At 41.3% G+C, this 44,890-nt stretch carries 48 protein-coding genes; 25 read left to right on the plus strand and 23 right to left on the minus strand.

Going from position 1 to position 44,890, the window contains the following annotated elements:
* Window positions 1–305: CPBP family intramembrane glutamic endopeptidase (locus tag GO009_RS16465; protein ID WP_163627815.1), on the plus strand; the 305-nt coding region annotated here is incomplete at its 5' end.
* 230 nt (window positions 306–535) lie between these two features.
* Here GO009_RS16465 and GO009_RS16470 read toward each other — a convergent pair.
* Genes GO009_RS16470 through dnaA form a run of 3 tightly spaced genes read right to left on the minus strand, consistent with a single transcriptional unit; the run spans window position 536 to window position 3,163 of the window.
* A complete protein-coding gene (locus GO009_RS16470) occupies window positions 536–1,264 on the minus strand; it encodes an SAM-dependent methyltransferase (protein WP_163627816.1) in 729 nt (242 codons plus the stop codon).
* Between the two features lie 4 nt (window positions 1,265–1,268).
* On the minus strand, window positions 1,269–1,721 hold the full coding sequence (locus tag GO009_RS16475) for a low molecular weight protein-tyrosine-phosphatase (RefSeq protein WP_163627817.1): 453 nt from the start codon (window positions 1,719–1,721) through the stop codon (window positions 1,269–1,271).
* A 17-nt stretch (window positions 1,722–1,738) separates the two neighbouring features.
* Window positions 1,739–3,163, minus strand: coding sequence for a chromosomal replication initiator protein DnaA (dnaA, locus tag GO009_RS16480; protein WP_163627818.1), 1,425 nt, complete (start codon window positions 3,161–3,163; stop codon window positions 1,739–1,741).
* Window positions 3,164–3,364: 201 nt separating this feature from the next.
* Between dnaA and GO009_RS16485 the strand changes: the two genes are divergently transcribed.
* Window positions 3,365–3,763: a thioesterase family protein gene (locus GO009_RS16485; protein WP_163627819.1), complete on the plus strand. Its 399-nt coding sequence runs from the start codon at window positions 3,365–3,367 to the stop codon at window positions 3,761–3,763.
* 753 nt (window positions 3,764–4,516) lie between these two features.
* On the opposite strand, the gene GO009_RS16490 is transcribed toward GO009_RS16485, so the two are convergent.
* Genes GO009_RS16490 through ribD form a run of 4 tightly spaced genes read right to left on the minus strand, consistent with a single transcriptional unit; the run spans window position 4,517 to window position 7,642 of the window.
* Window positions 4,517–5,131, minus strand: coding sequence for a YigZ family protein (locus tag GO009_RS16490; RefSeq protein ID WP_163627820.1), 615 nt, complete (start codon window positions 5,129–5,131; stop codon window positions 4,517–4,519).
* A complete protein-coding gene (locus tag GO009_RS16495) occupies window positions 5,131–5,994 on the minus strand; it encodes a DMT family transporter (RefSeq protein ID WP_163627821.1) in 864 nt (287 codons plus the stop codon). Before GO009_RS16495 ends, GO009_RS16490 begins: the two co-directional genes overlap by 1 nt.
* Entirely contained in the window at window positions 5,995–6,597 is a 603-nt protein-coding gene (locus tag GO009_RS16500) for an HAD family phosphatase (protein ID WP_163627822.1), read from the minus strand.
* Window positions 6,590–7,642, minus strand: coding sequence for a bifunctional diaminohydroxyphosphoribosylaminopyrimidine deaminase/5-amino-6-(5-phosphoribosylamino)uracil reductase RibD (ribD, locus tag GO009_RS16505; protein ID WP_313790241.1), 1,053 nt, complete (start codon window positions 7,640–7,642; stop codon window positions 6,590–6,592). The genes GO009_RS16500 and ribD overlap by 8 nt, the downstream gene beginning before the upstream one ends.
* Window positions 7,643–7,672: 30 nt before the next feature.
* Between ribD and GO009_RS16510 the strand changes: the two genes are divergently transcribed.
* The 5 genes from GO009_RS16510 (at window position 7,673) to GO009_RS16530 (ending at window position 12,648) form a co-directional block, all read left to right on the plus strand.
* Entirely contained in the window at window positions 7,673–8,158 is a 486-nt protein-coding gene (locus GO009_RS16510) for a GNAT family N-acetyltransferase (RefSeq protein WP_163627824.1), read from the plus strand.
* The gene (prmC, locus tag GO009_RS16515) at window positions 8,158–9,090 is read left to right on the plus strand and encodes a peptide chain release factor N(5)-glutamine methyltransferase (RefSeq protein ID WP_163627825.1); all 933 of its coding nucleotides are present in this window, start codon (window positions 8,158–8,160) and stop codon (window positions 9,088–9,090) included. Before GO009_RS16510 ends, prmC begins: the two co-directional genes overlap by 1 nt.
* Window positions 9,087–11,087: an NAD-dependent DNA ligase LigA gene (gene ligA / locus GO009_RS16520; protein ID WP_163627826.1), complete on the plus strand. Its 2,001-nt coding sequence runs from the start codon at window positions 9,087–9,089 to the stop codon at window positions 11,085–11,087. The genes prmC and ligA overlap by 4 nt, the downstream gene beginning before the upstream one ends.
* Window positions 11,084–11,377 carry a hypothetical protein gene (locus GO009_RS16525; RefSeq protein WP_163627827.1) on the plus strand — a complete coding sequence of 98 codons (294 nt, stop codon included), beginning with the start codon at window positions 11,084–11,086 and terminating at the stop codon, window positions 11,375–11,377. The genes ligA and GO009_RS16525 overlap by 4 nt, the downstream gene beginning before the upstream one ends.
* Before the next feature lie 935 nt (window positions 11,378–12,312).
* The gene (locus GO009_RS16530; protein WP_163627828.1) at window positions 12,313–12,648 is read left to right on the plus strand and encodes a hypothetical protein; all 336 of its coding nucleotides are present in this window, start codon (window positions 12,313–12,315) and stop codon (window positions 12,646–12,648) included.
* Between the two features lie 400 nt (window positions 12,649–13,048).
* Here the strand turns inward: GO009_RS16530 and GO009_RS16535 are convergent, their stop codons facing one another.
* Complete coding sequence (locus GO009_RS16535; protein WP_163627829.1) at window positions 13,049–13,960, minus strand: metallophosphatase; 912 nt, start codon at window positions 13,958–13,960, stop codon at window positions 13,049–13,051.
* Window positions 13,960–14,673 (minus strand): 5'-nucleotidase C-terminal domain-containing protein, encoded by a 714-nt coding sequence (locus tag GO009_RS16540; protein ID WP_239057504.1) that lies wholly within the window; start codon window positions 14,671–14,673, stop codon window positions 13,960–13,962. The genes GO009_RS16535 and GO009_RS16540 overlap by 1 nt, the downstream gene beginning before the upstream one ends.
* 181 nt (window positions 14,674–14,854) lie before the next feature.
* On the opposite strand from GO009_RS16540, the gene GO009_RS16545 reads away from it, so the two are divergent.
* From GO009_RS16545 to GO009_RS16610, 14 genes are all read left to right on the plus strand, one after another.
* Window positions 14,855–15,322: a hypothetical protein gene (locus tag GO009_RS16545; RefSeq protein ID WP_306770406.1), complete on the plus strand. Its 468-nt coding sequence runs from the start codon at window positions 14,855–14,857 to the stop codon at window positions 15,320–15,322.
* A gap of 4 nt (window positions 15,323–15,326) precedes the next feature.
* Window positions 15,327–16,217, plus strand: a complete 891-nt coding sequence (dapA, locus tag GO009_RS16550) for a 4-hydroxy-tetrahydrodipicolinate synthase (RefSeq protein WP_163627832.1) — start codon at window positions 15,327–15,329, stop codon at window positions 16,215–16,217.
* A 120-nt stretch (window positions 16,218–16,337) separates the two neighbouring features.
* Window positions 16,338–17,162, plus strand: a complete 825-nt coding sequence (locus GO009_RS16555) for an outer membrane protein assembly factor BamD (protein ID WP_239057505.1) — start codon at window positions 16,338–16,340, stop codon at window positions 17,160–17,162.
* A 24-nt stretch (window positions 17,163–17,186) separates the two neighbouring features.
* Window positions 17,187–17,513, plus strand: a complete 327-nt coding sequence (locus tag GO009_RS16560) for a DNA-directed RNA polymerase subunit omega (RefSeq protein ID WP_163627834.1) — start codon at window positions 17,187–17,189, stop codon at window positions 17,511–17,513.
* Window positions 17,514–17,516: 3 nt separating this feature from the next.
* Window positions 17,517–18,722, plus strand: coding sequence for a bifunctional phosphopantothenoylcysteine decarboxylase/phosphopantothenate--cysteine ligase CoaBC (coaBC, locus tag GO009_RS16565; RefSeq protein WP_163627835.1), 1,206 nt, complete (start codon window positions 17,517–17,519; stop codon window positions 18,720–18,722).
* Complete coding sequence (locus tag GO009_RS16570) at window positions 18,715–19,605, plus strand: DUF4835 family protein (protein ID WP_163627836.1); 891 nt, start codon at window positions 18,715–18,717, stop codon at window positions 19,603–19,605. The genes coaBC and GO009_RS16570 overlap by 8 nt, the downstream gene beginning before the upstream one ends.
* 46 nt (window positions 19,606–19,651) lie before the next feature.
* Entirely contained in the window at window positions 19,652–21,304 is a 1,653-nt protein-coding gene (recN, locus tag GO009_RS16575; RefSeq protein WP_163627837.1) for a DNA repair protein RecN, read from the plus strand.
* Between the two features lie 73 nt (window positions 21,305–21,377).
* Complete coding sequence (locus tag GO009_RS16580) at window positions 21,378–22,190, plus strand: enoyl-ACP reductase (RefSeq protein ID WP_108246237.1); 813 nt, start codon at window positions 21,378–21,380, stop codon at window positions 22,188–22,190.
* 54 nt (window positions 22,191–22,244) lie between these two features.
* Window positions 22,245–23,252, plus strand: a complete 1,008-nt coding sequence (locus GO009_RS16585; RefSeq protein ID WP_163627838.1) for a glycosyltransferase family 2 protein — start codon at window positions 22,245–22,247, stop codon at window positions 23,250–23,252.
* A 1-nt stretch (window position 23,253) separates the two neighbouring features.
* The gene (locus GO009_RS16590; RefSeq protein WP_163627839.1) at window positions 23,254–24,210 is read left to right on the plus strand and encodes a CdaR family protein; all 957 of its coding nucleotides are present in this window, start codon (window positions 23,254–23,256) and stop codon (window positions 24,208–24,210) included.
* Window positions 24,207–24,800, plus strand: coding sequence for a dephospho-CoA kinase (gene coaE, locus GO009_RS16595; RefSeq protein WP_163627840.1), 594 nt, complete (start codon window positions 24,207–24,209; stop codon window positions 24,798–24,800). Before GO009_RS16590 ends, coaE begins: the two co-directional genes overlap by 4 nt.
* 64 nt (window positions 24,801–24,864) lie before the next feature.
* A complete protein-coding gene (locus GO009_RS16600; RefSeq protein WP_163627841.1) occupies window positions 24,865–26,448 on the plus strand; it encodes a sensor histidine kinase KdpD in 1,584 nt (527 codons plus the stop codon).
* Window positions 26,449–26,457: 9 nt separating this feature from the next.
* On the plus strand, window positions 26,458–27,174 hold the full coding sequence (locus GO009_RS16605; RefSeq protein ID WP_163627842.1) for a response regulator transcription factor: 717 nt from the start codon (window positions 26,458–26,460) through the stop codon (window positions 27,172–27,174).
* 537 nt (window positions 27,175–27,711) lie between these two features.
* Window positions 27,712–28,173: a hypothetical protein gene (locus GO009_RS16610; protein WP_163627843.1), complete on the plus strand. Its 462-nt coding sequence runs from the start codon at window positions 27,712–27,714 to the stop codon at window positions 28,171–28,173.
* A gap of 978 nt (window positions 28,174–29,151) precedes the next feature.
* On the opposite strand, the gene GO009_RS16615 is transcribed toward GO009_RS16610, so the two are convergent.
* Genes GO009_RS16615 through GO009_RS16650 form a run of 8 tightly spaced genes read right to left on the minus strand, consistent with a single transcriptional unit; the run spans window position 29,152 to window position 36,552 of the window.
* A complete protein-coding gene (locus tag GO009_RS16615) occupies window positions 29,152–29,643 on the minus strand; it encodes a gluconokinase (protein WP_163627844.1) in 492 nt (163 codons plus the stop codon).
* Window positions 29,636–30,559, minus strand: coding sequence for a tRNA (adenosine(37)-N6)-dimethylallyltransferase MiaA (gene miaA / locus GO009_RS16620; RefSeq protein ID WP_163627845.1), 924 nt, complete (start codon window positions 30,557–30,559; stop codon window positions 29,636–29,638). The genes GO009_RS16615 and miaA overlap by 8 nt, the downstream gene beginning before the upstream one ends.
* Entirely contained in the window at window positions 30,556–31,389 is an 834-nt protein-coding gene (locus GO009_RS16625) for an ion transporter (RefSeq protein ID WP_163627846.1), read from the minus strand. The genes miaA and GO009_RS16625 overlap by 4 nt, the downstream gene beginning before the upstream one ends.
* Before the next feature lie 3 nt (window positions 31,390–31,392).
* Window positions 31,393–32,724 (minus strand): exonuclease domain-containing protein, encoded by a 1,332-nt coding sequence (locus tag GO009_RS16630; RefSeq protein ID WP_163627847.1) that lies wholly within the window; start codon window positions 32,722–32,724, stop codon window positions 31,393–31,395.
* A 13-nt stretch (window positions 32,725–32,737) separates the two neighbouring features.
* The gene (locus tag GO009_RS16635) at window positions 32,738–33,397 is read right to left on the minus strand and encodes a YggS family pyridoxal phosphate-dependent enzyme (protein WP_163627848.1); all 660 of its coding nucleotides are present in this window, start codon (window positions 33,395–33,397) and stop codon (window positions 32,738–32,740) included.
* Window positions 33,398–33,403: 6 nt separating this feature from the next.
* Window positions 33,404–34,639: a DUF1015 domain-containing protein gene (locus tag GO009_RS16640; RefSeq protein ID WP_163627849.1), complete on the minus strand. Its 1,236-nt coding sequence runs from the start codon at window positions 34,637–34,639 to the stop codon at window positions 33,404–33,406.
* A 6-nt stretch (window positions 34,640–34,645) separates the two neighbouring features.
* Entirely contained in the window at window positions 34,646–35,533 is an 888-nt protein-coding gene (locus GO009_RS16645; protein WP_163627850.1) for a 3-hydroxyacyl-CoA dehydrogenase family protein, read from the minus strand.
* 53 nt (window positions 35,534–35,586) lie between these two features.
* Window positions 35,587–36,552, minus strand: coding sequence for a Gfo/Idh/MocA family protein (locus GO009_RS16650; RefSeq protein WP_163627851.1), 966 nt, complete (start codon window positions 36,550–36,552; stop codon window positions 35,587–35,589).
* A 115-nt stretch (window positions 36,553–36,667) separates the two neighbouring features.
* Between GO009_RS16650 and GO009_RS16655 the strand changes: the two genes are divergently transcribed.
* Complete coding sequence (locus tag GO009_RS16655) at window positions 36,668–37,309, plus strand: protein-L-isoaspartate(D-aspartate) O-methyltransferase (RefSeq protein WP_163627852.1); 642 nt, start codon at window positions 36,668–36,670, stop codon at window positions 37,307–37,309.
* On the opposite strand, the gene smpB is transcribed toward GO009_RS16655, so the two are convergent.
* The gene (gene smpB, locus GO009_RS16660) at window positions 37,306–37,767 is read right to left on the minus strand and encodes an SsrA-binding protein SmpB (RefSeq protein WP_163627853.1); all 462 of its coding nucleotides are present in this window, start codon (window positions 37,765–37,767) and stop codon (window positions 37,306–37,308) included. The genes GO009_RS16655 and smpB overlap by 4 nt on opposite strands.
* 80 nt (window positions 37,768–37,847) lie before the next feature.
* Between smpB and GO009_RS16665 the strand changes: the two genes are divergently transcribed.
* Entirely contained in the window at window positions 37,848–38,585 is a 738-nt protein-coding gene (locus GO009_RS16665) for a DUF6503 family protein (protein ID WP_163627854.1), read from the plus strand.
* Window positions 38,586–38,587: 2 nt separating this feature from the next.
* Here the strand turns inward: GO009_RS16665 and GO009_RS16670 are convergent, their stop codons facing one another.
* Window positions 38,588–39,112 carry a histidine phosphatase family protein gene (locus GO009_RS16670; protein WP_163627855.1) on the minus strand — a complete coding sequence of 175 codons (525 nt, stop codon included), beginning with the start codon at window positions 39,110–39,112 and terminating at the stop codon, window positions 38,588–38,590.
* A 71-nt stretch (window positions 39,113–39,183) separates the two neighbouring features.
* Between GO009_RS16670 and GO009_RS16675 the strand changes: the two genes are divergently transcribed.
* Window positions 39,184–40,623: a PorP/SprF family type IX secretion system membrane protein gene (locus GO009_RS16675; RefSeq protein WP_163627856.1), complete on the plus strand. Its 1,440-nt coding sequence runs from the start codon at window positions 39,184–39,186 to the stop codon at window positions 40,621–40,623.
* 130 nt (window positions 40,624–40,753) lie between these two features.
* Here GO009_RS16675 and GO009_RS16680 read toward each other — a convergent pair whose 3' ends face one another.
* The 4 genes from GO009_RS16680 to GO009_RS16695 form a co-directional block, all read right to left on the minus strand.
* Window positions 40,754–41,350, minus strand: a complete 597-nt coding sequence (locus GO009_RS16680) for a TetR/AcrR family transcriptional regulator (protein WP_163627857.1) — start codon at window positions 41,348–41,350, stop codon at window positions 40,754–40,756.
* A gap of 159 nt (window positions 41,351–41,509) precedes the next feature.
* Window positions 41,510–42,580: a dipeptidase gene (locus GO009_RS16685; RefSeq protein ID WP_163627858.1), complete on the minus strand. Its 1,071-nt coding sequence runs from the start codon at window positions 42,578–42,580 to the stop codon at window positions 41,510–41,512.
* 11 nt (window positions 42,581–42,591) lie between these two features.
* Window positions 42,592–43,059 (minus strand): RidA family protein, encoded by a 468-nt coding sequence (locus GO009_RS16690; protein ID WP_163627859.1) that lies wholly within the window; start codon window positions 43,057–43,059, stop codon window positions 42,592–42,594.
* Between the two features lie 11 nt (window positions 43,060–43,070).
* Window positions 43,071–44,384 (minus strand): gluconate:H+ symporter, encoded by a 1,314-nt coding sequence (locus tag GO009_RS16695; RefSeq protein ID WP_163627860.1) that lies wholly within the window; start codon window positions 44,382–44,384, stop codon window positions 43,071–43,073.
* A 318-nt stretch (window positions 44,385–44,702) separates the two neighbouring features.
* Between GO009_RS16695 and GO009_RS16700 the strand changes: the two genes are divergently transcribed.
* On the plus strand, window positions 44,703–44,890 hold a 188-nt coding region (locus GO009_RS16700), incomplete at its 3' end, for a hypothetical protein (protein ID WP_163627861.1).

Below are 44,890 nucleotides of genomic sequence, written 5' to 3' on the forward strand. Positions count from 1 at the left end.
CAAACAATACCATAAAGGCTCTAATTGTAGTGGGGCTCGTATTTGGCGGTGTTTTTGAAGAACTTTTTTGGAGAGGTTACTGGATTAAAAGACAGGTTGCGAGATATGGAAAAAATGCATGGATTATTAACGCAGTACTTTGGTCAATATCTCATATAATTGCCTACAATCCCATAAAAATTATTTTTATTGCGTTTAGTTTTTCCTTTATTTCCAATATATATCGCACTTCTACTATTACGGTTGTTTTTCATTCAATAATCAATATTTTTGTTGGGTTAAGACTAATAACTGTTTATTCTTAAAATATTTTGATGAAAGATATTTTCAGACATTAAAAAAGAAGAAAATCCAAGATAGCGCTTGCTGTGATGTCGTTGGTGATAGGGATTTACTTTTTTAAGGAAAGTACCTTTTCAAACTATACCATAGCAGGATTTTTAATTACAGTGGTTTTGGCTTTTCTGATTATTTCTTGGGGAAGTGATAATCCGGGGAAGAAAAGGAATAAAAAAGCTGAATTTCAGGGCTTTTTTTATGCGTGGATAATATAGATTGTCGGTCTTTTGTCCAAATCTAACTCAATTTCACTCCATTCGTGTACGCTTTTCGTTGAAATAAATTCCGTTGGTAACGTAATGTCGCATGCAATACACAGCCGTGTCGTCTTTTGTAGTGTTCTAATAAGTTCTTTGACCAATTTATTGTTTCGGTAGGGAGTCTCCATAAATATTTGGGATTGCCCTTTATCGCGGGATAATCGCTCCAATCCTTTAACCATCTTCTTGCGCTCTGCATTGTCAATGGGCAAATAACCATTAAAAGCAAAGTTTTGTCCGTTCATACCACTGCTCATCATGGCCATTAAAATGGAGGAGGGGCCCACCAACGGAACCACCTGGATTCTTTTTTCGTGTGCCACACGAACAACATCGGCACCGGGGTCGGCAATACCTGGGCATCCAGCTTCGGATAATACACCTATGTCAAAACCATGGATGCATGGATCCAAAAATGAGGGAATTTCTTCTGGATCGGTGTATTTGTTCAACAATTGTAGGTGGAGGTCAGGTTGCGATTTGCTGGGGCTTACTCGTTTTATGAATCGCCTGGCCGTCTTTTCATTTTCAACAATGTAGTGGTCAATTCGTTCAATGGTTCCCTTTACCGAAATAGGCAACACTTCCAAAGGTGCATTATCTCCCAAAGTTGTGGGAATCAAGTAAACTTTGCCCACGACTAATCCAGGTTTTTCCTCTTCCATGGGTTTAATTTAATTTTTTCGCAATTACCTCACAAGCCTTATCTATCATTTGGCACACATTTTCAAAGCCATCGTTGCCACCATAATAAGGGTCGGGCACCTCTTGGATGCCCAATTCTATCTCGCTCAATAATAATTTTACCTTGCTCGCCTCCTCTTTGTTTTTTGCCAAGCTGGCCACATCGGAAAAATTGCTTCGGTCCATAACGTAGATATGGTCAAACTCCAAAAAATCTTGTCTGGAAAACTTTCTACACTGTTGATGTGTAATGTTTAAACCATATTTTCTGGCCACGGCAATGGAGCGTTTGTCGGGCGGATTGCCAACATGGTATCCGGCCGTGCCAGCGGAATCAACAAAAACAGAAGCCGGGTCAACTTTAGATTGCAAAATACCTTCGGCCAAAGGTGACCTGCATATGTTTCCCAAGCAGACCATCAAAACTTTGGTTTTCATAAATATGTTGTGAAAAATTAGGAGAACTTTTTGCTCAAATCCTCAATGTATTTTCTGAATTGTTTATCGGTTTCCGCAAGGTTGTCCACTGTTTTGCATGCATGGAGCACGGTAGCGTGGTCCCGTTTTCCAATTTGAGACCCAATGCTTGCCAAAGATGCCTTGGTGAATTTTTTTGCAAAGAACATGGCCAATTGCCTCGCTTGTACAATATGGCGCTTTCTTGTTTTGGATTGAAGTGTGGCCACATCCATTTCAAAGTAATCGGACACCACTTTTTGAATGTAGTCGATAGACACTTCGCGCTTGGTATTTTTCACGAACTTCTCCACTACCTGTTGCGCAAGTTCCAAGGTAACCTCACGTTTGTTGAAGGAAGACTGTGCAATCAATGAAATGATGGCACCTTCCAGCTCACGGATATTGGTTTTGATGTTCTTGGCTACGTGGTCGATGATATCCTCCGGCATCTCGACCCCGTCTCGGTATAATTTGTTTTTTAAGATGGAAACACGCGTTTCGTAATCGGGACTTTGCAATTCTGCTGACAGTCCCCATTTGAAACGAGACAACAAACGCTGTTCAATGTCCTGCATATCCACAGGAGCTTTGTCCGATGTTAAAATTACCTGCTTGCCATTTTGGTGCAAGTGATTGAATATATGGAAGAACACATCTTGTGTTCCAGATTTACCGGATAGAAATTGTACATCATCAATAATAAGAACATCTATCAATTGGTAGAAGTGGATGAAATCGTTTCGGGTATTCTTTTTTACGGACTCTATATATTGCTGGGTAAATTTTTCAGCAGAAATATAGAGAACGGTCTTTTCAGGATACTTATCTTTTATTTCCACCCCAATGGCATGTGCCAAGTGGGTTTTTCCCAAACCAACGCCACCAAAAACCAATAATGGGTTAAATGATGTTCCCCCGGGTTTGTTGGCCACGGCCATACCGGCCGATCTTGCCAAACGGTTGGAGTCTCCTTCCAGGAAATTGTCAAAATTGTAATTGGGATTTAACTGGGATTCAATTTTTATATTTCGAATACCAGGTATCACAAACGGATTTTTTAATTCGGGGCTTTTAGAAGTAATCGGCACATCCAATTCCTGTGGTCCCACGGCAGTACGGTTGGAACTTGGTATTTGTTCCGTAAAAGGTTCCTTGTTGCCGTACTTGTTCTCCATTTTTATAACATAGATGAGCTTTGCGTTGCTCCCCAACTCACGCGTCAAGGCAACTTTTAAAAGCTTTACATAATGTTCTTCGAGCCATTCGTAGAAAAACTTACTGGGTACTTGAATGCTAAGTGCCTTATCGGTTAACTTAATAGGTTTGATGGGCTCAAACCACGTTTTGAATGCCTGCGGTTGGATATTATCTTGGATAAAAACCAAACAATTGTTCCATACGGAATTAGCAGTAACACTCATAGAAGTTTTTCCTTGTTTAATGGTTAGCTTTAATATTTAAGAGCAAGCATCTAAAGGGTTATAGGATGCTTATTGGATGCGACAAATATGTGAACAAATCTTTTAAAAAAAAAATGAAATCGGCATTGAAAGTTTTGTTTTTTTTTCGCATGTTACCCTCAAAATAAGCAAGCCTCTAAATATATAATTTTTCAGTTAAAAATGGGTCTAAATTCATATTCTTTTCGGGTTCGGTATGCAGAAACCGACCAAATGGGGGTTGTTTACCACGGTAACTATGCGCAGTATTTTGAATTGGGTCGGGTAGAGTGGTTGAGGGCCATGGGAATCACTTACAAGAGCATGGAGGATAATGGTATAATGTTACCCGTAATTTCCTTACATATTGACTACAAAAAATCTGCGCTATATGATGATTTGCTTACCGTACAGACCAAACTAAAATCCAGGCCTATGGTCAAAATTGAATTTGATTATAACTTGTTAAATGAATCTGGAGAACTATTGGCCACCGCAAATACCGTTTTAGCTTTTATGGATAAAAAAACGGGCAGGCCTGTAAAATGTCCTGATTATATTTTGGAAAAACTGGATGATTGATTTTTTACGAGGCTAGAGGCTAGAGGCTAGAGGCTAGAGGCTAGAGGCTAGAGGCTAGAGGCTAGAGGCTAGAGACAAGTTCAAGTCCAAGTTCAAGCTCAAATATCAAGTTCAAGAGCATAGAAAAGAGGTAAGACTTCTGAAGTTTGGAGTTATTCGGTTATTGGTTACTGCAGATTGCCTACTGTTTACTGCGAACTGCGAACTGCAAGTTAAAATTCAAGAACAGAAAATTGGTGATGATTCGTGGAATTGGTGTCAAAAAGGCAAAGAACCAAGACCGCTACGCTGATAGATACAAGAACCAAGACTTCGTGCTTCGGACATCTGACTTCCGACTCCCAACAATTGTTTCATTGTCATTTCGAACCGACCAGCGGGAGAGTGAGAAATCTATTCGATACTACTCTTTCAAAAGGGATTTCTCAATCGATGCACTGCATCTCATTTCGAAATGACGATTTGGCTCAGCTCAGTATTCGCACGGAATGACAAACTCAAGTGTCAAGTTCAGAGTTAGGAGTTATTGCGCCACGAACAGGCATGCTTCTGACTCCTTACTAAGTTATTGGGTTATTGAGTACTGCCACTGCCAACTGACTTCCGACACCGAGCACCGTGCATCAAACTCAAGTATCAAGCTCAAACTCAAGTGTCCTTAAGTCTAACAGCGAAGCGGTCTATGTTCTTGTGTCTAGCAGCGAAGCGGTCTTATGTCCATAATAAGGGCAGAAAATATAGTTGAGAGACAAATTACCTTATCATTGTCGCATCCACACCATGCATTTCGTCGAAAAGTTGAAATATTTCTTCTGATTCACTTAATCGAACCGAAATAACAAGCTCACAATCCAACTCCATTTTTTGGGAAACAATGTCCAAATCTTTCTGTTTGATGGTTCGCATTACAATATCCATAACCGGATATTCAAATTGTAACCTTAATTGAGCTTTAATGGTCTTTGTGACGATCTTGGCACTTTCCAAGGCCATCTGTGCAGCAGTTTTGTATGCCTGAATCAAACCACCGACCCCAAGTTTGGTGCCGCCAAAAATCCTGGTAACGGTAACCAGCACATTGGTCACACCAAAAGATTGTATTTGTCCGTAAATGGGCATACCCGCCGAATTGTTGGGTTCGCCATCATCATTGGCCCTGTAGGTTGGTTTTTCAGTTCCGAGCTGCCATGCGTAGCAAACATGGTTGGCCGTATGGTATTTTTTGCGAAGTTCCTCTACAATCGGTTTTACATCATCCTCCGAAGCAATGGGGTGGACCGCAGCATAGAATTTACTTTTTCGGTCTTTGTACAAAATCTCGGGCGAAGGTTTGTTAACGGTCTTGTAAACATCTTCTTTTTTCTCCATTAGAACAAAGCTACCAATATTATGCTCAAAACGGCCAAGGCAACCCCGCTCCAATTTTTAAGACTGAGCTTCTCTTTAAACAATAATATTCCGACAAGCGTGGAGACCATTACAATCGCAACATTGTTTAAGGTAAAGATGGCGGCACTGCTCAAAATACCCTCACGCAGGGCACGAAGCAAAAAATAAATAGAAAAATAATTGGGTACGCCAAGAGCGATGCCCCCCAAAATATTTTTAAAGTTGACTTTTAATGGAGTTTTGACTGCTTTGATTCCAACAAAAATGAATCCGGTCAAAGCAGCAAATCCAAAAATCATGGAAGAAAAAACCGGGATTTCTTGATCCGTCAAATGAATTTCCTCAAAATATTGGATGCTGGTGTCAATAATACCAGAACCCAAAAACACCAACAGCGGAAGTATCAAGGCCTTTCTGTTTATCCTAATACTTTCCTCTTTTATAGATGCCAAATAAACAGCCACTAATGCCAATACAATTCCAATAATTTGCAGTAAACTTAAATGCTCTCCATACAGCAAAACACCCATTATCACAGGAATGGCCAACGACATTTTAGTGGCTACCGATGCTACCGAAACTCCGGATACCTGTGCCGTTTTGGCCATCAAATTGAAAATCACAATAAAAAGTACGCCCAATAATATAGGGCCTATGAGCCATGGTTTATTGGTGAAGTCGCTCACACCAACGGGACCATCATATAAGAAGAACCCAACCGCACAAGCAACCACATAATTGGTAATGATGGCATACAAGGTTTGGACCTTAAAAACATCGTACAATTTGAATACCACAAAAATCAAGGTCGAGCTCAGAACGCTCAGAATCAGATATATCATTTACAATTTTGATTTTAGTTGGGTTATGTCCTCTTCTCCCACGCGAAGGTTCCAGACTTGAATCCCCAATTCCGCTGCAGCATTGGCATTTTCCTTTACATCATCCACAAAAAAAGTTTCGTTGGGCACAAGCTTGTTCTCCTGCAGCACAAACTCAAAAATTTCCGCATCCGGTTTCCGCATCCCTATTTCATAGCTCAAATAGAATAAATCGAATGCATTTTTGAATCGATTGAACCGTTCTATGCCCATTTGCTCCTTTACACATTCAATATGTAGGTCGTTGGTGTTGCTCAACAAAATCAATTTATATTGGCTTTCTACCGCAAGTTGTTCAATGAACTCCAGCCGGTGTTCGGGAAAATCCAATAAAATGGAATTCCAAGCCTGTTTTAAATAATCCTTACTTGCTTTTGGAAAATGAGTTGAAACTTCATCTAAAAAATTCGAAGAAGCGATAAGCCCTTTCTCGTAATCCTGAAACAGACTTTCCAGTTCTGACGTAATTTCAGTAAACCCGTGCTGCACCATTGCCTTTGCCGTGGCAGGTTTATCCAGGTTGATGAGCACATCGCCAAAATCGAGAATAATATTTTTAATCATTGGTGTAAAAGGATAAGGTGTCGGTCAATATCTTTTCTTGATGATGTAAAGTTCCCTGTAATTTTGGAGCTGGCAAACCATTTCCAAAACAAACGGAACCTTTAAAAACACGAGCTTCGTCCCAAAGGTTTTCATCAATAAAGGTTTGAAGCATTTTTGCCCCACCCTCAACAATCACGCTGGTAATGTTGTGTTGGAGGAGCACATCACAAATTTGTATGGCCAATGGTTTTGAAAAATCAATCACAACATACGCAACACCCTCAATATATTTTAATGCATCTTCAATCTCAGTCAGAATTATGGTCTGCACGGATGTGTCCAAAACGTGATAGCTTGCATCAATCTTCAAACCTTTGTCCAAAACCACACGAATAGGGTTTTTACCGGCCCAATTGCGCGTGGTCAATTTGGGATTGTCTTCCAAAACGGTTTTGGTGCCGACAAGAATCGCCTGCTCCTGGCTGCGCCATTGATGCACCAATTGTTTCGAATAAGGGTTGGTAATCCAAAACGGTTCAGGATTATTTTTCCGTAAAAATGGCTGGGGAGCCAAAAAACCATCATCGGACTCCGCCCATTTTAAGATAATGTAAGGCCTTTTTTTCTCTTGAAATGTCAAAAATCGTTTATGGTGTTTACGGCATTCATCCTCAAGAACACCTATGGTGACTTTGCAGCCCGCATCTTTCAATTTTTTGATGCCTTTGCCCGCCACTTTATCGTGGGGATCCTGCAGCCCGATAAAAACTTCTTTGAGTTGGTGCTTGGCTATCAAATCTGCACAAGGAGGTGTTTTTCCATAATGTGAACAAGGCTCCAAGGTAACATATAATAATGATTCCTTCAGCAAACCCTTGTCCTTGACCGAGTTGATGGCATTCACTTCCGCGTGCGGCCCTCCGTAGGGGTCGGTAAATCCTTCACCAATAATTTTTTTATTGTGAACGATCACACAGCCCACCATTGGATTGGGAGCCGTGGTTCCCAACCCTTTTTTGCCCAGTTCTATGCATCTAAGGATGTATTTTTGATGTATATTCACCTCGCAAAAATAGAACAATAAAAACAGAATATGGGAGATACGGTGATTCGTGAAATAACCCCCGAAGACAACGCACAGGTGGCCCAAGTAATACGAAAAGTTTTCGAGGATATGGGGGTGCCCAAAGTGGGAACCGCCTATGCGGACAAGGCCTTGGACGATATGTATTCCAATTACAATGTGCCAAAGGCAGCTTACTTTGTGGTGGAGCACAAGGGACGAATTATAGGTTGTGCCGGCGTAGCGCAGTTGGACAACTATGATGGGAATGTCTGTGAACTTCAAAAAATGTACTTTTTAGAAGAGGCGAGGGGCAAAGGGCTTGGCGCCAAAATGATTGAAGCCTGTTTGGAAAAAGCCAAGGAGTTTGGTTTTGAGGCCTGCTATCTGGAAACCATGCCCTACATGGAAGCCGCTCAAAAACTCTATAAAAAAAATGGTTTTGAATACATAGATGCCCCAATGGGGAACACGGGACATTATTCCTGCCCGGTTTGGATGCTTAAACAACTGTAATGCTCCTCAAAGAAATCAAAGATATTTTCCATAAGGAATTGGGTGACATCTACCCCAAAGAAGAAGTTGATTCTTTTTTTTACGCTTGCATTGAACATTACCTAAAATTGGAACGGTTTATTCTGGCCATTCAGCCTGGAATTACTTTGACCAAGGAAGAAGAACAGCCCCTTTTTGAAGCATTGTCCAAATTGAAACTGGAAAAACCCCTTCAATATATTTTAGGGACGGCCCATTTTATGGATTTGGAGCTACGGGTCGATGAAAATGTGTTGATTCCACGTCCAGAAACCGAGGAACTGGTACAATGGATTTTGGATGATTGTCAGAAAGAGGAACGGTCTAAATCGGACGCTGAGCGCCCGCCTGCCGCTCGGGCAGGGAGCCGAAGCGTCATTTCGACTCCGCTCAATGACCGTTCGTTGCAAATTTTGGACATCGGAACAGGAAGCGGTTGCATCGCCATTGCTTTGGCAAAACATCTTACCAATGCCAAAGTATATGCCTTGGATGTTTCGCAAGGCGCATTGACTGTTGCTAAAAAAAATGCGGAATCCAACAAAGTTGATATTACTTTTTTAAAACATGACATCCTTGACCCTGAACTTGTACTTGAACTTGATTTCGACATCATCGTATCCAATCCACCCTATGTCAGGGAGTTGGAAAAGGAAAAAATCAAAAGAAACGTAAAGGATTTTGAACCAGCCACGGCCCTTTTTGTATCTGACGAAGACCCATTGCTTTTTTACAAAGCCATCATGGACTTTTCGAAAAAGCATCTAAAGGAGAATGGAAGGTTGTACTTCGAAATCAACCAATATTTGGGCAAGGAAACCGAAGCACTTTTCAAAGCCCATAATTTTTCGGAAATTGAACTGCGAAAAGACATCTTTGGCAACGATAGAATGCTAAAAGCAATTAAGAAATGAACATCCAAGATAAAATAACCTCCCTACGCAATGAGCTAAGGGAACACAATTATAAATACTACGTGCTCGATGAGCCTTCCATTTCTGATTATGAGTTTGATATGAAACTCAAAGAGCTTCAAAAATTGGAAGCGGAACATCCAGAATTTTACGATCCCACTTCGCCCACCATACGAGTAGGGGGAATGGTTACCAAAAACTTTGAGACCGTTCCACATGAACATCGCATGTATTCCTTGGACAATTCGTATTCCAAGGAAGATTTGGAGGATTGGGAGAAACGGGTTCTGCGTATTCTCGGGGATGCAGAGGTGGAATTTACCTGCGAGTTGAAATATGATGGGGCTTCCATCAGTCTAACTTATGAGGACGGAAAATTGGTGAAAGCCGTCACTCGGGGCGATGGTTTTCAAGGTGATGATGTGACCAACAACATCAAAACGATTAAATCGGTTCCTTTGCAACTAAAAGGAGACTATCCACCAAAATTTGATATTCGTGGGGAAATTATCCTAACCCTCGAGGGTTTCACAAAAATGAATGCAGAACGTGTTGAAGCAGGTGAAGACCCGTACATGAATCCTAGAAATACCGCATCCGGGAGTTTAAAACTTCAGGATAGTGCCTTAGTGGCCCAACGCCCGTTGGAATGTCTTTTGTACAGCATCGCAGGTGAAAATCTTGGGGTAACCTCTCAGTTTGAAGTCTTGGAAAAAGCAAGATCATGGGGGTTTAAAGTGCCAACAGTAGCCAAACTTTGCAAATCCACAACAGAAGTGATGCAATTTGCCGATTATTGGGAAGTAAACCGTCACAAATTGCCTTACGAAACAGACGGGGTAGTGGTGAAAATAAATAGCATACAGCACCAAGAAGAGCTTGGCTATACGGCCAAATCACCACGCTGGGCCATGGCCTACAAGTTCAAGGCGGAACAGGCAACCACCACTTTAAATAAAATAACCTATCAAGTGGGGCGTACGGGTGCCATTACCCCTGTAGCCAATCTAGAACCTGTTTTGTTGGCAGGAACCACGGTAAAACGTGCTACTTTGCACAATGCCGATCAAATTGCAAAGCTTGATGTCCGCGAAGGAGATACTGTTTTTGTAGAAAAAGGAGGGGAAATCATACCTAAAATTATTAAGGTCGATTTTACCAAACGGGATGCTGATTCCAAACCTACCGTGTATATTGCCCATTGTCCCGAATGTGGCACCGAATTGATTCGTAAAGAAGGAGAGGCCCAGCATTTCTGCCCAAACGATATAGGTTGTCCTCCACAGATTACGGGTCGGATTCAGCACTTTATCTCCCGAAAGGCCATGGATATTGAAGGTTTGGGAAGTGAAACGGTGGAATTGCTTTTTAATGAAGGCTTGATTGCTAACTATGCGGATCTCTATATTCTGACCAAGGAACAAATTTTGCCTTTGGAACGTATGGCCGACAAATCGGCCGAGAACTTGGTGAATGGTGTTCAAGCGTCCAAAGCCATTCCATTTGAGCGGGTGCTTTTTGCTCTGGGGATTCGATATGTAGGTGAAACGGTAGCCAAAAAACTGGCAAAGGCCTTCAAAAATATTGATGCATTGATGGCAGCTTCGCAGGAACAACTGGTTGAGGTGGATGAGATAGGGGAGCGAATTGCCGAAAGTGTGATCAGTTTTTTTTCGGAACCTGCCAACATCGAAATCATTGAACGATTAAAATCCTACGGATTGCAATTCTCATTGTCCGAGGAGCAATTGGAAAATCAAACGGATAAATTCAAAGGGCAGACCTTTGTGGTGTCCGGCGTGTTCGAATCTATCAGCAGAAACGATTTAAAGAAGATGATAGAGGACAATGGTGGCAAGGTGTCTTCGTCCATATCTTCAAAAACAAGTTTTTTGGTGGCAGGGGACAAAATGGGGCCAAGTAAAAAAACAAAGGCGGAAACCTTGGGAGTACCCATAATATCGGAACAGGAATTTTTGCAAAAACTGGAAGCATGAAACCCAAAACCTATGAAGAATTTGAAGCTACATTGAAACAAAGTACGCCTCCGAAGGAGTGGTCAGAACCCTTAAAATCCCTTTGGTTTGATGCAAAAGACGATTGGGAAGCTTCGCACGATATCGCCCAAGAGTTCCATTCCCAAATGGGCAGTTGGATTCACGCATACCTTCATCGAAAAGAAGGCGATGAGTGGAATGCAGGCTATTGGTATCGCCAAGCGGGCAAGCCTTTTCCCGAGTATAGTTTGGAGGAAGAGTTAAAAGTATTGGTCGAGGCCAACCTTTGATTGTTTACAGTTTGCAGTGGCAGTTAGCAGTTGACAGTAACTGAATAACTGACAACTGAACAACCCAATAACTCCAAACTTCAGAAGCCCATTCTTGTGTCTAACAGCGCAGCGGTCTTGGTTTCTTGTTCCATTTTCCGTCCCTTCACCCTTAATCCTTTGCCTTTTTGACACTAATTCCACGAATCACCACGAATTTTCTGTTTTTGATACTTGAAAATGCAGTTGGCTGTCTACAGTAACCCAATAACTGAACAACCCAATAACTTAGTTGGAAGCACGATGCACGGAGTCTTGTCTCTTGTGTCTTGTCTCTCTTCTCTTTACTCTTGAACTTGTCGGAAGTTTGGAATTTGACACTTGTTATTTGAGTTTGTCATTCCTGCGAAGGCAGGAATCCATTTTTTAAAGAAAGCTGGGAACACACCATAAAATTGATTTCTCACGCTCCCGCTGGTCGGTTCGAAATAGTAAAGGTTAACTAATTCGTAACCGTTCCTGAAGAAACACCCCTAAGGTCCCCTCAAGGGGACAGTTGTTTTTGAACTTGAACCTTGATTCGAGCAATTAGTGAAATTCGTGTCAAAACCTTTTTACCCTTGACCAAGACGTCATTCCGAACTTGTTTCGGAATCCCATAGGAGTGAGACCCTGAAACCTGCCTATGCCGGCAGGCAGGCCAGTCCAGGGTGGCGGATTTCTCACGCTCCCGCTGGTCGGTTCGAAATGACATGGAACTGAATTAGGGTAATTCGAGAAATTCGTATCAAAGTCGGAAGTCCGTTTCTGGTTATAGGTTTCAAGTTTCTGATTTATTGGTTGTTTGATGCCTGATGCTCGGCGTTGGGAGTTGGAAGCGCGATGTACGAAGCACGAAGTCTTGGTTCTTTGCTCTTGAACTTGACACTTGAATTTGAGTTTAATTCGAGCCATTCGTGAAATCCGTGTCAATTGTAGCCAACCGTCATTCCGAACTTGTTTCGGAATCCCATAGGAGTGAGACCCTGAAACCTGCCTATGCCGGCAGGCAGGCCAGTTCAGGGTGGCGGATTTCTCACGCTCCCGCTGGTCGGTTCGAAATGACAATGAAAAATTGTTGGGAGTCGGAAGTCGGATGTCCGAAGCACGAAGTCTTGGTTCTTGTGTCCAACAGCGCAGCGGTCTTGGCTCTTTTCCCTTTGTTCTATTTTCCGTCCATTCCCCCCTTTACCTTTAACCCTTTTGACACCAATTCCACGAATCATCACGAATTTTCTGTTCTTGAATTTTAACTTGCAGTTCGCAGTTCGCAGTAAACAGTTGGCAGTAACCAATAACCGAATAACCCAATAACTCCAAACTTCAAAAGTCTTACCTCTTTTCTCTCTTTTCTATGCTCTTAACTTGATGCTTTATTCGAGCAATAAGTGAAATTCGTGTCAAGCCAATAAACAATGAGTAGCCATTCAACTTTTACCCTTTTGACACCAATTCCACAAATCATCACGAATTTTCTGTTCTTGATACTTGAACTTGCAGTTGGCAGTCTGCAGTAACCAATAACCGAATAACCTCGCAACTCCTAACTCTGAACTTGAGTCTTACCTCTTTTCTCTTTGTTCTATTTTCCGTCTATTCACCTTCAACCCAAATCATCCATCAATCCAAACCCAACTTATTGATTATTGAGTATCAAACAGTAATACTAACCCCTTCGGCAGAAGCATTTTTGTCCGAATCAAAGTAAAAATCTATTCTACCTAAATTAATACCGTAGCAGCCCACTTGGTTGACCAGTACAGAGTTTCCGTTTTGATTGGTGCGTACATCGGGTTTGTCCAAAAAAGTATGGGTGTGGCCGCCAATGATCAAGTTGGTATGGAAAGTTTGTTGCGCCAATCGGGTATCACAAGGTCTTTCGGGATTTTTGTAATCGTAACCCAAGTGCGAAAGGCAGATTATCAAATCGCATTGTTCTTCTTCTTTCAATTGCTTTTCCATATCCAAGGCAATTTCGTAGGGGTTCAAGTATTTGGTTTCTTTATACAGTTTTTGGGTTACTAAACCATCCAACTCAATACCTAGACCATACACACCGATTTTTACACCATCAACCATGTAGATTTTATAAGGCTTTACATAACCATCCATCACGGTATTGGAAAAGTCGTAGTTAGCGGAAATCATTTCAAAAGTGGCATGGGGCATCTGTGCCAACAGTCCATCTATGCCATTGTCAAAATCGTGGTTGCCAATGGTGGATGCATCGTATTTGAGTTTGCTCATCAGTTTAAACTCCAATTCACCTCCATAAAAATTGAAATAGGGCGTACCCTGGAAAATATCCCCGGCATCAAAAAGTAGGGTGTTCGGATTTTCGTTGCGAATCTGTTCCACCAAAGTGGCCCTGCGCGCAATTCCTCCCAAATTCGGGTATCTGGAGTGGGAAGCGGGGAAGGTATCGATATGGCTGTGCACATCGTTGGTGTGCAGAATGGTAATCTGTTTTTCACCCAAATTGGAACATGAGCTTAAACTTAGCCCGCCCAATCCAATTAAAGTGGATGCAGCGGTTGTATTGGTAATAAAGTCCCTTCTTTTCATTAATCCATTTGTTTTATACGGTCGTCTGCAACCGCTTGTAAGGTGTCCACTTTTTTAAAGTAATCTATAAGAGCATTGCGCAATAGGTAATCCGTTGCCGTTCTCGAAACAATTTGATCAAAAAAGCCAACGCTTGGCCCTCCGTTTATCAAATAATCGGATGATGCAACGTAGTAGTTTCGGTTTTCATCAAAAGGTTGCCCTTGAATGTTCACGGATTCCAGGGCGCCATTCTTGTCCGTAACAATCTCGATTCCGGCAATGGGGTGTCTCCGAGAGGATTTTGCCACAAAATTGATGAGTTCGCGTGTAGCGGAACCGCTGAGTTCCACCACTTCAATATAATTTTCAAAAGGCATTACTTCGTAGGCGTTTCTGGCGCTCACATTGCCCTCGGAGATAATGGAGCGTACACCACCGGCGTTCAATACCACAAAATCCAAGGTGTTGTTGGTTCTTGATTTGAAAATAGGGGAGGCCTGCTCAAAAACAATGTCCGCCATTAAGTTCCCCATAGATGAGGTACGTTCGCCATCGTTCAGCAATAGCGGTTTTGGGGCATAAGCCAAGGTACTGTCCAGTACCTCGTTTATTCTTTTTCTGTACGGTTCCACAAACGCTTCCATGGAATCGGTCTGTGCGTAGGTAGCGTCGATTTGGATTTGTTTGCCCTGTATTTCCGTTAGGTTTCCAGCATCATTTTTGCAGGACATTAAAAAACAAAAAGTTATAAATACAACAAATTGTTTAAAATTTAGATTGTTCACGTGCGTATCTTTGTTAAGTCGTCTTGGTAGATTATTTACCTTTGTAAAAATCAACAAAAATATGTTTTTGAAAGGACTCCAAGACAAATTTAAGGTTAAATCCGGGCTTAAATATTTACAGGGGGAAATGGAAAAACCCTCAAAGTCTGTGACCAGGGAGAAGGGAATAACCAGCGTTGGCTGTATAGTGGATGTTGATAATTTCCAGCAAGCGGAGACCTTTTATGAGCTTATTGATGAGTTCGGGTTAAGACCCAACGCTATAAAAATTATTGGCTATAAACGGGAGTATGACAAAAACTCACCTTATTCCATCCAAATGTTCTCCGATAAGGACTTGGGTTGGAAAGGCCAAATCGAGAATAGCTACGTTCTTGAGTTTTTGGGCAGGGAATACGATATGTTGGTCAATTATTACGAGGAGGATAATTTAATGATGAAGTTGTTGTCCGTAAAAACCCTCGCTCGGCTCAAGGTTGGATTAGGTGCTCAGGACCCCAAGGTCAACGATTTGATCTTAAACATACCCTTGAATGATTTTAAATTGTTCAAGAGTGAGTTGAAAAAGTATTTAAAGGTCTTAAACGAAATTTGAGCAAATGGAACAGTTGATCGGAACAGGAGTAGCATTGGTAACTCCGTTCAGAGAAGATTTATCGGTGGATGTGAAAGCCTTGGAAAGAGTGGTGGAGCATAACATTCAAGGTGGTGTGGATTATTTGGTAGTGTTGGGAACAACGGCCGAATCCGCAACCCTTTCACAAGCGGAGAAACAGTTGGTGGTAGATGTAGTGGTGCGTACCAATGCTGGCAGGCTTCCATTGGTGCTTGGTGTGGGGGGCAACAACACCATGGCGGTGGTAAACGAGCTTAAAACATTGGATTTATCCGATTTTGATGCCATTCTCTCTGTATCGCCCTATTACAATAAACCCACGCAAGAAGGCATATACCAACATTTTAAAGTGATTGCCGAAGCATCGCCCATACCAATTGTACTATATAATGTGCCTTCTAGGACAGGAAGCAATATGTTGCCCGAAACGACCCTAAGGCTGGCCCATGAGTTTTCCAATATCGTGGGAATCAAAGAAGCATGTGGGGATTTGGTGCAGATTGGTGAAATCATCAAAAACAAACCGGAAAGCTTTTTGGTGATTTCCGGTGACGATGCCACAGCCTTGCCGACCGTTTTGGCCGGTGGGGCCGGAGTTATCTCGGTTTTGGGCCAGGGATTGCCTACGCTTTTTTCGGATATGATCAAACTAGGTTTGGAGGACAATGCAAAAGAGGCTTATGGAATACACCATAAACTTTCGGCGTTAATGTCGCTTATTTTTGAGGAAGGTAATCCGGCAGGGATCAAAAGTATTTTTGAAAGCAAGGATATTTCAAAAGCAACAGTTAGGCTGCCACTGGTTGAAGCGACCCCTGTATTAAAAGAAAAAATAAGTGCTTCGCTAAAGGCACTGGACAGGGCACATGTTTAAAATTCGTTAAATGTTGCCCAAATTATTGGGTATTGGCCATTGTACCTGTTACATTTGAGTGGTAAAAATTCTTTTTTTATATCCATTCAATATCACTAATTTTGCAAAATGTTTTTGAATATGAGGTCAATACTCCTTTTTTGTTGTGCAGCAGCATTTCTCGTATCCTGTAGCGAATACCAAAAGGTACTCAAGGAAACCGATGTGAAGGCCAAATATGATATGGCCGAAAAGCTGTACGAAGAAGGTGATTATAAAAGAGCAGTTCGTTTGTTTGAGCAAATTGCGCCCAAATATGTAGGTAAACCCCAAGGAGAGCGGGTAATGTTCTTTTTTGCCGACAGTTATTTCAAAAACGGTGATTATTATTTGTCGGGCTATCAGTTCGAGCGCTTTATAAAATCGTATCCACGAAGTGATAAAATCCAAGAAGCGAGCTTTTTGGGAGCAAAAAGTTACTACATGCTGTCTCCAAGATATTCTTTGGACCAGACGGATACGGATAAAGCCTTGTTGAAGCTTCAAACATTCATCAATAATTATTCCGAATCAGAATTTTTTGAAGAGGCCAATGCCATGGCCAAGGAGCTGACCACCAAAAAAGAGAAAAAGCAGATAGAAATAGCGAAACAATTCAACAAATTAGGAAAATTTAACCTACCTGTTTTGATTTCAGCCATAACTGCGTTCGATAATTTTATAACAGACAACCCAGGTTCGGTTTATAGGGAAGAAGCCCTTTATTACCGAATTGAAGCAGCTACAGAGCTGGCTTTGAACAGTACAATGGACAAGAAGAAAGAGCGATTGGAAGATGCTCTTGACTCCTATAATAATTTAATACGCTATTTTCCAGAATCGAAATTCAAAAAAGAAGCTGATGAACTTGCCGAAACGATTCAACAGGAATTGAGCGTATATAACACGACTTCCGTATCCAAATAAAAATTAGTTTTTAAACCACTGCATATGCAAGATTTGAAAAACACCAAGGCCCCGGTTTCCACAGTAACACTCAACCGAAACGAGTTTGACGAAAAAACCGAAAACATTTACGAAGCCATTTCCATTACGGCCAAAAGAGCGATCCAAATCAATTCAGAAATAAAAAAGGAATTGTTGGAAAAGCTTGAAGAATTCGCCACATACAGCGACAGCTTGGAAGAAGTATTCGAGAACAAAGAACAAATCGAAGTTTCCAAGTTTTACGAAAAGTTGCCAAAACCACACGCTTTGGCAGTACAAGAGTGGTTGGAAGATAAAATTTACTACAGGAATACAGCGAAAGACGCTTAAGAAATGCTTGGCGGTAAAAATATCCTTTTAGGAATTTCCGGGGGAATTGCCGCGTACAAGACTACATTTCTTGTTCGTTTACTGATTAAAGCTGGTGCCCAGGTCAAAATTGTAATGACCCAGAGCGCCAGCTCTTTTGTTTCGCCCCTTACATTGTCCACACTTTCCAAGAACCCAGTTTTGATGGATTTTGTGAACGAAGAGGATGGAAGTCTCTCTTGGAACAACCACGTGGAACTCGGTCTTTGGGCGGATATAATGTTGATTGCGCCAGCCACGGCCAACACGTTATCCAAAATGGCCAACGGAACCTGCGACAATTTGCTTTTGGCCACTTATCTATCCGCAAAATGTCCCGTTTATTTTGCGCCGGCCATGGATTTGGATATGTACAAGCACCCATCCACCAAGAACTCTCTGGATAAACTTGAATCTTTTGGTAATACCATGATTCCTGCTGAATCGGGAGAACTGGCAAGTGGATTGCATGGTGAGGGACGTATGGCAGAGCCTGAGAACATCGTAGCCTTCATTCAAGAAGAATTGAAAAAGGGACTGCTCCTTTCCGGAAAAAAAGTGCTCATTACCGCAGGGCCAACCCATGAGGCCATTGACCCCGTTCGTTTTTTGGGAAACCGTTCCACGGGCACCATGGGGTTTGAACTGGCCAAGAGAGCTGCTGATTTGGGTGCAAACGTGATTTTGGTTTCAGGTCCCACACATTTGAATATCGAACATCATAATATTCAACTCATTCGAGTGACGTCCGCACAGGAAATGTACGAAGCCTGCCATGAAAATTACGTGGAGATCGATATCGCCATATGTGCTGCTGCGGTAGCAGATTATCGTCCTAAAATAATAGCTTCAGAAAAGGTAAAGAAGCAGGAAGGCGACATGAAGATTGAGCTGGAACGTACTCCGGATATTCTTATGTCGCTTGGAGAAGCCAAAAAGAATCAATTTTTGGTCGGATTTGCCTTGGAAACCCAAAATGAACTGGAGAATGCCAAAGGTAAGCTCAAAAGAAAACATTTGGACGGCATTGTTCTCAATTCCCTTAAAGATGACGGAGCTGGGTTCGGGGGCAGCACAAATAAAATCACCTTTATAGATAAGAATTCAAGGATAAAAACGTTTGATTTGAAGACGAAGCCCGAAGTGGCTTCCGATATTTGGCAAGAAATCATCTCCAGAATCCATGCGTAACATACTTTTTTCTGTTTTTCTTTTATTTGCTGCCATCGGGACATATGCACAGGAATTGAATTGCCAGGTCACGGTGAACTCTGACCAAGTAGGGCAGACCAATCAACAGATTTTTAGGACTTTGGAGCGTTCCCTCAACGATTTTGTGAACAAAAGCAAATGGACGAACAGGACCTATCGTGAAAATGAACGGGTCAATGCACGTATGTTTATCACAGTAACTCAATACGAATCGGACCGTTTTGAGGCCAATATCCAAATTCAGTCAACAAGACCCGTATTCAATACCACATACGAAAGCCCCGTGTTCAATTATAAGGACAATTCGTTTAACTTTCAATATCAGGAGTTTCAGCCTTTAGTCTATAATCCAAACAATTTCGACTCCAATTTGGTGGGTGTTATTTCATATTATGTTTATATGATTTTGGGATTGGATGCCGATACATTTTCTTTGGAAGGAGGCAACGATTTTTACCGTCGGGCCCAAAATATCGTGACCCAAGCACAAAGTTCCAGTTACAGCGGATGGAGTCAGGACACAGGAGACCGAAGCCGTTTTGAATTGGTGGACAACCTATTGAGCAACTCGTTCAGGGAATACAGGATTGCCATGTACAATTACCACAGGAAAGGACTCGATATACTGGCTGATAACAATAGTACGGGCAAGCAAATCATTGCGGGAAGCCTTCGTTTGTTCGAAACACTCATTAGTCGCAGACCCAATGCCTTCCTGATTCAGACCTTTTTCGATGCCAAGTCCGAAGAAATCCAGAATATCTTCTCTGACGGCCCCAAGGTGGACATTGTAAAACTCAAGGAAACCTTAAACAAAGTGGCTCCATTTTATTCCAGTACATGGAATGAAATAAATTACTAGTGCAGTTCTCCAAAGAAATTTATCTTTACGGGTAAATTCTTCAATATTGCTAGCAAATCTATCCATCCAAAATTATGCACTCATTGATGACGTAAGTGTGTCTTTTTCCAACGGATTTACCACCATAACAGGGGAAACCGGAGCAGGAAAATCCATACTATTGGGCGGACTTTCCATGGTTTTGGGAAAACGTGCCGATTTATCATCTTTAAAAAACACAGCACAAAAATGTGTGATAGAAGCCGAGTTCGATATTTCCAAATATCAGCTCAAGCCGTTTTTTGAGGAAAATGAACTGGATTATGAGGATACTACTATTCTTCGCAGAGAAATATTACCAAGTGGAAAATCAAGGGCATTTGTAAACGATTCCCCGGTTACGCTGGATGTAATGCGTGCCTTGGGCGACCAATTGGTGGATGTGCACTCGCAGCACCAAACCATGCAGCTCACCGACAACGATTTTCAGATGAAAGTGTTGGATGCATTGGCCGATAACTCAGAAAATCTTTCAGAATATACCAATGAGCTTGAAAAGTTGCGGACAGCTTCCAGAGAACTTCAAAAGTTGGAAGATTTCCAAGCTGATGCCGATAAGGAACACGATTACAATAGCTTTTTGTTGAAGGAACTGGAAGATGCCAAGCTCAAAGAGGGCATACAGGAAGAACTCGAAGAAGAGTATGAGCAATTGAGCAACGTAGAACAGATTATGGAGCAGTTGTCCGCCGGGCATCAGTTGTTGAATGACGAGCAATTGGGTATTGTAGGCCGACTTACCGATTTAAAACGCGCATTCCAGGGCTTGACTGATTTCGGGGCTGACTATAAATCTTTGTACGATAGGATTCAATCAGTTTTGATTGAAACCGATGATATTGCATCCGAACTGGAACAAATGCAGGAAGGTGTGGAGGCTGATCCTGAACGTTTGGAAGTAGTCAATGGAAAATTACAGCAGCTATACGACCTTCAGAAAAAACATCATACGGATTCCGTTACGGATTTAATAGTCATTAGGGAAGAACTGGCACAAAAAGTAGACGCGGTTGCCAATATTGAATCCAAAATCAAAGAAAAACAACAAGAGGTTGACACTATCACCAAAAAGGTAGAAGCTTGGGCCAAAAAAATAAGTGAGGGCAGAAAGGCTGTCATCCCCAAATTGAATGAAAGGCTTCAAGCCAACCTATCATCTTTGGGAATGTCGGCAGCGACATTTAAGATAGAGGTAAATCCATCTAAATTACTCAAGACCAACGGTAAAGATGATTTGGTGTTCTTGTTTTCTGCAAACAAAGGCTCCAATTACGGAGAACTTAAAAAAGTGGCATCAGGAGGGGAACTATCCCGGATTATGCTCACTATAAAATCCATTTTGGCAGAGTATGAAAACCTGCCGACCATGATGTTCGATGAAATCGATACCGGGGTGTCGGGTGAAATATCCAACCGTATGGGCGAGATCATGCAGCAAATGAGCGGTACCATGCAGGTGTTCTCCATTACACATTTGCCACAGGTGGCCTCAAAAGGAAAGTATCAGTTCAAAGTTTATAAGGAAGAGGGAATGGAAGGGACGAGCACTCACATTAAACAGCTAAGCACGGATGAACGTGTAAGGGAGTTGGCCGAAATGTTGGGTGGCAAGTCATTGTCCGAATCCGCTTTGGCGCATGCCAGGGAGCTGTTACAATAAAACCACAAAGCTGCTTCCCAAACTTCAAATAGTTTAAATATCTTTGTGACACAATCAACAATAGCAATAAACTATGGCATACAATCTTTTAAAAGGTAAAAAAGGAATCATTTTTGGCGCATTGGACCCTAACTCCATTGCTTGGAAAACCGCTGAACGCGTTCACGAAGAAGGTGGCGAGTTTGTTCTGACCAACGCACCTATCGCCATGCGAATGGGGCAAATCAATGAACTGGCGGAAAAAACCAATTCAGAAATTATTCCCGCAGATGCCACTAACGAGGAGGACTTGAAAAACCTGGTGGAGAAATCCATGGAGATTTTGGGAGGAAAACTGGATTTTGTGCTCCATTCCATCGGAATGTCCGTAAACGTTAGAAAAGGAAGACATTACACAGATGAAAACTATAGCTTTACGGAAAAAGGCTGGGACGTATCGGCATTATCTTTCCATAAAGTTATGCAGTCACTTTATAAAGCTGAAGCGATGAACCAATGGGGAAGTATAGTTGCTTTGACCTACATGGCTGCGCAGAGAACATTCCCAGATTATAATGATATGGCGGACAACAAGGCTTATTTGGAGTCCGTGGCAAGAAGCTTTGGTTATTTCTTTGGAAAAGAACACAAGGTGAGAGTGAACACAATTTCCCAATCTCCGACCCCGACCACAGCCGGACAGGGTGTAAAAGGGTTTGATGGATTCATCAACTACGCGGAAAAAATGTCGCCATTGGGCAACGCGACAGCTGATGATTGTGCCAACTATACGGTATCACTTTTCTCAGATTTGACCAAAAAAGTGACCATGCAGAACCTTTTCCATGATGGTGGGTTCTCCAATACAGGGGTAAGTCAAGAAGTAATCGATGAGTTTTCGAAATAAACTTTAAAAAATATATGGGAAGCCACTCTTTTTAGGGTGGCTTTTCTGTTTGAGATGAACACTTTTTTTTCCATAGTGGTCCCGGTTTACAATAGACCCGAAGAAGTTCGGGAACTCTTGGAAAGCCTTCAAAAACAAGACTTCCAGAAAGATTTTGAGGTGGTTATTGTTGAGGACGGGTCTTCACAAAGTTCGGAGGAAGTAGTGGATAGGTTTCAGGGTAAGTTGAATATTTCCTACTACTTCAAGAAAAATTCGGGACCCGGGGATTCCAGAAATTTTGGAATGCAACATGCCAAAGGAAATTATTTCATCATTCTGGATTCGGACTGTATCCTGCCAAAGCAATATTTGTCCGAAGTGGACAAGGAACTAACAAGGGAGTTTGTACACTGTTTTGGTGGCCCCGATGCCGCAGATGAATCCTTTACCACCATTCAGAAAGCCATCAATTATGTAATGACCTCTTTTTTTACCACTGGAGGCATAAGGGGAGGGGAAAAGGCTGTAGGAAAGTTTCAACCCCGTAGCTTTAACATGGGCATTTCCAAAAATGCTTTTGAAAAAACGGGAGGTTTTGGCAGAATTCATCCGGGCGAAGACCCGGACCTTACTTTCCGGGTTTGGAAAGCAGGGTTTGAAACCCGATTGTTCCCAAAAGCTTTTGTGTACCATAAAAGGCGTATAAACTGGAATAAATTCTATATTCAGGTGAATAAATTTGGGATGGTTCGCCCCATACTCAACAAGTGGCATCCCGGAACGGCAAAACCGACTTACTGGTTTCCAACTTTGTTTATGTTGGGATTGTGCGTTGCCATAATCTTGGCTATTGCAAGGCTTTGGTTGCCTTTAATGCTGTATGTGTTTTATTTTTCAATATTGTTTTTGGATGCTTTAATACGGAACAAAGACATAAAGGTGGCCATTTTAGCCATTTATGCGGCTTTGACCCAATTTACGGGATATGGAATTGGTTTTTTCAAGTCCACAATGTTGCTTAACTTTAGTAATAAGAATCCAGAGGAATTGTTTCCCAAACTATTTTTCAAGAAAAATTAAAGTGTTTAAAAAGGTATTGAACGGCCTCAATCAAAAGAAAGCGAAAGTGTTTTCGCTGTTTCTGTTATGCTCTTTTTTGGCGTGGTTTATTAGCAACCTGTCCGAAACGTATGAGTCTCGTACCTACTTTACGCTAAACTATCGTAATCTTCCGGATTCGTTGTTGTTGGGGAAGAATTCAAATGATGAAATTGAAGTCAAACTCAGAACCAGCGGTTTTCAATTTTTATACTATAAAATTTTTAAGCGCCGTATTGATGTTGATGTCTCTGAAGTAGAATTCCAAAATGGGGATTATGTGTTGAGCAAGGAGGTGTTGAGGAGACAAATGGATCAGCAATTATCACAGAACATATCGCTTTTGGACTTGGACAGGAACCAACTGGAAATAGACTTGTACCAAGTGGATTCCAAGAAGATACCCATACAGGCGAGAGTGGATTTACAGCTTCAGCAAAACTATATTCTGGATGGGAAAATTAAGGTTTCACCGGATTCGGTTGAGGTGAAAGGACCAAAAAATGAAATTGATACCATTAAATCAATAAAAACATCATCCATACAACTAACCAACGTCAATACCGATTTTTCCAACGAAGTTACCCTGATCTTCCCAAAAGGATTGGACAACAGTATTTTTTCGGTAGGTAGGGCAAAGGTTTTTGGTAAGGTCTCAAAGTTTTCAGAAAAGATTTTTGAGGTGCCTGTGCAAGTGCTGAATATTCCAGAAGGGTATCAAGTAAGGACCTTTCCCAATTCAGTAACCGTGTTGTGCAAGGCGACTATTGAGCGTTTGAAGGAAATTTCGGCCTCCGACTTTGAAATTGTTGCAGATTATGGACAATTAAATGGGGCTGAAAGCAGTACTTTGTTCTTGGAGATTACACAAAGCCCACAAAAAGTATACGATATAAGGCTTGAAGAAAACACTGTAAATTTTGTTTTGGAACAGCAATGATGATAGTTGGACTCACCGGAGGGATAGGAAGTGGAAAAAGTACCGTGGCCAAAATGTTCAAGGAACTTGGTATTCCTGTGTATGATTCTGATATGGAGGCCAAAAAATTGATGGAGACATCAACAGAAGTTAAAGCAGCTATTATGGATTTGTTGGGTAAAAAGGCTTATGGCAAAGATGGTTTGAACAGGTCGCACATAGCGGATAAAGTGTTTAAGGACCCTGAGTTGCTCCAAAAACTCAACAATATTGTACATCCGGTGGTTCGAAAGCATTTTTTGGAGTGGGCCAACCGTCAAAAATCGCCCTATGTAATACAGGAAACTGCATTGATTTTTGAAAATAATGCCCAGGACAAATATGATTGTACTATCTTAGTGACAGCACCTGTAGAGACTCGGATTAAAAGAGTAATGGACAGGGATAAAGTTGAAAAGCAAGCTGTTGTTGATCGGATAAACAATCAATTGAAAGATGAACAAAAGCTCGATTTAACCAATTTTTCAATCGAAAACCTTGAATTGGCCAAAACCAAAAGAAAGGTTAAAGAACTACACCTCAAACTTTTAGCTTTAGCATCTAAATTTTAACATTTATGTTAAGTTTTGGTTAAACGCTAAAATTACTAAATGTTAAATTTTTAATTTTACACCAATGAACAAGAAGCTATTCGTTCTTCTGGTTGTTCTTATGAGCTTATCCCTTTTAGGGATAATTTTCGTGCAAGTTTATTGGATACGCACATCTATAAACGATAAAGAGGAACAATTCTCAAGAACAGTCACAGATATATTGGACAAAGTAGCGAGTAGGGTGGAGAAGCGGGAGATGAAGGAATACTCGGACCGTTTGGCTTCTCTGGCGGATAGCGTTGGTGAACCTAAAAGCGCACAATACAAAAATTTCATGTTTGTAGAACGGGATCTCAATTCTGATGAAATTCTTTTTTACTCCCATGGAATTCTTGAAGAAGATTACAATATAACCTCAGCGTTCTTTGATAATACATTAGGTGGCAAGGATACCACTACACTTAAAAACATTACAAGCCGAAGAACCAAAAGTGTTTTTAAAGAAGAGTTTGGTCTTGATGGAAAAAGTTATAACCTAACTCCTATAGAAAAAGTAACCAATATTGGCAAGCTAAGTAGCATTGAAAAGGCCCAATGGGAGGATGTTTTTATGGAGTACGCCAAAATTCAACCCATTCACAAACGGGTTTCCAAGCAAGAACTGGAACTGCTCCTTAGCCAAGAACTAAAAAACAGGAACATAGATATAGACTATGAATATGGGGTATACAGCCAAGGTTACCCTACCAAGGTACGGTCTAGGAAATTTAAATTTTCCAGTTCCAAAATGTACAAGGCACCCATTTTTAAGGATAGTGAAGGCATGTCCAACTTTTCGCTATTGCTAACATTCCCTAGTATGGAGCGCTACATATTTGGTTCGGTAATGGGAATGGCATTACTATCACTGGTTTTTACATTGGTGATTATGCTAGCATACTCTAGCGCCATTTACCAATTGATCAAACAAAAGCGCATCTCTGAAATCAAGTCCGATTTCATCAATAATATGACGCATGAGTTCAAAACGCCCATTGCGACCATAAATTTGGCGGTAGAGGCAATTCGAAATCCAAAATCCATTGAGGACAAGGAAAAAGTGTTGCGTTATTTGGGCATGATTCGAGATGAGAACAAACGTATGCATGCACAGGTGGAAAATGTTCTGAGAATATCCAAATTGGAAAAAAACCAGTTGGACATTAGTAAGGACAGGGTCAATATGCACGATATCATTACTGACGCCATCGCCCATATTGAACTGATTGTACAGGATAGGGGAGGATATGCAAACGCCCACCTTGATGCAGAACGGTCGGAAGTATTGGCGAACGATATGCACATGACCAATGTAATGGTGAACATTCTGGACAATGCGGTAAAGTATTCACCAGAAACACCTAAAATTGATGTATACACCGAAGTGGTGAAAAATAGCATCATTATAAAAGTGCAGGATCAAGGAGCAGGAATGAGCAAGGCAGTGCTCAAAAAAGTATTTGAAAAATTTTACCGGGAACATACCGGCGACATACATAACGTTAAAGGCCACGGATTAGGATTGGCCTACGTAAAACGAATTATAGATGATCATCAAGGTGAAGTTTATGCAGAAAGTGAAAAAGGAAAAGGAAGCACCTTCTTTATTAAACTACCTTTAATTTAAAAGCAAACTATGGAAACAGAGAAAAAGAAGATACTATTGGTAGAGGATGACCCAAATTTTGGAATTGTCCTGAAAGATTATTTGAATATGAACGACTTTGATGTTGTTCTGGCCAAAAACGGAATGGAAGGTTTTGAGAAGTTCAAAAAAGACAACTACGATGTCTGTATTTTGGACGTAATGATGCCTTATAAGGATGGATTTACCTTGGCAAAGGAAATCCGTGAAAAGAACGAAAACGTTCCGATTATCTTTCTTACTGCCAAGACCATGAAAGAGGATGTTCTAAAAGGTTACAAAGCTGGAGCTGACGATTACCTGAACAAACCTTTCGATTCTGAGGTCTTACTAATGAAGTTGAAGGCTATCCTTCAAAGAAAAGCTTCAAGTTCTTTGGCCGATAGCAAACAATTTGAATTCGAAATCGGAAATTTCCATTTAAACTCCAAACTTCGTTTTTTAAAATATAAGGAAGAAGAGCCCATCAAACTATCTCCAAAAGAGAACGAGCTGTTACGTTTGTTGGCACTTCACGAAAACGATTTGATGCCAAGGGAACTGGCGTTGACCAAAATCTGGAGGGACGACAACTACTTTACTTCCAGAAGTATGGATGTTTATATCGCCAAGTTGAGAAAATACCTCAAAAAAGACGATTTGGTGGAAATCCTGAACATTCATGGTGAAGGATTTAGGCTTGTGGTAAAAGCTGAAAACGAGCAGTAGAACAAATTTCTCTTGTTGGCGCGAGCCTCATGGCTCGTGCCATAATTAAGTGAAAAAGACAGCGTAGGCACAAGCATGATGCTTGCACCAGCGAGGGGAGTAGTCTAATTACAGTCGCTCCATATGGGGGCACAGCAAAGTTAACTTATTTGAATTCATTGGTATTTGGAAATAGCTTTGCTGATTCTCCAGAAATTGATGATGTTGTGTGGGGTAAAGTACTTGCTACTGATAAATTATCATCATTAATGTTCAAGACAAAGCCTATTCAGTCTACTAATAACTTTTTACTCATAGTGATCAAAATAGATTAAATGCGATCATTCTGAGGTTTACAAGACCTGAGCCGCTAAACAAAAAAAAGGCTGGTTATTTGGATGCCTATTTTGCGTCCAAACTTAATCCAAGTAATTTTAACAGCTTAGATTTAGGAAACCTACAACACCTTTCTTTTTTTCGTTAATTTGTAGAGCTAGTTAGTCAAAAACAAAACAGAATTATGTTTCGAAATGGAAGATATATTATAAACAAATGACAATGCATTTAAGCAACAACCTTTTAAAATACGTAATTGTAGTTGGGATTATGAGCAATTGTGTAGCTACTGATAAATTTCAAGAAGGTGGTTCACTGAGAGGTGATTGGTATATTTCTAAAAATACGATTGACCATCAATTTTCATATCAAGAAGTATTCTTTGATGGAAAAGAAGTACATTTCTTTGTCTCTGAAGTATTAGATTTTAGGATACCAATCGACTATTCTTTTTCTGGAGGAAAACTACATTTTTTGAAAAATCAAAGGATGGATACGGTTAATTCATTTGAGGTACATTTTTATAATGATAGTTTTAGGTTAATTACTGAAGAAGGCGAAATAGAATATTCCAAGATTTTTGGGGAAAACACCCTGTCAAAATTATTTTCAAATGGAATATCTAGAGAGAAATTTGAATCCTCATTTATAGAAAGAAGAAATGGAAATCATGGTAATAACTAGCTAGTAGTTTTAAGAAGTAAGTTTTCAAGTAAAATTCGATCATTTAGTAAAACATTAATTTTAACACAATATCCAATAATCAACAGCAACTCATTTTGGTAATGTAGTAAAATAGTTGTTTTACCAATTTTTGAATTTAAATAATTAAAAACAAGTATTTTGGATGCTTTTCGGATACTGGTTTTTGTCGTTGTATGGGGTTCTTTGTAACAAGAACATTCATTAAACCTTATGATATAAGGTTTCTTCTTACCATCGTGTAGTGGATTAGTGGATGGAAAAAAACGCTGCCCCAACTGTAATGGATATGCCATAAAGAATGGAAAACAAAAAGGCAATCAGCGCTACAAGTGCAAACTATGCCAAAAATCGTTTCAACTACAATACCATTTTAAAGCCTATGAGCCCCAAGTGGATCCACTTATTAAAACGTTGTTAAAAGAAGGTTGTGGGGTGCGGGGCATTTCAAGAATCTTGGGGATTTCTCCCAAAACAGTACTCACCAGAACAATAAAAATAAGTAAGTGTATAAAGTCGCCATGCATAGCAAAGCACGGTTGCATTTACGAAGTTGATGAGCTTTGGAGTTTTATAGGGCAAAAGACCGAACTTTGATTCGGAATCCCATACGAGTGAGACCCTGAAGCCAGTTCGTTCAGGGTGACGAGATTTTCCAAATTCCCTTCGGCTAGACTCAGGATAAACTAAAGTCGAAACGTCGGAAGTCAGTTTGCAATAACTCAATAACTGAATAACGCACATAGTAACTCCTAACTCTGAACTAACTTGAGTCTTTGCTCTTGTTTCTCTTCTCTCTTTTGACACGAATTACACCAATTGCTCGAATCTCTTGTTAAATGTCGTTTTGATCTATCACCTTGAGCCCTTCGGCTACGCTAGGATAAACTAAAGTAAAAACCCATTGATTATCAATATGTTTAAGATTATCGGCTGTAATCGTACTAACCAAATCAGAATTTAAAGCTTTTTCATGATCTCCTCAACAATCTTTTTTGGTGGGTGCTCTATGGAAACGGTAATTGCTTTGGATGGGGGTTCCAGTGTATCAAATTGTGATTGCAAAAGTTGAGCACTCATAAAATGCCCTTTTCTTTTGTTCAATCTAGATTGTATTAATTTAAAAGACCCGTTCAAATAAACAAAGGCCATATTATCCCCCATACCTGCACGTAAAATGCTCCTGTAGTTCTTTTTTAGTGCGGAACAAGCAATTATGGCACCCTTGTCCCGATGTTTTACGGCCAATTTATTGAGCTGTATCAACCATTCCTTACGATCATCGTCATTTAGAGGGTTCCCAGAGCTCATTTTTTTTATGTTCGCTTCGGGATGAAAGTTATCACCATCGTAAAATGGTCGGGACAGTTTTTGTGAAAGTAGTTTTCCGATTTCTGTTTTTCCGGAGCCACTCACTCCCATAACTACTATCACTGTTTTACCGTTAGGCATAAAGGTTGGTTTTTAGTTGGTCTGTAACCATTTGTAGTACCTGGTTTGGCTCACCATCATAAGGCACCCAAAAAATAGCTTCATTTTTGCGCAACCATGTAAGCTGCCGCTTTGCAAATCGTCTTGTGTTTTTTTTAATTTCTGAAACAGCAAAGTCTAAACTGCAATGCCCACCAATATATTCAAAAAGTTCTTTGTAACCAACTGTTTGCAAGGCATTCAGTTTTCTGTACGGATATAGTTTTTTTGCTTCCTCCAGCAATCCTGTCTTCATCATAAGATCTACTCTGGCATTTATCCGTTCATAAATAATTTCCCTTGGTGCTTCAATGCCAATATAAAGCGTTTTGAACCCCCTTTTGGCTTTGGGTTGGCCCAAGAAAAAAGAGTAAGGTTTGTTGGCGGCTACGCACACCTCCAAAGCTCTAATCAGCCTATGTGGGTTGTCCCGATCAACAATTTTGTAATAGTCGGGATCTCTTTGCTTCAATTCTTTTTGAAGACTTTCCAATCCTTCCTCCTGTAGTTTTTGATTCAACAATTCCCTTATTTTCGGGTCAACCTCCGGGAATTTGTCCAATCCGGATACAACCGCATCAACATAAAGCCCACTACCGCCAACCATTACGGCAATATCTTTTTTTTGAAATAAACCATCCAATAGCTTAATGGCTTCCTTCTCAAAATCACCAACGGAATAGGGTTCAAAAATACTTTTGTGCTGTATAAAATGATGGGGTGCCTCGTTCAATTCCTCTTTGGACGGAACAGCCGTCCCTATTTCCATTTCCTTAAAAAACTGTCTGGAGTCGGCGGAGATTATTTCAGCACCAAAGTGCTTTGCCAATTGGATTCCAAGTGAGGTTTTCCCAATAGCGGTAGGCCCTACCACAGCTAATAAAACTTTTGCGCTCATAATAGATGTCCACAATTATAGCAATGGGAGGCATCATCCCGATGTCCTTCTGCACCACAGCTGGGACAAGCTTGTGTATTTAAATGTACTGCCGACCTGTTGTTTTTCTTGCTTTGGGCAAATTCCGCAGTAACGATTCCGGTAGGTACTGCAATGATACCATAACCGAGTATCATAATCACCGTTGCCAAAAACTGGCCTAGATTTGTTTGGGGTGCAATGTCTCCGTACCCTACCGTGGTGAGCGTTACAATGGTCCAATAAATGCTTTTGGGAATGCTGGTGAAGCCAGATTCATCACCTTCCACAATATACATAATGGTTCCCAAGATTACGGATAAGATCAAAACTACATAGATGAATACGGCAATTTTGGCACGACTTGCTTTTAAGGCTGACTGCAGTTGGGAAGCTTCGCCTATAAACTTTACCAGTTTCAAAATCCTGAAAATCCGTAGCAAACGGAAGGCCCGAACGGCAAGTAAAACTTGGGAACCAGCCAAAAGATAGGAGAGGTATAGTGGTATGGTGGACAGGAAATCTATGATTCCGTAAAAACTAAAGACGTATTTTAAAGGTTTTTTAATACTGATCAGTCGCGCAATGTACTCTATGGTGAAAAAAATGGTCACCACCCATTCCAATATCAAAAGGGTACGGTGGTACTTGGCATCAAAATCATCTATGCTTTCCAACATCACCAAAATAACGCTGATGATGATCAGGATAAATAGTACAATGTCAAACAACTTGCCCGATGGAGTGTCCGCTTCATAAATAACTTCATGAAGTTTGTTTTTCCATTTAGATTGTGGCTTGTATGCTTTCAATGATCAAGAGGTTAATTGTACAGTTTTAAGCCGATTGTTTTTTCTTAGATAGGTTTCAACAATAAATGTTGTGTTTTCATCACTCCTTATGGGAGTCATTATGGATTCCAAGATATGAATATTATTAATTTGATGGTTGAGTTCTACAAAGCCAAACCCTTGAAGTCTACCATTTTTAATCAAAATAAAACTCCTTTCTCCAGTTTCCCTTCCTTGGTCGGTCAGTGCAATATTCTTGTCCTGGATACTGTATTTTTCAAAAGCAGAAATTACTTTTTCGTTACAGTTGGATGCATTCAGTTCGGTTTCTTGGTGCAGACATTCATTATCGGTTCCAAGGGAAGAGGGGCAAAGTTGAAACTCTTGAGCAACCTTATTTAAAAAACTTCTTGCGGATTGCGTTCCGTTAAAGGCCATTTTTTTGTGCTCCAACGTTCGATTCTTCTCCACCTCCAAAATAATATGCTCGGTACCATTTTGATTAAAATCAATGGTGTGTGAAAAGAGCTTCTTTTTAGAGACATGATTATAGCGGGGTTTCTTCTTTTTTTGCTCCACATAGGCCTTTAAAATAGCAATAAGCTCGCTTCCAGTGGTTTCGTATGTTACTTTCTTGGTTTCTTTTTGAAGTTTTCGTGCAATCTTACCCACGTTGGTAAAATGTTGGTTCACCCTCTTTTTGATATTCTTGGTCTTTCCAATGAAAATAATGTCACCATCCTTGTCGTGCATGTAGTAAACACCTGTTTCCGAAGGTAGGTCAAAAACCATGTCTAACTGGTTCGGCGAAAGTTCTCCATGGGTTTCTTCACGGATGACTTCGGTAATGATTTTCTTTTCCGAGTCCTTGTCCAGTAATAATTTAAAGAGTTTTAATGTGGCGAGAGCATCACCGTTGGCACGGTGCCTATCGCTCATGGGAATACCCAATGAACGTGCTAATTTTCCTAAACTATGCGATTCGGCCTCTGGAATAAGTTGTTTGGAAAGGTCTACCGTACAAAGTGTCTTGCGTTGAAAATCATAACCCAATCTTCTAAATTCCGTGCGAAGAATACGATAATCAAATTGAGCGTTGTGTGCCACCAAAACAGTACCTTCCGTAATTTCCACAATACGTTTGGCTACTTCGTGGAATTTGGGTGCTGAGCGCAACATTTTATTGTTGATGCCCGTGAGCTTGGCCACAAAGGGCTGTATTTCTCGTTCTGGATTGATTAAGCAGATAAATTTGTCTACCACCTGATGCCCATCAAACCTGTGGATGGCGATTTCGGTAATGCCTTCCTCATTATATTTTCCTCCCGTGCTTTCAATGTCAAGTATCGCGTACATGGAAAATTACTGGTTATGAATAGTTTCTAGCCCCAAATATACTGCTTCCAATTCGTACCATGTTGCTGCCTTCCTCAATGGCAATTTTGTAATCGCCGCTCATGCCCATGGAAAGTATTGTAATATCGTCCAATTTTGATTTGAGGTCATCGAACATGGATTTAAGTTGGGCAAACTCCTTGCGCACTTGGTTTTTGTCATCTGTAAAAGTCGCCATGCCCATTAAACCAACAATTTTGATGTTTTCCATCGCCTTAAATGCATCAGACTCCAAAAGTTCGTCCAGTTCAGTTTTGTCCAGACCAAATTTGGTATCCTCTTCGGCAATGTGGATTTGAAGCAGACAAGGAATTACGCGCTCGTGCTTTTTCGCCTGTTTGTTGATTTCCTTTAACAATCGAGGACTGTCGACACCATGAATCAGGGAAACAAACTCTGCCATATACTTGACCTTGTTCCGTTGTACGTGGCCGATCATATGCCATTCGATGTCCTTGGGCAAATCTTCCCATTTCTGGACCATCTCCTGCACTTTGTTCTCTCCAAACACGCGTTGCCCCGCCTCGTAAGCCTCTAAAATATCCTCGTTGGGCTTGGTTTTGGAAACTGCGACCAAGGTAACTCCCTCGGGTAGTTCGAATTTTATTGTATTTAGATTATCTTTTATGGACATAGTTCTCTATAATTCATAAATAGCCAGCCCGCTACGGAGCTTAGGCTCAATATACGTGCTTTTTGGGGGCATTACCAAACCTGCATCTGCAATTGCCTTGATTTCTTCAACTGTCGTGGGAACCAAGCTAAAACCTACCGCGTAGCTACCCGAATCCACCAAATCCTTCATTTGGATAAGGTTATTTTTGCCATAGCCGTAGCAAATTCGCTTATCATTCCTGAGGTCTGTGATGCCCAAAATAGGCTCTAAAATGGTTTTGTACAGGATTTGGGTGTCCAATTTGCTCAACGCGTCGGTAAACTCATGATTGGTCTTCCTGAAATGCAATGTATAGAACTCTCCTTCCAAATACATACTGAATTCATGTTTTTTGGATGGTTTGCACAGTCCGTCCTCTCTTTTTTCTATTCTAAAATGCTCGTCCAACTGAATCAGAAACTCCTTTTTCGAAAATCCGTTCAAATCTTTGACCATACGATTGAACTCAGAGATTTTCATTTGGGATTCAGGAATCAAGTAGGCCATAAAATAATTGTAGGGCTCGTCTCCAGTATGATTTTCGTTTTCGGACTTTTTTAAATCAGCCAGTAAGCTGGATGATGCACTACGGTGATGTCCATCGGCAATGTAGAGTGCGTTAAGGTCGCCAAAGGCCTTTTCCAGTTTTTCAATTCCTTCGGGATAGGAGATTTTCCAAAGCTTGTGATTTACCCTATCCGTGGTAGTGAAGTCGTATTCGGGTTTCCGTTCAATTTTGCGTTGAAAGATTTCATCCACGGTTTCATTGTCCTCATAGGTCATTAAAACAGGTTCCGCATTAAAACCTACCGTATGAAGGTAATCGGCGAACAGCTCTTCGCGATCCTCAATGGTGTCCTCGTGTTTTTTTATGATATTGCCCCTGTAATCATCCACGCTGCAAGCACAAAAGAACCCTAAGCTTTTAAAATTGCCATTTTCAATTTGATACAAATAGAAGCTGGGCTCTTCGTCTTTTTGAAAGATGTTTTCCTCCAAAAATTCCAAGTACCGATTGTGGACCAATCCAAACCGTTCTTTCCCTTTGATGTTTTTTTCAAACTTGAACCCAGGGTTGATAATATGCAAAAAAGAAAACGGATTATATCGCAATACCGCTTTCAATTCCTCTTTGGAATATTCTTCGTAGGATCTTGAAGCCACAAAAAAAGCTTTATCCTTTGTGGGGCGAATGGCCTTAAAAGGTTTTACAATGGCCATGAAATATTATTTGAATTGTGTGGAAACGTTTTCCGCTTTTCTGGATTCGGAATAATCGTAAAAGCCTTCGCCCGATTTCACGCCCAATTTACCTGCCATAACCATATTAACAAGTAGGGGGCAGGGAGCATATTTCGGGTTTTTGAATCCGTCGTACATCACGTTCAAAATGGAAAGGCAGACATCCAACCCGATAAAATCGGCCAATTGGAGCGGACCCATGGGATGCGCCATGCCCAATTTCATTACGGTGTCGATTTCTCCTACACCAGCCACGCCATTGTACAAAGTTTCTATGGATTCATTGATCATCGGCATCAAAATCCGATTGGCTACAAACCCCGGGTAATCATTTACCTCCGTCGGGGTTTTGCCCAATTTCTTGGAAAGCTCCATGATGGTTTCCGTGACTTCATCAGAGGTACTATAACCACGAATAATTTCTACCAACTTCATGATTGGAACTGGATTCATAAAGTGCATTCCGATCACTTTTTCGGAACGATTGGTGACGGCACCAATTTGCGTAATGGAAATAGAGGATGTATTGGTGGCCAAAATGGTGTCTGCTTTGCAGACTTTGTCCAAATCCTTGAAAATTTGGAGTTTAATATCCAAGTTCTCCGTGGCAGCTTCAACCACTAAATCTGTATTGGACACGCCTTCTTTAAGGTTGGTATAAGTGGTAATATTGGAAAGAGTAGCTTCTTTTTTGGCCTCATCAATGACTTTTTTGGAAATCATTCGGTCTAAATTCTTGGTAATGTTCGCCATTCCTTTGTCCAAAGAGGCCTGAGAAATATCCACCAGGTTGACTTTATATCCGTTTTGGGCAAAAACATGGGCAATTCCGTTACCCATGGTTCCAGCACCGATTACAGCTATTTGTTCCATAGTATAGTATTTAAAACTGTTGTCAGTTCGAAAAAATTAGAGAATGACAACGATTATTGATCAAAAGATTCTATTATCTGAAGGGCCACGCGTAGGGCGTTGGTGCCTTGTTCCAAACTTACGATTGGGGTAGTATCGTTGTTGATGGCATCTGCAAAGGTTTCCAGCTCATCCAAAATGGCGTTGTTTACGTCTATTTCAGGGTTTTCAAAATAGATCTGCTTTTTCTCGCCTTCCGCATTTTGAAGGATCATATCAAAATCCCCAGGGTTTTCCGGAGCGTCCTTCATTTTTACCACTTCCACTTTCTTCTCCAGGAAGTCTACTGAAATATAGGCGTCGCGCTGAAAGAAACGTGACTTCCGCATGTTTTTCAAAGAGATTCGGCTAGAGGTAAGGTTGGCCACACAGCCGTTTTTAAACTGTATACGCGCATTGGCGATATCCGGTGATTGACTGATAACGGAGACCCCACTTGCGTTAATTTTTTCCACTTCGGACGGAACTACGCTCAAAATGGCATCGATGTCGTGTATCATCAAATCCAACACCACAGGAACATCGGTTCCGCGCGGGTTGAATTCCGCCAACCGATGCGTTTCTATGAACATGGGGTTCTCAATTTTGCCTTTCACCGCCAAAAAGGCAGGATTAAAGCGTTCCACATGCCCAACTTGACCTTTTACATTATGCTTTTTGGAAAGCTCCAATAATTCTTCCGCTTCTTCAAGTGTATTTGTTATGGGCTTCTCTATAAAGATATGTCTCCCTTTTTCGATGGCCTTTTTGGCGCAATCAAAATGGGACAATGTAGGTGTTACAATATCGACAACGTCCACAGCATCCATCAAATTATTGATGTTATCGTAATGGGTATAACCGAATTCTGCGGCTACTTTTTTGGCATTGATCTCGTCCGGATCATAAAACCCGACAAGTTCATATTCATCGGACTGGTTTAAGAGCCTAAGATGTATTTTTCCCAAATGTCCTGCTCCGAGGACACCAACTTTTAGCATATTACCTGTTTTCGTCAAAAATACGGATATGAAGCCAGTTTCCATAAATTTTTGAATGGAACTAAGGGGATATTTTTAGGGAACTTTTTAAATTCGTGCCACCAGACCACAGACCATGAAGGATACGCTCAAACATAGGGGAATGCGCAAGAACTTAGCGGAGATTGTTGCTGCCAAGGGAGTTAAGGACAATAAAGTACTTGATGCCATAAAAACGATACCGAGACACTTGTTTTTGGATAGTAGTTTTGAGGACCATGCGTATCAGGATAAAGCATTTCCCATTGGGGCTGACCAGACCATTTCCCAGCCTTATACCGTTGCTTTTCAAACAGAATTATTGGAGGTGAAGCCGAACGCAAAGATTTTGGAGATCGGGACGGGCAGTGGCTATCAAACTGCCGTTTTAATGCATTTAAAGGCGAAGGTTTACACTATAGAACGCCAGTTGGAACTGTTCAAGACCACTCGATTGTTCTTCAATAAAATGCATTATCGTCCCAAAAAAATGATTTTTGGTGATGGTTACAAAGGCTTGCCCGAAGAGGCCCCTTTTGATGGCATTATCGTGACTGCGGGCGCACCCGAAGTGCCACGGGCTCTTTTATCCCAACTAAAAGTAGGGGGCAGGTTGGTAATTCCAGTAGGGACAGATGAACAAATCATGACCTTGTTTGTGCGAAAGTCCGAAAAGGAATTTGAAAAGAAAGAATTCGGTTCGTTTCGTTTTGTGCCTTTGTTGGAGGATAAAAACTAGTTGTTGAAATTTTTTTTGATTCGGTCCAAGTTCCGTTTGCTGTCCCGACTTTTAATGGTTTCCCGTTTGTCGTACAGTTTTTTACCCTTGGCCAGACCGATATTCATTTTGGCGAGGCCTCTATCATTGATAAAAACTTTAAGAGGAACAATGGTAAGTCCCGTTGTGGCAACCTCTTTTTGAAGTTTTTTCAATTCCCTTTTGTTGAGTAACAACTTACGAACTGCCTTGGGGGCATGGTTAAAGTGACTTGCGTGGCTGTACTCGTCAATTTGCATGTTCACGACAAATAGTTCTCCTTTATCATTGAACTCACAAAAACTCTGGGAAATGGAAGCCTTGCCCAACCGAAGTGATTTAATTTCGGTACCCCCCAGAACAATGCCTGCGGTATAGGTGTCCAAAATTTCGTAATCGAATCGGGCTCTTCTGTTTTTTATGTTGATATTTTTTTGCATCGTGGACAAAAATATAAACTCTTTGCCAAGAAAATTGTAATGTTACACTAGATTTTACGAATAACTACCAAAACCAACTCATGAAAAGAATTTTAATTCCCCTGATGCTTGTTTTTGTCATCGCATGCAAGCAAGAACCTAAGAAAGAACTAACTGCACAGCAAATCGTGGACAATTCCATTGCCGATAGCGGTGGAAAATTGTTCAACAATCACAAAGTTTCTTTTGATTTTAGGGATAAAAGCTATGTTTCCGAAAATATTGAGGGTCAGCGAGTTTTTACCAGAATCTCAGAATTGGATTCAATAACCATTACAGATATCAAACGTGGCGAAGAGTTTGAACGTTATATGAACGATTCCTTGGTCATGGTCCACGATACCATGGCCGTGAAATATGCCAACTCCATCAATTCGGTACATTATTTTGTGCGCTTGCCTTATGGGTTGAACGATAGAGCGGTAAACAAGGAGCTTTTGGGCAAGGAAACTATCGCAGATAAGGAATATTACAAGGTAAAAGTGACTTTTGACCAAAAGGGCGGAGGAGAAGATTTTGAGGACACATACCTGTATTGGTTTGATTTGAAAACCTTTAAGCCTGAATATTTAGCTTATGACTTTCATGTGGACGGGGGCGGTCAACGATTCAGAAAAGCTTACAACGAACGCTATGTAAATGGTATCCGCTTTGTGGATTACGAGAATTACAAGCCCAAAAATAATGGTACGGACATCTTGGAGATAGGTAAATTGTTTGACAAAGGTGAATTGGAACTCCTTAGCAAGATTGAACTCAAAAATATTATGGTAGAGTAGTTCTAATCCATTTTAAGACGAATATCTGTGGCTACGCCGTCAATAATTCTGACAATAAAAAGACTGCTATTGTCCGAATCGTCCATTTGACCATACTTTTCCATACCTAATATTTTGTTTACGAGCATAGGCGTGGTGTTACTGTGACCAACGACCAAGACATTTTTACCTTCGTTTACCAATTTGAATTCTTCTGCATCGAATGTATTGGGGTCGTAATATTTGATATCGATATCTTTTTTCACCGATGTAGGGGCTGCAGTCATAGAGGTACGCTCATAATTTGTTGAGTATACTAAGTCCAATGGAATGGGGTCGAATACCTCTGCCCATCTAATGGCTCTGTCCAGTCCATTTTGGTTTAGCTCTGGGTCCAAGTTTTCTGGGTCGGTCCTGTCTTTTTCGGCATGTCTAATAAAATAGAAAGTGGAAATAACAGGGTCTTCTACAATTTTCGTATCTTTTTTGCAGCCAATACTTCCAACGAGTATAATTGCAAGGGCAATTAGAGGTTTGGTGGTTCGCATAATTCTATTCAAAGTTCCCGTGTATTATAGTTAATCAGTTTAAAAGTAACGTTTAATTTTCGTTTTCTCGTATGCCCAAGTTTTTGGTTTGTTTGTTTACCACAGTAATTTGCACCGTAAGTTGGGGGCAAGAAACCATTTTGCCATCGGATTTTAGGCAACATTCGTTGACACAGTTCAACGCAAGTTTATTCAATCCAACCTATGTTCTGGATTGGAACAACCCAAATTCCCTTTCGGTTTGGGCACGCTGGCAATGGCAGGCCATTGATGGTGACCCCACTTCCGTTTTTGCCAATTACACGCATCGGTTCAACAATACGTCCGGTGCTTCCATCGGATTTTTGCAGCACAATACAGGTGTGTTTTTGTACACGGGCGGTAATTTGAATTTTGCACAGACTTTTGAGTTGGATGATGATATCCAATTTATGGCCGGACTGAATATTTTTGCTTTTCAACAAACGGTGGCGGATGAACAGTTTTTTCAAGGCGATGAGTTAGATCCAATTTTTTTGGAAGATTTTGAAGCGTTCAGGATTCAATTTTCACCGGGATTACGATTAGTTGTAAACCGGTTCAGTGTTGGACTGGCCTTAGAAAATGCGGTTGGCTTTAATGTGTCTGGCAGCAGCGAAAACATGGATAGCTTTCAGAGTGTTACAGGGACCGTGTCCCACGATTTCCCCTTAATGATTTTAGATGGTTCGGGGGACAGTTTTGTCCGCCCCGTAGTCTATGTGAAATCCATACCCAACGGGGATACCCAATTTGGGTTGAATGGGTTGTTCTCCACCTCTAAATTTTGGGTACAGGGGGGCTACAATAGTTTTTATGGCGCGTCGGGTGGTCTGGGGATTACCTTGGCAAAGTCTTTTTCTTTGGGCGGATTGATGGAATTTGCTACTGACAATGCCCTGAGCGAAGAGGATGCCACTTTTGAAATCGTCGCTTCCTATAACTTTGGAAAAACAAAATCAAAGGAAGTTCGGCCAGAAGAGCCGCGAGAAGCCTTACCTGAAGAAACCGTGGAAGAAGAGCCAACCCCGCTGGAGGAAGAAATAGAGCAACAACGACTGGAGCAGGAGCGACGCGAACTCGAGGCCAGAAGGCAACGGCAACACGAAAAAGACTCTCTAGCGGAAGTACAACGCTTAAGGGAGCAAATGGAGCTGCAACGCAAAAAGGACAGCTTAGAACAATTACAGCGACAGAAGGTGGAGGTTCGTCCGAACGAGCGCTATGAGGAGGTGGAAAATGAAGAAGGACTGGAACCTGGTTTCTATCTAATTGCCAACGTATATGGTACCCAACGGTATTTTGAGAACTTCATGAAAACGCTCAGGGGAAAAGGTCTGGAACCCAAATCGTTCTACCGAAGTGTCAATAAATACAATTATGTGTATTTGGAGCGCTACAATACCATGGATGAGGCAAGAAAAGCCAGAGACAGTAAGTTTTTTGGTAAGTACGCAGATAAAACTTGGATATTTAGGGTGAAAGGTAATTGATTCTTAGGGTATAATGTTATTTCGAACCTGGTGAGAAATCTCTTCTCAAATTCAATAATGCGAGACTCCTTGTTGCTTCATGATGTCGGAATGACAAATGGTTTAAATTTTAAAAGAGGGATAGTTTACCTTACTTTTTGAGCTCTTGCTTAACCAAATATTCCAAATACGTAATAGTGTTGACCAGATACTTTCTATCCTGTGTCATAGTGCTCATGGCTACAGCACCTTGAATCATGGTAAACAATTGCTTTGCAAATTGTAGCGGGGGGACAGGAAGTTTAATTTCGTTCTGTTTGGCCCCATTTTCCAAAATAAGCGCAATTTTGCCTTCAATGTCCTTAATGGTTTCCCTAACAGCAGCGGCCAAAAGCTTGTTGTTCCCTTGAGCGTCCACGCCCACGTTCAAAAGTGGACAGCCGCCCATGGGAAGGGTGAATACGTCATACTGTTTGTAAAAATTCAACAGGGAATACAATCTGGCCAATGCTTCAGTTCCTGTGCTAAGTTTATCATCAATAGCTTGCAACAACATATTCCGATTGTGTTCAAAGGCGGAAAGAGCCAAGGCTTCCTTGTTTTCAAAATTTCCATAAATGGCACCTTTGGTGAGGCCTGTAGCCTCGGTAAGGTCGCTCATACTGGTGCCTACGTAACCGTGTTTATTGAAAATGGGCGCTACGGTCTCAATAATGTAAGCGGTGGTACGTTCTGCCTTCTTGGTCATTTTGTTTGTTACTGTTGGTCGAATCTAAGATATAAAAAATCAAATACTGTTTGGTATTTAAACGGTCAAAACCCTGCATTTTAACATGTTTCTTGGGATAATATACCTTTCCAATACTTCGTTTTGTTTTTGGATGGAATGATAAAGAATGGAATTTGATCAGTGTTTGGACCAAACCCTTCTTAAGAAATCAATAAAGTTTTGATTCATGATTTTTTCAATATCCGAGCTTGTGTAACCTCTTTTGGTCAACATGCTTGGAATTTTTTGAAGATCAGCGATGGTGTCCAAGTCCCATGGGGTCTGTTCTTTTCCGAAGGCACCGTCCAAGTCGGTTCCAATACCAACATGATCGGTGTTCCCGGCCAATTGACAAATGTGGTCAATATTATCAATTGCAATTTCCAAGGTGACGTTCATGTCTTTTGGGGTGGATTTACCACGAACCCAATTGGGAATCATCATCCAAGCATCCAACGCAACGCCGATAACAGCACCTCTGCTAATGAGCTCTTTGATCTGCTCATCGGAAAACTGCCGATTATGGTCCACCAATTTTCTGCAGTTATTATGACTGGCCCAAACAGGACCGTTGTAAACGTCCATGGTCTCCCAAAAGCTTTTGTCACATAAGTGGGTGGCATCCAAAATTAGGTTGAGTTCATCCACTTTTTTGAGCAACTCACGACCCTTTTGCCCAATACCGCCTACGGAGTCAGTTCCATGGGCGTAAATTCCAGGACCATAGTGAGCGGGACCGATTGCCCTAAGCCCCGATTCGTAGGATTTTTCCAAATAGCTCAGATCTACAATGGAGTCAGCGCCTTCCAAGCTTAGAATGTATCCAACCGGTTTGTTGGGAGCATTGCTCTTCCAAAGTTTGAGGTGTGATTCCAGCCCTTCAACATCCTTGATTTGAACCATTTCACCTGCCACCTCCATAGTTTTGTACCAAGCCAATTGCCCTTGCGTTTGTGCCCATGCTTGATGCTGGGAATGCCAACCAGGGAGCGGACTGTCTTTTTCCACGAAGCGCGCAATTTGAGTGGCCATGCACAACCCAATATTGCCTTTTCGCATGGCAGGAAGAGAAACGGTGTTCTTACCACGGTCTGGTTTGTCGGTCATGCCTTGTTCGAGTTCCCTTATCTCGGAAACAGAAAGTCTAAGGTCCCTGTTCCATTCGAGGGCGTTCATGGCAAGGTCGAGATGGGCATCGAATATAAACATGAAAGGGGGTGTTATTTATGAAGTTCAAAAATGGCTTCAATCTCAACGGCAATATTTCCTGGAAGCATCATACCAACGGCACTTCGTGCACCAATGCCATGCTCTTTTCCAAAAATATCCGCCATCAATTCACTAAAACCATTGATTACATAAGGTTGTTTGCCAAAGTCTGGGGTGCAATTCACCATTCCCAAAACTTTCACCATTCTTTTGATTTTGTCCAGGCTCCCAAAATGTGTCGTAATCGTGGATAACATGGTCAATCCTACCTGGCGGGCAGCTAGTTTTGCCTGATCTTCATCGAGGTCGTCGCCAGCACGCCCCGTCATAAGCGAGCCATCCAAATTAACAGGCCCTTGACCCGATACGTACAAGAAGTTGTCGACAACTAAAACAGGTCTATAGACGCCAGCAGGTGGTGGCGCAGGTGGTAATTGAAGGTTGAGTTCCTCCATTCGTTGAGATGGTGATTTTTCCATAAATTTTATTGCTAGATTATACTATTGATTGCCAAAACGCCCAGGAGCCCCATGACGCCTACCAAGGTCTCCATAACGGTCCAAGTGGAAAGGGTTTCCTTTACCGAAAGGTTGAAATATTCCTTGAACATCCAGAAACCTGTATCGTTGACGTGGGAAAGCATTAAACTTCCCGAACCGATGGCCAAAACCATTAATTCTGGACTTGTTCCAGTACCTGAAGCGAGTGGGAGTACAATACCGGCAGCGGTAAGCCCGGCCACGGTGGCCGACCCCACACTAACGCGGATGGCGGTAGCGATGAGCCAGGCCAACACCAAAGGTGAGATACTGGAACCCTTTAAACTGTCGGCGATATAATCGCTTACTTGACTATCTATCAAAACTTCTTTTAAAGCACCTGCGCCGGCAATGATCAATAGGATCATCGTAATACTGGAAACCGAAGCAGAGAGCGAATTCATTAGGTCGCTCATTTCCTTGCCTTTGGCCAATCCCAACGAGTAGATGGCGATGAGCACAGAAATTAGTAAAGCGATAACTGGGTTGCCAATAAAGGCTAGGATATTTCTGAGTACGCCATCCTCTAAAAATTGTTCGGCCGCGATGCCCACTCCAATAAAGATGATAGGGGAAAGGGCGGTCAAAATACTCACTATTGTCGACGGCAGTTCTTCCTCGGGTATAGGTTCGGCATTGTAAAATTCCTTCAATGGCTTGGCTTCAATATTTTTCAGGGTTCGAGCGAACAACGGCCCCGCAACAATAATGGCGGGAACGGCTACAATAAGGCCATACATCAGTGTTTTTCCTATATCTGCATTGAACATGGCCGCTATAGCTGTTGGAGCTGGATGGGGAGGAAGATATCCATGCGTCACTGATAAAGAGGTGAGCATAGGCAAACCCACATAGAGTAGGGGCAGTCCCGTGGAAAATGCTATGGTAAAAACCAAGGGAATTAAAATAACGAAGCCTACGGAATAGAACATCGGTATGCCTACTATAAATCCTGTGACCACCATAGCCCATTGTACGTGTTTTACCCCAAACTTGGCAACCAATTGAGTGGTGATTTGTTGCGCAGCTCCACTATCGGCGACCAATTTGCCCAGCATGGCGCCAAGACCAAGTATTAGGACCAGAAAACCTAATGTATTGCCAATTCCTCGTTGTATGGATTGGACTAAATTACTCAATTCCATTCCTTGGAAAATACCTACGAACAGGCACACGATAATGAAGGATAGAAATGCATTGAGTTTAAATTTTGCGATGAGTAAGAAGAGCAGAAAAATACCTAGAACGGCAATAATTAGTGGCATATTTAGGGTTTGGTTTTGAAGCTAAAATAAGGATTTAAATGTAATATGGTATTGAATGCACCAATTGTTTCGCACAGGTTTGTGGGAAATAAGTTGAGAGTTTATACGCCGTTTATAAACGGAAAACAGCAATTCGTCAATTGAAACACAGTATCCGTCAATTTAGGGTGGATTGTTCCCTTGGTAATGTTTTACTTGTCCCTTGGCACATGTATCGAGAAAATTGAACGGCTCTTTTAACCGGGAGCAGAAAAATAATTACATACACAACAAAACCAACAACAGCAGAACCACCATCACCCTAAAAAGCAAACAACCATGGCCGAGGACCCGATAAAACACACTATTGAAAAAAATGAACATGGACAGGTTCAATATCTTGACAATTTGATCACGGAGCACCTGTCCGATTACAGGAAGCACCATCCCAATGCGGGTTATAATACGTTCAGGGCACGTATCGAAGAAGCGAACCCTGGTGTGGACTGGAGCCATTTAAAGCTTGG

The organism is Allomuricauda sp. TY007, from assembly GCF_010468565.1.
In the GTDB taxonomy this organism is placed as follows: Bacteria; Bacteroidota; Bacteroidia; order Flavobacteriales; family Flavobacteriaceae; genus Flagellimonas.

Bases quoted from the DNA above. Each gene is read 5' to 3' on its own strand.
- GO009_RS16470 (WP_163627816.1), bottom strand. From the start codon at position 1,264: ATGGAAGAGGAAAAACCTGGATTAGTCGTGGGCAAAGTTTACTTGATT.
- GO009_RS16475 (WP_163627817.1), bottom strand. From the start codon at position 1,721: ATGAAAACCAAAGTTTTGATGGTCTGCTTGGGAAACATATGCAGGTCA.
- dnaA (WP_163627818.1), bottom strand. From the start codon at position 3,163: ATGAGTGTTACTGCTAATTCCGTATGGAACAATTGTTTGGTTTTTATC.
- GO009_RS16485 (WP_163627819.1), top strand. From the start codon at position 3,365: ATGGGTCTAAATTCATATTCTTTTCGGGTTCGGTATGCAGAAACCGAC.
- GO009_RS16490 (WP_163627820.1), bottom strand. From the start codon at position 5,131: ATGGAGAAAAAAGAAGATGTTTACAAGACCGTTAACAAACCTTCGCCC.
- GO009_RS16495 (WP_163627821.1), bottom strand. From the start codon at position 5,994: ATGATATATCTGATTCTGAGCGTTCTGAGCTCGACCTTGATTTTTGTG.
- GO009_RS16500 (WP_163627822.1), bottom strand. From the start codon at position 6,597: ATGATTAAAAATATTATTCTCGATTTTGGCGATGTGCTCATCAACCTG.
- GO009_RS16510 (WP_163627824.1), top strand. From the start codon at position 7,673: ATGGGAGATACGGTGATTCGTGAAATAACCCCCGAAGACAACGCACAG.
- prmC (WP_163627825.1), top strand. From the start codon at position 8,158: ATGCTCCTCAAAGAAATCAAAGATATTTTCCATAAGGAATTGGGTGAC.
- ligA (WP_163627826.1), top strand. From the start codon at position 9,087: ATGAACATCCAAGATAAAATAACCTCCCTACGCAATGAGCTAAGGGAA.
- GO009_RS16525 (WP_163627827.1), top strand. From the start codon at position 11,084: ATGAAACCCAAAACCTATGAAGAATTTGAAGCTACATTGAAACAAAGT.
- GO009_RS16535 (WP_163627829.1), bottom strand. From the start codon at position 13,960: ATGAAAAGAAGGGACTTTATTACCAATACAACCGCTGCATCCACTTTA.
- GO009_RS16540 (WP_239057504.1), bottom strand. From the start codon at position 14,673: ATGTCCTGCAAAAATGATGCTGGAAACCTAACGGAAATACAGGGCAAA.
- GO009_RS16545 (WP_306770406.1), top strand. From the start codon at position 14,855: ATGGAAAAACCCTCAAAGTCTGTGACCAGGGAGAAGGGAATAACCAGC.
- dapA (WP_163627832.1), top strand. From the start codon at position 15,327: ATGGAACAGTTGATCGGAACAGGAGTAGCATTGGTAACTCCGTTCAGA.
- GO009_RS16555 (WP_239057505.1), top strand. From the start codon at position 16,338: ATGAGGTCAATACTCCTTTTTTGTTGTGCAGCAGCATTTCTCGTATCC.
- GO009_RS16560 (WP_163627834.1), top strand. From the start codon at position 17,187: ATGCAAGATTTGAAAAACACCAAGGCCCCGGTTTCCACAGTAACACTC.
- coaBC (WP_163627835.1), top strand. From the start codon at position 17,517: ATGCTTGGCGGTAAAAATATCCTTTTAGGAATTTCCGGGGGAATTGCC.
- GO009_RS16570 (WP_163627836.1), top strand. From the start codon at position 18,715: ATGCGTAACATACTTTTTTCTGTTTTTCTTTTATTTGCTGCCATCGGG.
- GO009_RS16580 (WP_108246237.1), top strand. From the start codon at position 21,378: ATGGCATACAATCTTTTAAAAGGTAAAAAAGGAATCATTTTTGGCGCA.
- GO009_RS16585 (WP_163627838.1), top strand. From the start codon at position 22,245: ATGAACACTTTTTTTTCCATAGTGGTCCCGGTTTACAATAGACCCGAA.
- coaE (WP_163627840.1), top strand. From the start codon at position 24,207: ATGATGATAGTTGGACTCACCGGAGGGATAGGAAGTGGAAAAAGTACC.
- GO009_RS16600 (WP_163627841.1), top strand. From the start codon at position 24,865: ATGAACAAGAAGCTATTCGTTCTTCTGGTTGTTCTTATGAGCTTATCC.
- GO009_RS16605 (WP_163627842.1), top strand. From the start codon at position 26,458: ATGGAAACAGAGAAAAAGAAGATACTATTGGTAGAGGATGACCCAAAT.
- GO009_RS16610 (WP_163627843.1), top strand. From the start codon at position 27,712: ATGCATTTAAGCAACAACCTTTTAAAATACGTAATTGTAGTTGGGATT.
- GO009_RS16615 (WP_163627844.1), bottom strand. From the start codon at position 29,643: ATGCCTAACGGTAAAACAGTGATAGTAGTTATGGGAGTGAGTGGCTCC.
- miaA (WP_163627845.1), bottom strand. From the start codon at position 30,559: ATGAGCGCAAAAGTTTTATTAGCTGTGGTAGGGCCTACCGCTATTGGG.
- GO009_RS16630 (WP_163627847.1), bottom strand. From the start codon at position 32,724: ATGTACGCGATACTTGACATTGAAAGCACGGGAGGAAAATATAATGAG.
- GO009_RS16635 (WP_163627848.1), bottom strand. From the start codon at position 33,397: ATGTCCATAAAAGATAATCTAAATACAATAAAATTCGAACTACCCGAG.
- GO009_RS16640 (WP_163627849.1), bottom strand. From the start codon at position 34,639: ATGGCCATTGTAAAACCTTTTAAGGCCATTCGCCCCACAAAGGATAAA.
- GO009_RS16645 (WP_163627850.1), bottom strand. From the start codon at position 35,533: ATGGAACAAATAGCTGTAATCGGTGCTGGAACCATGGGTAACGGAATT.
- GO009_RS16650 (WP_163627851.1), bottom strand. From the start codon at position 36,552: ATGCTAAAAGTTGGTGTCCTCGGAGCAGGACATTTGGGAAAAATACAT.
- GO009_RS16655 (WP_163627852.1), top strand. From the start codon at position 36,668: ATGAAGGATACGCTCAAACATAGGGGAATGCGCAAGAACTTAGCGGAG.
- smpB (WP_163627853.1), bottom strand. From the start codon at position 37,767: ATGCAAAAAAATATCAACATAAAAAACAGAAGAGCCCGATTCGATTAC.
- GO009_RS16665 (WP_163627854.1), top strand. From the start codon at position 37,848: ATGAAAAGAATTTTAATTCCCCTGATGCTTGTTTTTGTCATCGCATGC.
- GO009_RS16670 (WP_163627855.1), bottom strand. From the start codon at position 39,112: ATGCGAACCACCAAACCTCTAATTGCCCTTGCAATTATACTCGTTGGA.
- GO009_RS16675 (WP_163627856.1), top strand. From the start codon at position 39,184: ATGCCCAAGTTTTTGGTTTGTTTGTTTACCACAGTAATTTGCACCGTA.
- GO009_RS16680 (WP_163627857.1), bottom strand. From the start codon at position 41,350: ATGACCAAGAAGGCAGAACGTACCACCGCTTACATTATTGAGACCGTA.
- GO009_RS16685 (WP_163627858.1), bottom strand. From the start codon at position 42,580: ATGTTTATATTCGATGCCCATCTCGACCTTGCCATGAACGCCCTCGAA.
- GO009_RS16690 (WP_163627859.1), bottom strand. From the start codon at position 43,059: ATGGAAAAATCACCATCTCAACGAATGGAGGAACTCAACCTTCAATTA.
- GO009_RS16695 (WP_163627860.1), bottom strand. From the start codon at position 44,384: ATGCCACTAATTATTGCCGTTCTAGGTATTTTTCTGCTCTTCTTACTC.